59 protein-coding genes and 1 pseudogene (2 of these 60 running past the window's edge) are annotated in these 54,759 nt (G+C 57.9%); 31 read left to right on the top strand and 29 right to left on the bottom strand.

From position 1 onward, the window contains the following. Positions 1–1,149, bottom strand: the 5' portion of a protein-coding gene (locus AC0V6Q_RS13630) for a bifunctional phosphopantothenoylcysteine decarboxylase/phosphopantothenate synthase (protein WP_486168921.1). 642 nt of this gene lie to the left of the window's left edge; only the first 1,149 of its 1,791 coding nucleotides appear in the window; its start codon is at positions 1,147–1,149; its stop codon lies beyond the left edge, outside the window. Positions 1,150–1,261: 112 nt separating this feature from the next. Here AC0V6Q_RS13630 and AC0V6Q_RS13625 point away from each other — a divergent pair, with 112 nt between their 5' ends. Then, a complete protein-coding gene (locus AC0V6Q_RS13625) occupies positions 1,262–1,651 on the top strand; it encodes a hypothetical protein (RefSeq protein WP_486168920.1) in 390 nt (129 codons plus the stop codon). Between the two features lie 10 nt (positions 1,652–1,661). Here AC0V6Q_RS13625 and ubiB read toward each other — a convergent pair whose 3' ends face one another. Both ubiB and AC0V6Q_RS13615 read right to left on the bottom strand, forming a co-directional pair. Beyond that, entirely contained in the window at positions 1,662–3,239 is a 1,578-nt protein-coding gene (ubiB, locus tag AC0V6Q_RS13620; RefSeq protein ID WP_486168919.1) for a 2-polyprenylphenol 6-hydroxylase, read from the bottom strand. A gap of 4 nt (positions 3,240–3,243) precedes the next feature. Then, on the bottom strand, positions 3,244–4,011 hold the full coding sequence (locus AC0V6Q_RS13615) for a class I SAM-dependent methyltransferase (RefSeq protein WP_486168918.1): 768 nt from the start codon (positions 4,009–4,011) through the stop codon (positions 3,244–3,246). Between the two features lie 55 nt (positions 4,012–4,066). Here AC0V6Q_RS13615 and mutM point away from each other — a divergent pair, with 55 nt between their 5' ends. From mutM to AC0V6Q_RS13585, 6 genes are all read left to right on the top strand, one after another. Then, a complete protein-coding gene (gene mutM, locus AC0V6Q_RS13610; RefSeq protein WP_486168917.1) occupies positions 4,067–4,882 on the top strand; it encodes a bifunctional DNA-formamidopyrimidine glycosylase/DNA-(apurinic or apyrimidinic site) lyase in 816 nt (271 codons plus the stop codon). 161 nt (positions 4,883–5,043) lie between these two features. Then, positions 5,044–5,304 (top strand): 30S ribosomal protein S20, encoded by a 261-nt coding sequence (gene rpsT, locus AC0V6Q_RS13605; RefSeq protein ID WP_034962102.1) that lies wholly within the window; start codon positions 5,044–5,046, stop codon positions 5,302–5,304. A gap of 447 nt (positions 5,305–5,751) precedes the next feature. Further along, positions 5,752–7,212, top strand: coding sequence for a chromosomal replication initiator protein DnaA (dnaA, locus tag AC0V6Q_RS13600; protein ID WP_486168916.1), 1,461 nt, complete (start codon positions 5,752–5,754; stop codon positions 7,210–7,212). Between the two features lie 177 nt (positions 7,213–7,389). Continuing rightward, a complete protein-coding gene (locus AC0V6Q_RS13595) occupies positions 7,390–8,175 on the top strand; it encodes a HesA/MoeB/ThiF family protein (protein WP_486168915.1) in 786 nt (261 codons plus the stop codon). A gap of 319 nt (positions 8,176–8,494) precedes the next feature. Continuing rightward, a complete protein-coding gene (yaaA, locus tag AC0V6Q_RS13590; RefSeq protein ID WP_486168914.1) occupies positions 8,495–9,283 on the top strand; it encodes a peroxide stress protein YaaA in 789 nt (262 codons plus the stop codon). A 15-nt stretch (positions 9,284–9,298) separates the two neighbouring features. Further along, positions 9,299–9,697, top strand: coding sequence for a YidH family protein (locus tag AC0V6Q_RS13585; protein WP_486168913.1), 399 nt, complete (start codon positions 9,299–9,301; stop codon positions 9,695–9,697). Positions 9,698–9,719: 22 nt separating this feature from the next. Here the strand turns inward: AC0V6Q_RS13585 and AC0V6Q_RS13580 are convergent, their stop codons facing one another. After that, positions 9,720–10,421, bottom strand: a complete 702-nt coding sequence (locus tag AC0V6Q_RS13580; protein WP_486168912.1) for an NAD-dependent deacylase — start codon at positions 10,419–10,421, stop codon at positions 9,720–9,722. A 34-nt stretch (positions 10,422–10,455) separates the two neighbouring features. On the opposite strand from AC0V6Q_RS13580, the gene dapB reads away from it, so the two are divergent. Genes dapB through nth form a run of 3 tightly spaced genes read left to right on the top strand, consistent with a single transcriptional unit; the run spans position 10,456 to position 12,764 of the window. Further along, on the top strand, positions 10,456–11,184 hold the full coding sequence (gene dapB, locus AC0V6Q_RS13575) for a 4-hydroxy-tetrahydrodipicolinate reductase (RefSeq protein WP_486168911.1): 729 nt from the start codon (positions 10,456–10,458) through the stop codon (positions 11,182–11,184). 25 nt (positions 11,185–11,209) lie between these two features. Further along, positions 11,210–12,097: an ion transporter gene (locus AC0V6Q_RS13570; protein ID WP_486168910.1), complete on the top strand. Its 888-nt coding sequence runs from the start codon at positions 11,210–11,212 to the stop codon at positions 12,095–12,097. A gap of 13 nt (positions 12,098–12,110) precedes the next feature. Then, the gene (nth, locus tag AC0V6Q_RS13565; protein ID WP_486168909.1) at positions 12,111–12,764 is read left to right on the top strand and encodes an endonuclease III; all 654 of its coding nucleotides are present in this window, start codon (positions 12,111–12,113) and stop codon (positions 12,762–12,764) included. A gap of 374 nt (positions 12,765–13,138) precedes the next feature. Here nth and AC0V6Q_RS13560 read toward each other — a convergent pair whose 3' ends face one another. The 3 genes and pseudogenes from AC0V6Q_RS13560 to dapE all read right to left on the bottom strand — a co-directional run bounded on the left by AC0V6Q_RS13560 (position 13,139) and on the right by dapE (position 16,036). Beyond that, positions 13,139–13,615, bottom strand: coding sequence for a GNAT family N-acetyltransferase (locus AC0V6Q_RS13560; RefSeq protein ID WP_486168908.1), 477 nt, complete (start codon positions 13,613–13,615; stop codon positions 13,139–13,141). Beyond that, positions 13,615–14,872 (bottom strand): annotated as a pseudogene (locus AC0V6Q_RS13555) (dicarboxylate/amino acid:cation symporter). The gene AC0V6Q_RS13560 and the pseudogene AC0V6Q_RS13555 overlap by 1 nt, the downstream one beginning before the upstream one ends. A gap of 6 nt (positions 14,873–14,878) precedes the next feature. After that, positions 14,879–16,036, bottom strand: a complete 1,158-nt coding sequence (gene dapE, locus AC0V6Q_RS13550) for a succinyl-diaminopimelate desuccinylase (protein WP_486168907.1) — start codon at positions 16,034–16,036, stop codon at positions 14,879–14,881. A 29-nt stretch (positions 16,037–16,065) separates the two neighbouring features. Between dapE and AC0V6Q_RS13545 the strand changes: the two genes are divergently transcribed. Beyond that, positions 16,066–16,533, top strand: coding sequence for a cupin domain-containing protein (locus AC0V6Q_RS13545; protein WP_486168906.1), 468 nt, complete (start codon positions 16,066–16,068; stop codon positions 16,531–16,533). A gap of 5 nt (positions 16,534–16,538) precedes the next feature. Here the strand turns inward: AC0V6Q_RS13545 and AC0V6Q_RS13540 are convergent, their stop codons facing one another. Further along, the gene (locus tag AC0V6Q_RS13540; RefSeq protein WP_486168905.1) at positions 16,539–17,195 is read right to left on the bottom strand and encodes a glutathione S-transferase family protein; all 657 of its coding nucleotides are present in this window, start codon (positions 17,193–17,195) and stop codon (positions 16,539–16,541) included. Between the two features lie 118 nt (positions 17,196–17,313). Here AC0V6Q_RS13540 and AC0V6Q_RS13535 point away from each other — a divergent pair, with 118 nt between their 5' ends. Next, positions 17,314–17,748 (top strand): VOC family protein, encoded by a 435-nt coding sequence (locus tag AC0V6Q_RS13535; RefSeq protein WP_486168904.1) that lies wholly within the window; start codon positions 17,314–17,316, stop codon positions 17,746–17,748. Positions 17,749–17,807: 59 nt separating this feature from the next. Continuing rightward, complete coding sequence (locus AC0V6Q_RS13530; protein WP_486168903.1) at positions 17,808–18,149, top strand: hypothetical protein; 342 nt, start codon at positions 17,808–17,810, stop codon at positions 18,147–18,149. A gap of 216 nt (positions 18,150–18,365) precedes the next feature. Here the strand turns inward: AC0V6Q_RS13530 and AC0V6Q_RS13525 are convergent, their stop codons facing one another. The 7 genes from AC0V6Q_RS13525 to AC0V6Q_RS13495 form a co-directional block, all read right to left on the bottom strand. Then, positions 18,366–19,352 (bottom strand): hypothetical protein, encoded by a 987-nt coding sequence (locus tag AC0V6Q_RS13525; protein ID WP_486168902.1) that lies wholly within the window; start codon positions 19,350–19,352, stop codon positions 18,366–18,368. Positions 19,353–19,606: 254 nt separating this feature from the next. Beyond that, a complete protein-coding gene (gene yihA / locus AC0V6Q_RS13520; protein ID WP_486168901.1) occupies positions 19,607–20,317 on the bottom strand; it encodes a ribosome biogenesis GTP-binding protein YihA/YsxC in 711 nt (236 codons plus the stop codon). A 4-nt stretch (positions 20,318–20,321) separates the two neighbouring features. Further along, positions 20,322–22,121, bottom strand: coding sequence for a membrane protein insertase YidC (gene yidC, locus AC0V6Q_RS13515; RefSeq protein ID WP_486168900.1), 1,800 nt, complete (start codon positions 22,119–22,121; stop codon positions 20,322–20,324). Positions 22,122–22,205: 84 nt separating this feature from the next. After that, the gene (gene yidD / locus AC0V6Q_RS13510) at positions 22,206–22,415 is read right to left on the bottom strand and encodes a membrane protein insertion efficiency factor YidD (RefSeq protein WP_486168899.1); all 210 of its coding nucleotides are present in this window, start codon (positions 22,413–22,415) and stop codon (positions 22,206–22,208) included. Next, on the bottom strand, positions 22,412–22,810 hold the full coding sequence (rnpA, locus tag AC0V6Q_RS13505) for a ribonuclease P protein component (RefSeq protein WP_486168898.1): 399 nt from the start codon (positions 22,808–22,810) through the stop codon (positions 22,412–22,414). Before rnpA ends, yidD begins: the two co-directional genes overlap by 4 nt. Before the next feature lie 125 nt (positions 22,811–22,935). Continuing rightward, complete coding sequence (rpmH, locus tag AC0V6Q_RS13500; protein WP_486168897.1) at positions 22,936–23,070, bottom strand: 50S ribosomal protein L34; 135 nt, start codon at positions 23,068–23,070, stop codon at positions 22,936–22,938. 126 nt (positions 23,071–23,196) lie between these two features. Beyond that, positions 23,197–24,258 (bottom strand): hypothetical protein, encoded by a 1,062-nt coding sequence (locus tag AC0V6Q_RS13495; protein WP_486168896.1) that lies wholly within the window; start codon positions 24,256–24,258, stop codon positions 23,197–23,199. 162 nt (positions 24,259–24,420) lie between these two features. Between AC0V6Q_RS13495 and AC0V6Q_RS13490 the strand changes: the two genes are divergently transcribed. Together AC0V6Q_RS13490 and AC0V6Q_RS13485 are read left to right on the top strand one after the other, a co-directional pair. After that, positions 24,421–25,917, top strand: a complete 1,497-nt coding sequence (locus AC0V6Q_RS13490; RefSeq protein ID WP_486168895.1) for a YifB family Mg chelatase-like AAA ATPase — start codon at positions 24,421–24,423, stop codon at positions 25,915–25,917. Positions 25,918–25,951: 34 nt separating this feature from the next. Then, positions 25,952–26,668, top strand: coding sequence for a Crp/Fnr family transcriptional regulator (locus tag AC0V6Q_RS13485; protein WP_486168894.1), 717 nt, complete (start codon positions 25,952–25,954; stop codon positions 26,666–26,668). A gap of 6 nt (positions 26,669–26,674) precedes the next feature. Here the strand turns inward: AC0V6Q_RS13485 and recQ are convergent, their stop codons facing one another. Both recQ and AC0V6Q_RS13475 read right to left on the bottom strand, forming a co-directional pair. Then, entirely contained in the window at positions 26,675–28,501 is a 1,827-nt protein-coding gene (gene recQ / locus AC0V6Q_RS13480) for a DNA helicase RecQ (RefSeq protein WP_486168893.1), read from the bottom strand. Positions 28,502–28,646: 145 nt separating this feature from the next. Then, entirely contained in the window at positions 28,647–29,201 is a 555-nt protein-coding gene (locus AC0V6Q_RS13475; protein ID WP_486168892.1) for a winged helix-turn-helix transcriptional regulator, read from the bottom strand. Positions 29,202–29,437: 236 nt separating this feature from the next. Between AC0V6Q_RS13475 and AC0V6Q_RS13470 the strand changes: the two genes are divergently transcribed. After that, positions 29,438–29,779 (top strand): CC_3452 family protein, encoded by a 342-nt coding sequence (locus AC0V6Q_RS13470; RefSeq protein ID WP_486168891.1) that lies wholly within the window; start codon positions 29,438–29,440, stop codon positions 29,777–29,779. Positions 29,780–29,945: 166 nt separating this feature from the next. Here the strand turns inward: AC0V6Q_RS13470 and AC0V6Q_RS13465 are convergent, their stop codons facing one another. From AC0V6Q_RS13465 to galE, 3 genes are all read right to left on the bottom strand, one after another. Next, positions 29,946–30,548 carry an HAD-IA family hydrolase gene (locus AC0V6Q_RS13465; protein WP_486168890.1) on the bottom strand — a complete coding sequence of 201 codons (603 nt, stop codon included), beginning with the start codon at positions 30,546–30,548 and terminating at the stop codon, positions 29,946–29,948. Positions 30,549–30,676: 128 nt separating this feature from the next. Then, positions 30,677–30,802: a type B 50S ribosomal protein L36 gene (gene ykgO, locus AC0V6Q_RS13460; protein WP_007165381.1), complete on the bottom strand. Its 126-nt coding sequence runs from the start codon at positions 30,800–30,802 to the stop codon at positions 30,677–30,679. A 118-nt stretch (positions 30,803–30,920) separates the two neighbouring features. Further along, complete coding sequence (galE, locus tag AC0V6Q_RS13455) at positions 30,921–31,973, bottom strand: UDP-glucose 4-epimerase GalE (RefSeq protein ID WP_486168889.1); 1,053 nt, start codon at positions 31,971–31,973, stop codon at positions 30,921–30,923. Positions 31,974–32,031: 58 nt separating this feature from the next. On the opposite strand from galE, the gene AC0V6Q_RS13450 reads away from it, so the two are divergent. The 3 genes from AC0V6Q_RS13450 (at position 32,032) to AC0V6Q_RS13440 (ending at position 34,603) form a co-directional block, all read left to right on the top strand. Next, entirely contained in the window at positions 32,032–32,670 is a 639-nt protein-coding gene (locus tag AC0V6Q_RS13450; RefSeq protein WP_486168888.1) for a hypothetical protein, read from the top strand. Next, positions 32,667–33,800 carry a M14 family metallopeptidase gene (locus AC0V6Q_RS13445; protein WP_486168887.1) on the top strand — a complete coding sequence of 378 codons (1,134 nt, stop codon included), beginning with the start codon at positions 32,667–32,669 and terminating at the stop codon, positions 33,798–33,800. The genes AC0V6Q_RS13450 and AC0V6Q_RS13445 overlap by 4 nt, the downstream gene beginning before the upstream one ends. 101 nt (positions 33,801–33,901) lie before the next feature. Then, entirely contained in the window at positions 33,902–34,603 is a 702-nt protein-coding gene (locus AC0V6Q_RS13440; RefSeq protein ID WP_486168886.1) for a DUF4197 domain-containing protein, read from the top strand. Positions 34,604–34,623: 20 nt separating this feature from the next. On the opposite strand, the gene AC0V6Q_RS13435 is transcribed toward AC0V6Q_RS13440, so the two are convergent. Genes AC0V6Q_RS13435 through AC0V6Q_RS13425 form a run of 3 tightly spaced genes read right to left on the bottom strand, consistent with a single transcriptional unit; the run spans position 34,624 to position 36,303 of the window. Continuing rightward, complete coding sequence (locus AC0V6Q_RS13435) at positions 34,624–35,076, bottom strand: cytidine deaminase (RefSeq protein ID WP_486168885.1); 453 nt, start codon at positions 35,074–35,076, stop codon at positions 34,624–34,626. Continuing rightward, positions 35,055–35,768 carry a glycoside hydrolase family 25 protein gene (locus AC0V6Q_RS13430; protein ID WP_486168884.1) on the bottom strand — a complete coding sequence of 238 codons (714 nt, stop codon included), beginning with the start codon at positions 35,766–35,768 and terminating at the stop codon, positions 35,055–35,057. Before AC0V6Q_RS13430 ends, AC0V6Q_RS13435 begins: the two co-directional genes overlap by 22 nt. 4 nt (positions 35,769–35,772) lie before the next feature. Continuing rightward, a complete protein-coding gene (locus tag AC0V6Q_RS13425; protein ID WP_486168883.1) occupies positions 35,773–36,303 on the bottom strand; it encodes a UPF0262 family protein in 531 nt (176 codons plus the stop codon). A 138-nt stretch (positions 36,304–36,441) separates the two neighbouring features. On the opposite strand from AC0V6Q_RS13425, the gene AC0V6Q_RS13420 reads away from it, so the two are divergent. Continuing rightward, positions 36,442–37,959 (top strand): replicative DNA helicase, encoded by a 1,518-nt coding sequence (locus AC0V6Q_RS13420; protein WP_486168882.1) that lies wholly within the window; start codon positions 36,442–36,444, stop codon positions 37,957–37,959. Between the two features lie 5 nt (positions 37,960–37,964). Here AC0V6Q_RS13420 and AC0V6Q_RS13415 read toward each other — a convergent pair whose 3' ends face one another. Further along, positions 37,965–39,155 (bottom strand): phospholipase D-like domain-containing protein, encoded by a 1,191-nt coding sequence (locus AC0V6Q_RS13415; RefSeq protein WP_486168881.1) that lies wholly within the window; start codon positions 39,153–39,155, stop codon positions 37,965–37,967. A gap of 113 nt (positions 39,156–39,268) precedes the next feature. Between AC0V6Q_RS13415 and rpoZ the strand changes: the two genes are divergently transcribed. The 3 genes from rpoZ to AC0V6Q_RS13400 all read left to right on the top strand — a co-directional run bounded on the left by rpoZ (position 39,269) and on the right by AC0V6Q_RS13400 (position 41,789). After that, positions 39,269–39,613: a DNA-directed RNA polymerase subunit omega gene (gene rpoZ, locus AC0V6Q_RS13410; RefSeq protein WP_486168880.1), complete on the top strand. Its 345-nt coding sequence runs from the start codon at positions 39,269–39,271 to the stop codon at positions 39,611–39,613. A gap of 190 nt (positions 39,614–39,803) precedes the next feature. Next, positions 39,804–40,535, top strand: coding sequence for a ParA family protein (locus AC0V6Q_RS13405; RefSeq protein ID WP_486168879.1), 732 nt, complete (start codon positions 39,804–39,806; stop codon positions 40,533–40,535). A gap of 105 nt (positions 40,536–40,640) precedes the next feature. Continuing rightward, positions 40,641–41,789, top strand: coding sequence for a DUF3667 domain-containing protein (locus AC0V6Q_RS13400; protein ID WP_486168878.1), 1,149 nt, complete (start codon positions 40,641–40,643; stop codon positions 41,787–41,789). A gap of 64 nt (positions 41,790–41,853) precedes the next feature. On the opposite strand, the gene ftsH is transcribed toward AC0V6Q_RS13400, so the two are convergent. Both ftsH and AC0V6Q_RS13390 read right to left on the bottom strand, forming a co-directional pair. Next, positions 41,854–43,815, bottom strand: coding sequence for an ATP-dependent zinc metalloprotease FtsH (ftsH, locus tag AC0V6Q_RS13395; RefSeq protein ID WP_486168877.1), 1,962 nt, complete (start codon positions 43,813–43,815; stop codon positions 41,854–41,856). A 114-nt stretch (positions 43,816–43,929) separates the two neighbouring features. Next, positions 43,930–44,580, bottom strand: coding sequence for a TetR/AcrR family transcriptional regulator (locus tag AC0V6Q_RS13390; RefSeq protein WP_486168876.1), 651 nt, complete (start codon positions 44,578–44,580; stop codon positions 43,930–43,932). 165 nt (positions 44,581–44,745) lie between these two features. Between AC0V6Q_RS13390 and AC0V6Q_RS13385 the strand changes: the two genes are divergently transcribed. From AC0V6Q_RS13385 to AC0V6Q_RS13370, 4 genes are all read left to right on the top strand, one after another. Next, on the top strand, positions 44,746–45,861 hold the full coding sequence (locus tag AC0V6Q_RS13385; protein WP_486168875.1) for an ABC transporter permease: 1,116 nt from the start codon (positions 44,746–44,748) through the stop codon (positions 45,859–45,861). Positions 45,862–45,874: 13 nt separating this feature from the next. Next, positions 45,875–46,630, top strand: coding sequence for an ABC transporter ATP-binding protein (locus tag AC0V6Q_RS13380; RefSeq protein WP_486168874.1), 756 nt, complete (start codon positions 45,875–45,877; stop codon positions 46,628–46,630). Positions 46,631–46,696: 66 nt separating this feature from the next. Beyond that, positions 46,697–47,686 carry an efflux RND transporter periplasmic adaptor subunit gene (locus AC0V6Q_RS13375; RefSeq protein WP_486168873.1) on the top strand — a complete coding sequence of 330 codons (990 nt, stop codon included), beginning with the start codon at positions 46,697–46,699 and terminating at the stop codon, positions 47,684–47,686. Positions 47,687–47,690: 4 nt separating this feature from the next. After that, entirely contained in the window at positions 47,691–49,124 is a 1,434-nt protein-coding gene (locus AC0V6Q_RS13370) for an efflux transporter outer membrane subunit (RefSeq protein ID WP_486168872.1), read from the top strand. On the opposite strand, the gene AC0V6Q_RS13365 is transcribed toward AC0V6Q_RS13370, so the two are convergent. Together AC0V6Q_RS13365 and AC0V6Q_RS13360 are read right to left on the bottom strand one after the other, a co-directional pair. Further along, positions 49,121–49,573: a MaoC family dehydratase gene (locus AC0V6Q_RS13365; RefSeq protein ID WP_486168871.1), complete on the bottom strand. Its 453-nt coding sequence runs from the start codon at positions 49,571–49,573 to the stop codon at positions 49,121–49,123. The two genes, AC0V6Q_RS13370 and AC0V6Q_RS13365, sit on opposite strands and share 4 nt — an antisense overlap. Positions 49,574–49,576: 3 nt before the next feature. Next, positions 49,577–50,656 (bottom strand): CaiB/BaiF CoA transferase family protein, encoded by a 1,080-nt coding sequence (locus AC0V6Q_RS13360; RefSeq protein WP_486168870.1) that lies wholly within the window; start codon positions 50,654–50,656, stop codon positions 49,577–49,579. A gap of 355 nt (positions 50,657–51,011) precedes the next feature. Here AC0V6Q_RS13360 and AC0V6Q_RS13355 point away from each other — a divergent pair, with 355 nt between their 5' ends. Both AC0V6Q_RS13355 and AC0V6Q_RS13350 read left to right on the top strand, forming a co-directional pair. Continuing rightward, positions 51,012–51,470 (top strand): glucuronosyltransferase, encoded by a 459-nt coding sequence (locus AC0V6Q_RS13355; protein ID WP_486168869.1) that lies wholly within the window; start codon positions 51,012–51,014, stop codon positions 51,468–51,470. Next, positions 51,467–51,949 carry a glycosyltransferase gene (locus AC0V6Q_RS13350; RefSeq protein ID WP_486168868.1) on the top strand — a complete coding sequence of 161 codons (483 nt, stop codon included), beginning with the start codon at positions 51,467–51,469 and terminating at the stop codon, positions 51,947–51,949. The genes AC0V6Q_RS13355 and AC0V6Q_RS13350 overlap by 4 nt, the downstream gene beginning before the upstream one ends. Positions 51,950–51,962: 13 nt before the next feature. On the opposite strand, the gene AC0V6Q_RS13345 is transcribed toward AC0V6Q_RS13350, so the two are convergent. Then, complete coding sequence (locus AC0V6Q_RS13345; protein ID WP_486168867.1) at positions 51,963–52,517, bottom strand: hypothetical protein; 555 nt, start codon at positions 52,515–52,517, stop codon at positions 51,963–51,965. Between the two features lie 279 nt (positions 52,518–52,796). Between AC0V6Q_RS13345 and AC0V6Q_RS13340 the strand changes: the two genes are divergently transcribed. Then, positions 52,797–53,519 (top strand): polysaccharide biosynthesis/export family protein, encoded by a 723-nt coding sequence (locus AC0V6Q_RS13340; RefSeq protein ID WP_486168866.1) that lies wholly within the window; start codon positions 52,797–52,799, stop codon positions 53,517–53,519. 6 nt (positions 53,520–53,525) lie between these two features. Further along, on the top strand, positions 53,526–54,759 hold the 5' portion of the coding sequence (locus AC0V6Q_RS13335; RefSeq protein ID WP_486168865.1) for a GumC family protein. It continues 971 nt past the right edge of the window; the window shows 1,234 of its 2,205 coding nt (coding positions 1–1,234); it begins with the start codon at positions 53,526–53,528; the stop codon falls past the right edge of the window.

The raw sequence follows: 54,759 nt of genomic DNA, 5'->3' as shown, positions 1-54,759 counted from the left end.
GCCTTCGAGCGGTTGGTAAGACGCATCCGCCGTAATCCCGGCGATCTCTTCCTCATCGGCCTCGATTGCTTCAACCTTGTCCGGCGCGGCCTTTTTGGCGGCGATTTTGGCAGGCGCGGGCGTAGGTTCAGGAGCAGATTCGGGGGCGGCTTCCTCTGTCTCCAGATCGGAAGCCTTGTCATTGAGCCCTTCCTCAGCGGCGTCAGGCGCAAGACGGCGGTCATCCACCTCGTGATTGATCGCGTCCTGATTAACAGGCGGCGCGGCCTTGCCAGACCCCTTCTTCGCAAGCGGTGAGCCATCCAGATCGGGATTAAACTCGATATCCTCTTCGGGAAGCTCCTCAAGAAACTCCTCTGGCACGTCCTCTTCGCCAAGAGCGTCAAGCTCGGCCTGTATTTCCTCGGCGCTGCGTTTTTCCGTGGAGCGCGGGATAATGCGCGAAAGCAATCCACTCAAACCGCCGGTAGAGGCGGCCTCGCTATCGTCCTCAGGCTCAATCGCCTCGACTTCGGCAGGCGGAAGCGTTGGTGCTGCCGCCGGTGCTTCTTCCTCGACCTCAATGTCAAAGTGACCCGCAATCGCGCGCCAGATGGAGGGTGGTTCGGGCAGCCGGCCATAGCCAAATTCACCGCAGGCCATCATCCCTTCGTCGGGATGAAGCACGGTGACGCCATTTTCGCGCAAGGTTTCAACGTTGCGGACCGTGGAGGCATGCTCCCACATTTTCACATTCATCGCAGGCACCGCCATCACCGGCTTGTTGGTGGCAAGCAGCAAAGTCGTCGCAAGATCATCGGCAACGCCTGCCGCCATTTTAGCCATCAAATCCGCCGTTGCCGGGCACACAACCAGAAGGTCGGCCTCGCGCGACAGTTCGATGTGGCCCATTTCGACCTCGTTCTTGAGATCGAAAAGCGAGGTATAAACCTGGTTTTCCGAAAGCGCGGCCAGAGACATGGGCGTCACGAACTGCTGACCACCCTTGGTGACCACGCATGTGACGTCGCCGCCCGCTTTGCGGATAAGGCGCACAAGCTCGAGCGATTTGAAAGCCGCGATACCGCCGCCCACAACGAGCAAGATTTTGGGTCCAGTACCGCTCACAGCCCGTCCAACTCCTTCAAAACCCGGGGTCCAGTGCCCCATCTAGCCACCTTAGCACTTTCCGCCAAGTGCGCGAGAAGCCTTGCGCTTGGATGGTTAAGATTGCACTTATATCGCCGCCTTTGAGGCATGGGGAAAAATAAGGGGATCCATCTTGGCCATTATCTTGCGCGTATCGCTGTTTTTGCTGGGCGTTTTGTACATTGTTGTCGGCTATGGCTTCTTGACCGATCCAGTGGGTTCGGGCGCTGATTTCGGGATTGCCCTTGCCGATGAAAGCAGCGCGCAGGGCCTATCCACGATCAGAGCGGATTTCACATCCTTTTTCGCCGTGACCGCCGGATGCCTCATTCTGGGCGCATGGAAAGCCAGCGCCGTGCTGCTGAACACCGGGGCCGCCTTGATGGGGATTGTGTTCCTCGTGCGCGGTGCGAGCCTGTATTTCGATGGCACGTATGAGGGCTGGATGACGCCAATGGCGGTCGAATTGCTAACAGCTGTCGTTGCGATTGCGGCTGCGCGGGTTTTACCGAACGCGGATTAGGTTAAGAACCCTAAATCAGGCCAACAACGCTCGCACCCAAGACCGCGCCTGCACCCACTAGGCCAGCCACGAAATAGCCAAACCAGCTGCCGCCCTGTTTGGGAGCGCTATCGCCGTTCTGCCCGAAGTCGGTCATCAGTTTGATCTCTGGCAAAGGCGCTTGTTCAGGTGCGCCGCCCTTTGCTGGGAAGCGGTCTTCGATCCGGCGGATAAGATCGGGCAGGCGCATGAAGGTTTGCGCATCTTCTTTCAACCGCTCTGCCACCGCTGCCTCTGGTCCCAGCTCATCGCGGATCCAATCGCGCACATAAGGCGCGGCGGTGTCCCACATATTGATATCAGGATTGAGCTGCGTCGCGATCCCTTCGACCATCACCATGGTTTTTTGCAAGAGCAGCAGGTGCGGCTGTGTCTGCATGTCAAAGTCGCGGGTGATCGCGAACAATCCGTCGAGCATTTGGCCCACGGAAAGCTCTTTCACCGGCTTGCCGCGCATCGGTTCACCCACCGCGCGCAGAGCCGTCGCAAATTCATGCACCGAATGGTAGCTCGGCACATATTGCGCCTCGAAGTGAATCTCGGCGACGCGTTTGTAATTGCCCGTGGTCAGGCCATAGAGGATTTCTGCCAGCCATTGGCGCGCGCGCCGGTCGATCCGCCCCATGATCCCGAAATCAATTGCAACGATAGTGCCGTCGGCCTGCACAAACAGGTTCCCCTGGTGCATATCGGCATGGAAGAAACCGGCGCTGATCGCTTGCGTCAAAAAGCTGATGACAAGGTGCTGTGACAGGGCGTCAAGATCATGGCCTGCCGCCAAAAGCTCGTCACGCTTGGAAATTTTGATGCCGTCGACCCACTCGATCGTGAGCACGCGGCCATTGGTGCGGTCCCAGTCAATCGCCGGGATACGGTAACCACCAACGCCCGCCATATCCTCGGCAAGTTCAGATGCAGAAGCCGCTTCGCGCCGCAGGTCGAGTTCGGAATAGGACCAGCGTTTGAAATTGGCGATGGTCGCGCGCGGACGCAGACGGCCCGCTTCTCCGCCCATGGCCTCTACGTGAGCGGCCGCCCATTCGTATGTCGCAATGTCTTGTGCAAACTTTTCCTTGATACCGGGGCGGAGCACCTTGATCGCAACTTTGCGCCCATCGGTTGTCACGCCCTTGTGCACCTGCGCAATGGAGGCAGCGCCCACAGGCTGCGGGTCCACTTCGGAAAAGAGCGCGTCCAATGGCTGGTCAAAGCTCGTCTCGATCGACTGTTTGATCAGCTCAAAATCGACCGGCGGCAGATTGTCCTGAAGCTGCAAGAGATTGTGCGCCGCTTCCTCACCCACAAGATCGGGGCGGGTGGCAAGGGACTGCCCAAGCTTGATCGCAGCAGGGCCAATCGCACGAAAAGCGCCAGCGTAATCGCGCTCCCCCTTCTTGCTCGTAAAGGTCGCAAGGCGCGCCAGCTTGGCCAGCCGCTTTACCGGTGGCGGGGCATTGGGGTCGTCTTCGATCCCCACAAGCGCGCGGCGACGCGCAAGGGTGATACCCCATCTGGCAAGACGGAAAAGATGCGTGGCAGGAGAGGTCACGTCGCTAGACTTTCCACCCCGAGTGAATGGCAACCGCACCGCCAAGAATGATCTCGGCCTTGGTGTTCACAAAACCGGCATCGCGGATCATTGCTTCGAATTGCGGCGCGCGGGGGAATTTGCGGATCGATTCGGCGAGGTAGCGATAGCTTTCGGTATCGCCTGCAATCACCTGACCCATGCGCGGCATGATGTGCATTGAATAAAGGTCGTAAATCTCGCGAAAGCCCGACCAATCGGTGACCGAAAATTCCATGCAATAGAACCGGCCACCCGGGCGAAGGACGCGAAGGGCCTCTTTCAGCGCCTTTTCCTTGTGCGTCACATTGCGAATGCCGAAAACGATCGTGTAGGCATCAAAGCTGTTCGAGGCGAAGGAGACTTCCTCTGCGTTCTGCTGTGAGAAGACGAGGCTGCCTGCGCCTTCTGCCTCGTCACGCTCCATCGCGCGCTCTGCTCCCACATCGAGCATTTCCTGATTGATATCGGCAACGGTGATATTCGCGCCCCGGTCCGCCATGCGAAACGCAATGTCGCCCGTTCCGCCAGCCATATCGAGGATGTTTTCACCGACCTGCGGTTTCACCCGCTTAACAAAGCGATCCTTCCAGCCGCGGTGCATGCCAAAGGACATCGCATCGTTCATGATGTCGTATTTCTTGGCAACGCTGCTGAAGACCTCACCCACGCGGCGGGTCTTTTCCTCTGGGCTTACGTTTTCATAGCCAAACGAGACAGTGTTGGAGGCTGGGTCAGATGTGCTTTCACTCATGAGGGGTGCCTTAGAGGGAATTGCGGCAGGCGCAAAGGGTGATAAGGGGTGATGAATGCCTGAATTACCAGAAGTTGAAACAACGGTCCGTGGCCTTGCAAAGTTCCTTGATGGCGCGCGGATCGAGCGGGTGACGTTGAACCGCCCCGATTTGCGCCGCCCGTTCCCGCAAGATCTGGTGCAGGTGATGACGGGCGCGACTATTACGAGCCTCTCACGCCGGGCGAAATATGGGCTCTTCCATCTCGACCGGGAACAGTCGGTGATATTCCATCTTGGCATGAGCGGGCGCTGGCGGATTGATCCTGACGAACCCGATAAACATGATCATATGGTGGTGGAGACGGCGCAAAACCGCTTTGCCCTGTGCGACCCCAGACGATTCGGTTCGGTCGATATGGTGGCCACCAATGCGCTGGATGAGTGGGGCCCGTTTGCGAGCCTTGGGCCTGAGCCGCTCGGCCCTGACCTTACGCCCGCCTATTTGAAGGCCGGGCTCAAAGGCAAAGTTCAAAACATTAAACTGTGTCTGCTGGATCAGCGAGTCGTTGCAGGCCTTGGCAATATATATGTGTGCGAGGCTCTGTGGCGTTCTGGTATCCGGCCAACCAAGCAAGGGGGTAAGGTGACGCGCCCCCAATTGGAGCGGCTGGTGCCTGCGATCAAGCAAGTGCTCGCGGCGTCCATTCGCGATGGAGGCTCGTCTTTGCGCGACTATGCGGCACCTGATGGGGAGCTTGGCTATTTCGCAACCCGCTTTGATGTGTATGGTCGGACAGGCGAGCCGTGCCACCATAACGATGGCGGTATGATCAAACGGATCGCCCAAGGCGGGCGCAGCACGTGGTATTGTCCCGTGTGTCAGAAGTGATCGCCGGAAGTGACTACAGGCAAAGTTTCCTTGCCTTTCGCGCCGTTTCACACTAGGTGCGCCGCTTTCCAGCGGTGAATCGCCGCTTTTTCGTATAGCCGATTGAAGATTTTCCGGGCTTATTCAAGCAGCCCTTACAGAACGCGAGACAGAACAGACCTATGGCCAACACGCCTCAAGCCCGTAAGCGCATCCGTCGCAACGACCGCCGCGCAGAAGTAAACACCGCGCGCATGAGCCGCATCCGCAGCTTCGTCAAAAAAGTCGAATCAGCATGTGAAGCTGGCAACAAGGACGAAGCGGCCGCCGCTCTTAAAGCTGCTCAGCCAGAAATGGCTCGCGGTGTTGCACGCGGCGTGATGCACAAGAACACTGTGGCACGCAAAATGTCGCGCCTGACGAAGCGAGTCGCAGCGCTCTGATTCGTTTTTTGGAAGCGGTAAGCTAGTTAACTTTACCTAGTTTACCCCCTCGCAGAGTTACTAAGGGTCGTGTCTGATGACACGGCCCTTTTGTTTTGCCTGCAGCATCGTGGGTCTCGTTCCCAAGAATGCGCAGAAATCCTGCGATTCGCGGTCTCAAAATCGACATATTGTTTAAATTCAATGCGTTAAACGGAGGGCTGCGGGGTAGGCCCGAGTCAACACAAATATTTAAGATTTGTTGCAATTGATCGCTTGCGCTCACCTGCCAATTTGCGCTTATTAGAGGCCTACCCGGCGCGGGACAGTCCGGGTTCATATCTTTTGATCGACAGGTTAGCCTGTGGAGGGTGCTTCACGGGAGGGGAATCCTTTTATCCAGTCGAATGGTCATTGGTTTTACCTTGGAGGGGCGCTTTCCAGGGATGGTGAATATTTGGGGAAGTCATGGGTTATAATACAGATAAGGCGCGGGCAACGCGGCGGAAAGCTGATGACGATTTGATGGAAGATGCAGAAGCAGTGAACCTGGCCGCCGACTGGGCCGACATTAGCCAGGGTTTGAAAAAGGATCTGGGGCATCAATTGCACAGCCAGTGGATCAAGCCGATCCAGGTTGGCGGCATCAATAAGGAAACGGGCACGCTTGACCTGTTCCTTCCAACAGAATTTTCGGCCAATTGGGTCAAGGATCGCTTTCATGACCGGCTGCAGCTGGCCTGGAAGATCATGCGCAGCGATGTGCGCAGCGTAAATGTTCAGGTGCACCCTGGCCGCCGCCAGCTGCCCGAGCTGCGCCTTGATGATGGCCGCCGCCCCGCCAATGATGGCGCAAGCGCAATTGCGGTTGCTGCCGGGACGATCAACGATTCGGGCTTCACCTCAAGCGTGGGTCTTGATCCCTCGCTGACGTTTCAGGCTTTCATTACCGGTGAGGCGAACGTTCTGGCCTGCAATGCAGCGCAGCGCATGGCCGCAACCGAACAGCCGCAATTCTCGCCGCTTTATCTGAAAGCGGCCACCGGTCAGGGCAAAACCCACCTGCTCCACGCGATCGGCCACGGCTTCCTCGCATCGCACCCGCGTGCACGCATTTTCTACTGTTCGGCAGAGCGGTTTATGGTGGAATTCGTTCAGGCTCTGAAAGCCAACCAGATGATCGAGTTTAAAGCGCGCCTGCGCAGCTTTGACCTTCTTCTGGTGGACGACATCCAGTTCATCATCGGCAAGGCGTCGGCTCAAGAAGAGCTGCTCTACACGATTGACGCTCTGCTGGCCGAAGGTAAGCGTCTGGTGTTTGCAGCAGACCGCGCACCGCAGGCATTGGACGGTGTCGAACCGCGCCTTCTCTCGCGTCTTTCGATGGGTCTTGTCGCCGATATTCAAGCCGCCGATATTGAACTGCGCAAGAAAGTGCTTGTCTCCAAGCTTGCGCGTTTTGCGCCGCTTAGTGTGCCAGAAGACGTCATCGACTTCCTGGCTCGTACCATCACACGCAATGTTCGCGAGCTGATCGGTGGCCTTAACAAGCTCATCGCTTACGCGCAGCTGACCGGCCAGGAGGTTTCGCTACAGCTTGCAGAAGAGCAGCTCACCGATATCCTTTCCGCCAACCGCCGCCGCATCACAATTGACGAGATTCAGCGCACGGTTTGCCAGTTCTACCGGATCGACCGGTCGGAAATGTCATCCAAGCGCCGCGCGCGCGCTGTTGTGCGTCCGCGCCAGGTGGCGATGTACTTGTCAAAGGTTCTGACGCCTCGGTCCTACCCAGAGATTGGCCGCAAGTTTGGTGGCCGCGATCACTCGACGGTTATCCACGCCGTTCGCCTGATCGAGGATCTGCGCACACGCGATGCCGATATGGACGGCGATGTGAGGAGCCTTCTGCGGCAGCTGGAGAGCTAAGCGGACAGTTAATTCGCACACAATTTGCTCATTGTTTGCCTCGGGGTTTCAACAGGGCGGTCCACAGCCGCCCTCCCCGGCAAGCCAACAGCTCGTCAACCACTCGCCAACACATAATCAACAGGGCTATGAACAGCCCTGTCGACAGGCCACGCACAGGCTGTAAACAGCTTATCCATGAGTTTGTCGACACCCCTTTCCCCCGCCAGACTAGACCGCTTTGCCCGCCACATCGTGCTGCCCGAAATCGGCGGCGCGGGTCAGGTGGCGCTCGCTGGAAAGCACATTGCGGTGATCGGGCTTGGCGGAATTGGCTCGCCTGCGCTCCAATATCTGGCTGGTGCCGGGATCGGGCGCTTTACCCTTGTCGATGACGATGTGGTGGATGCGAGCAACCTGCAACGCCAGACCATCTTTACCTCGCGCGATATCGGCCACGGCAAGGCAACAAGCGCGCGCCGCTGGCTCGCCAATTTCGACGACGCGCTCGAAGTGAACATTTCGGACAGCCGCATCACCGCCGAAAACGTCGGCGATCTCATCGCAGGCGCTGACCTTGTGCTTGATGGTACCGATAATTTCGCAACCCGCCTCGCCGTTTCCGACGCCTGCGTGGCAGAGCGCGTCCCGCTCTTGTCCGGCGCAGTGGGCCGCTTTCAAGGCCAAGTGGGAGCATTCGCTGGGCACTTGGTGGGAAGCCCGTGCTACCGCTGTTTTGTCGGCGATGCCTTTGATGCAGAAGACTGCGACACCTGCGCCGAGGACGGAATGCTGGGCGCAATGGCCGGATGGACCGGAAGCTTTGCCGCCATGCAGGCGGTGCGCGTCCTTCTTGCAGGCGTCAGCCGTTTTGGTCAGCCCATGTGGGGCAAGCTCCATATCCTCGATGGGATGCAACCTGGAATGCGCACCTTAAGCATTGCCAAGGACCCCGCGTGCAAAGGCTGCGGACAAGCGGGTTAGCGGCGCCAATTTTTCCTACACGCCCGCATTCTGGCACGGGATTTTCTTGGATGCAGTTATCGGAAAATTCGTATGGCCAAAAATTTATGAGCAAAGTGTCTCATAGCCCAAAACCATCAAGACATTGAAATACCGTGTCATTTCCCATTCCAAATCCTACCCTATGAGACAGTGGTGTCTCATAGGGCAGTTCCAGAGGCGGTCCGAATCACCGGTTCGCTTGTTTTTGGGACCCTGCTTCCAGCCCTAAGCGTTTACAATGCACCGCCAGAGCAATTAAGCCTTTTGAATAAGACAAGTAACTCAGGATCGACCGCCAATGATCACGCTCCTTTCGCCCGCCAAAAAGCTCAATTTTGACGAGCCGCAAACCTCTCTCGAGATCACGCGCCCGCGCCTTGAGGACGACACGCGCGAGATCGCTGGCGTTGCAAAAAAGCAATCGGCCAAGGACCTGGCGAAGCTGATGCATATCTCGGACAATCTGGCTGAGCTGAATGCCGAGCGGTTCAAGGCGTTTGATCTCGACGGACGGAGCAATTCGGCAAAGCCTGCGGGGCTCACCTTTGATGGCGACGTTTATTGGGGGCTTGAGGCGAAATCTCTGGGTGATGAGACGCTCGCCTACGCGCAGGACCATTTGCGCATTCTGTCCGGACTTTACGGCGTGCTGCGGCCGATGGATGCGATACAGCCTTACCGGCTTGAGATGGGCACAAAGATGAAAAACCCGCGCGGCAAATCTCTCTATGACTTTTGGGGTAGCCGCATTGGTGAGCAATTGGCAGGCGACCTTGAAGGCCACGGCGACAACACCATCGTCAATCTTGCTTCCAACGAATACTTCAAAGCAGTCGATACCTCCGCGCTTCCGGGCAAAGTGATCGAGGCGACCTTTCTGAATGTGAAAGACGGCGAGGCGCGTCGCCTGATGTATCACGTTAAATTCGGGCGCGGCCTGATGGCGCGCTGGATCATGGAAAACCGCATCGAGAAAGCCGACGACCTCAAGGGCTTTGATGCGGAAGGCTATACGCTGGACGCCAAGGCTTCGACCGAGACCGAGCTTGTGTTTACGCGGCCCCAACCACCTGTGAAGAAAAAGTAGGCGTGCAAAACCGCCATGAGCGACGATAAATCCTCGAATGATCTGGCTGAAGATCGCACAAACCTGGCGGAAGACCGGACCGATTGGGCAGAGGATCGCACGCTTATGGCCAATGAGCGCACCTTTGCTGGCTGGATGCGCACAGGGCTTGCCGCGGTGGGTATCGGCCTTGGTTTCAACGCCCTGTTTGGCAAGCTGGAGCCCGCCTACGTGCCAAAGGCGATCGCCTCGCTCTTTATCATGATCGGCATTTTCATTTTCTACTCAGCCCAGCGCAAAGCGTGCGCGGTCACAACCCGGCTTGAAGCGCACAAAGCCGATCCGCTCAACACAATGAACATGCGCCTGATCGCTGCATTCATGGCGCTTGGAAGTCTCGGCCTTGCTGCCGGTATCTGGTTGATGGAGTTTTGATTTTGGTCTTGAGCGCTGTCTCTCAGCGCCCCAGGACTTCATCCACCCACTGCGGCACAACTTGCGTTGCAGGTCCATGGCGGGCCTCGTGGAAGATGGCTGTGCCTTCGCTGGGTTCGAGATTGAGCTCAAGGGTGCGTGCGCCAAGGCGCTTGGCTTGTTGGACGAAGCCAGCTGCCGGGTACACTGCGCCGCTGGTGCCGATGGAAACAAAGAGGTCGCATTGCAGCATCGCCTGTTCGATGCGGCGCATCTGGTACGGGATCTCGCCGAACCAGACGACATCGGGGCGCAAGGTTGGCGCCTGGCAAACGGGACACGGCGGGCGGTCGATCATAGAGGCGTCCCAGCGAGACCGGGTCTCACACGCATTGCACAGGGCCGACTTCAGCTCCCCGTGCATATGACAGACATTGGTGGACCCGCCGCGTTCGTGCAGGTCGTCAACATTTTGGGTCACAAGGAGAAAATCGCCGGAAAACGCACGCTCCAGCTTCGCCAGAGCATCATGCGCTGCATTGGGCTCCACATCCGCCAAAGCAGCACGCCTCGCATCGTAAAAGCCCAGCACCAAATCGGGATCGCGGGCAAAGCCTTGAGGCGTTGCGACGTCCTCGATCGAGTGCTTTTCCCACAATCCGCCGCTGTCCCGAAAAGTGTCGATCCCGCTTTCTGCGGAAATTCCGGCCCCTGTTAGGATGACGATGCTGCTATAGTCTGCCATGATCATATGAAACACTGCGCGCACGAGGGAAGCAATGGCGAAATTTGCAGTTATCGGACACAAAGGCCGGATGGGTCAGGCACTGGCCACCGCTATCGAGGAGGCTGGCCACGAGTTTTGCGTGGGCGTCGATCTGGGTGGTGACCCTGCCCCACTGCTGGGCCAATGCGAGGTCGTCGTGGACTTTTCGTCGCCGGAGGCCTTGGCGGGCAATCTGAAAGCCGCGCAGCTTGCTGGCATTCCGATCCTGATTGGTACAACGGGCCTGGGCGATGCAAACTTCGCTGCGATTGACGAGGCGGCCAAGTCCATCCCCGTCTTGCAAACGGGCAATACTTCGCTTGGCGTCACTTTGCTAAGCGCACTGGTCAAACAGGCGGCACAGCGGCTGGGTGATGACTGGGATATCGAAGTGCTCGAGATGCACCATCGGCACAAGGTAGACGCGCCGTCCGGCACGGCCAAGCTTTTGGGTGAGGCAGCCGCGAAGGGGCGTGGGGTAAGCCTTGCTGACACAATGGACAGCGGGCGCCACGGGCATACCGGCGCGCGAAAAACTGGCGATATCGGCTTTGCGAGCCTGCGCGGCGGGAGTGTCGCGGGCGATCACTCGGTGATCTTTGCTGGTGAGCAGGAGCGCCTGACTTTGTCCCATTCCGCTGAAAACCGGATGATTTTTGCGCGCGGCGCGGTGCGCGGGGCCGAGTGGTTGATTGGCAAGCCTCAAGGGCGCTACACCATGGAAGATGTGCTGGACCTTTAGTTCCAGTTGAGCCGGGGGGATCACAATGTCGGGTGTTGAGGCGGAAGAGCGCTCAGGATTGCGGGCCAAGCTTTACGAGCAGCTCTTTGTCGGCGCGCATCCCGACGGACGGCTGACGATCCTCAACCGCTTGCTGATTGTAACGATTATTCTGGCGGTTCTGGGCGCGGCGCTTGGCACTGAACCAAACTTGTCTGACGGGACGCACCGGGCACTGCTGATCGGCGAACTGGTCTTTGGCACCATATTCCTGGGCGAATATGTCGCACGGATTTACGCCGCTGCCGAAGCGCCGGGAGAGGGTTCTGCATGGAGCAAACGCTGGGCCTTTATGCGCAGCTGGCTTGGCATTGTGGACTTGATCGTGGTGGTCGCAACGCTCGCGCCATTGATCGCAGGGGATGCAGCGGTCCTCAGGGTTCTGAGGCTTTTCCGTGTGATCGCTGTTATGAAATTTGGCCGCTTCAATCAGGCGATCCAATCGGTGTGGAGAGCGATTGCCGATCGTGGCGACGACTTGATCGTGACCGCTGCCTTGGCATTCGTCTTCGTGCTGACAGGGGCAACCCTGCTTCATATCGTTGAAGGCGATATTCAGACCGACGCCTTCGGCTCGATCCCGCGCGCGCTGTGGTGGGCGGTTATCACGCTGACCACGGTGGGATATGGCGATGCCTATCCGGTCACCATTTTGGGCAAGATTATTGGAGGGCTTCTGGCGATGTCAGGCGTGGCCTTTGTGGCCATGCCCACCGGCATTATCGCCGCCGCCTTTTCCGATGCAATGCAGGCGCGGCGCGACCAGAAAATCCAGGAAATGCGCGAGCATCTTGAGCGGCTTGACGAGATCGACGAAAATGTTGTCGCCAAGCTTGAGAAACTGGAGCGGGCGAGCCACAAGCCGCCTGAATGAAACAGATAGAACAATGACCAAAGACCAGATTTTCGAGTTTTTCCGGCGGCTTGCCGAGGACAATCCCGAACCTGAGACCGAGCTTGAATATGGCAATGCCTATCAGCTGGTGGTGGCGGTAGCCTTGTCGGCGCAGGCGACCGATGTGGGGGTAAACAAGGCGACGCGGGCGCTGTTCGCGCAGGTCAAAACGCCGCAAGAAATGCTTGATCTGGGCCTCGAGGGGTTGATCGGGCATATCAGGACGATTGGCCTGTTCAACTCAAAGGCGAAGAACGTCATCGCCTTGTCGCAGCTTCTGATCGACGAATACGGGGGAGAGGTTCCCGACACACGCGATGATCTGGTGCGATTGCCCGGAGTGGGCCGCAAGACGGCCAATGTGGTGCTCAATTGCTGGTTCAAACAAGAGACCTTTGCGGTCGACACGCATATCCTGCGGGTGGGCAATCGCACGGGGCTTGCCAAAGGCAAGACGCCCGAAAGCGTGGAAGCAAAGCTGGAAAAGCGCGTGCCCCAGCCTTTCCGCCTGCATGCGCATCACTGGCTGATCCTGCACGGGCGGTATGTGTGCAAGGCAAGAACGCCGGAATGCTGGCGTTGTAGTCAGGTGGACCTATGCAGCTTCCGCAAGAAGGTGACGGAAAAGCCGAAGGGGCGGGCGTGAGCTACAATGAGAAGAAATCATCCCTGAGGCAGGCAATCAAGTTTTTAGGCTTCCTAGCGGTTGTACTCGGTCTAATGGGGTTCCTTATCGTTAACCTCGTTTTCCCGGGCCCTTATACCTCCACATATCCCAGACCCTTTGATACTCAGGTTTGGAACGAGGCAGACACTTGGAGCTACGACCGATGTGGGATGGTGGCTGACCTACGCTTTAGAATCGGTCTTGAAGGGAAAACTAAGCAGGAGGTTGAAGCATTACTCGGTCCGGACGAAAATGAAGTCGAAGATCCAAGCCTCAGTCATTGGCACCTCTGCCCCAGTTTCTTGGACATTTGGATACTTGAGGTTCGCTGGCAAAACGGTCGAGTTTTCGATTCATGGGTTCGTGACACCTGAATCAACACCAACGGTCATTTTCGGCCGTAACAAGAGCGACTTACTTAGATAGTGCGAAGCATGTCCCTTAGGCCGATCTGGGAGCGTTGCCATGAGCGCGTAGCCGAGCTTTTCGTAGAACGGCTTTGCCTGCCAGCTTGTGGTCTCGACCAGAGCTTTCTCGCAATTGTGCTCTCGCGCATAATCCTCGGCCTCGCCCATCAGCCTAGCGCCGATCCCTGTGCCGCGCGCGCTTTCATCGAGCCACACGAGCTCGATGTGCAGCGTGTTCCAATAACACACCGCACGAATGCCGCCTTGAAGGGTGCCTGCGTCATCTTTGACGAGGACGAAGAAGCGCACCTCTTCTGCGACCTCTTCGAGATCGGGAACATGCGCTTTGTTAAAGGCGACAATGCCCTCGCTGAGCGTAGCGGCGTCCTTGGCTGCCGCTTCGCGCTCAACGGTAATGGGCATTAAACATCATCCGCGCTGACCATCTCGGCCTTGTCGATCTCACCGGTCAGCGCCGCGACTGTCGTTGCCACCGCTGCATCGCCTGAGACATTGGTGGTTGTGCGCATCATGTCCATTATGCGGTCGATACCAGCCACCAGAGCAATGGTTTCCAGCGGCACGCCGACCGCGCCGAACACAAGCACCATCATGATCAGGCCAGAACCCGGGATGCCTGCCGCCCCAATTGCGCCAAGCGTGCCAAGGACCGAGATCAGGACATAATCGCCCCAGCTTAAATCCACCCCGAAGACCTGCGCCCCGAACAATGTCGCAAGGCCCAGATACATGGCGGTGCCGTTCATATTGATCGTCGCGCCAAGGCTGATGACGAAGCTTGCGACCGAGTTCGACACACCAAGGTTCCGGCGCGCACAGCGCAAGGTGACCGGCAGCGTCGCATTGGAGCTGGCCGTGGAATAGCTGACCGCGATGGCGTCGATGATGCCGCGGAAGAAGTCTATCACCGGAAGCTTGGCAATGAATTTGATCATGCCGCCATAAATGAAGCCGATGATGAGGAAACAGCCAAGGTAGTTCAGCACCACCACAATGCCGAGCGCCTGAAGCGCATCAACCCCCAGCGTGCCAGGCCACCCACGCCATAAGCGCAAAGACGCCAAACGGGGTCAGCTCCATTACCACCATAGTGACTTTCTGCATGACGACAGAGCCGGACTCGAAGATTTTGAGAACAGGCTCTCCGTCCTCTTTTGCCATCAAGATGCCGATGCCGATCAGGAGCGAGAAGATGATAAGCGGCAGGACGTTCACATCCGCCATGACCTGAACCGGGCTGGAGGGGACCATCTCAAGGATCATCTGCTGGATCGTGACGCCGTCTTCTTGCCGCGCCTGAGCGCGTTCGAGAGCGGCCGCGTCGAGATTCATCGCGCTTGCATCAAGGCCAGCGCCCGGCTTCACCAAAGTGCCTATGCCAAGGCCCAGCCACACCGCCATTTGACCGGTGACTACGAACAGAAGAAGAGCACGCCAACCAACACTGCCAAGCTTGCGCAAGTCCCCGATACTGGCGACCCCTGCGACGAGGCTGAAGAAGATCAACGGCACGACCAGCATCTTGATAAAGGCAATGAAGATATCGCCCACGATCTTGATGGACGCCGCACCCGGCCCCCAGATGTAGCCGACGATAATGCCAAGAATGAGTGCGCCGATAACCCGCTGCCACAGCGGGATCTGGAACCATGTTTTCATGTGTTTCTACGCCTCTTCTTGCGATGTCTTGAGAGCAAGCGCCCCGAGCGCTGCTTTTGTGTAAATGCGGGTGAGCTGATCCAGATCGGGAATGGCCACCGCTTCATTGCGCTTATGCATGGTTGCATTGCACAGGCCAAATTCAATCACGGGACAAACGGCGCGAAGGAACCGCGCATCGGATGTGCCACCTGTCGTAGAGGCTTCTGGTGCGATGCCGGTTTCTTCCTCCACGGCCTTTGCCAGCATGTCCGAAAATGCGCCCGGTGCGGTCAGGAACGGCTCGCCCGAAATGATCGGCAATGCGCGCCCGCCGTGTTTCTCCGCAATCGCTGCGACGCGCTCCGAAAGCGAAGCGCCTGAATGCAGATCGTTGAAGCGGATCGAGATGCGCGCCTTGGCCTGTGCCGGGATCACATTGTGCGCTTTATTCCCGACACCAATATCGGTGATCTCGAGGTTGGATGGCTGAAACCAGTCGGTGCCCGTGTCGAGCACCAGTTCGTCGAGCTCTTTGAGCATAGCGACAAGCTTCGGAATGGGGTTATCGGCCAGATGCGGGTAGGCAACATGGCCTTGTGTGCCCTCAACCGTCAGCCAGATGTTGACCGAGCCACGCCGCCCGATTTTCATCATATCGCCCAAGCGGTTGACGCTGGTGGGCTCTCCTACAAGGCAAAGGTCGGGCTGAATGCCTTGCGCGCACATATAATCGATCAGCGCGCGCGTTCCGTGGAGTGCCGGACCCTCTTCATCGCCTGTGATGATGAAACTGATTGTGCCTGCATCCGCCGGGATGTCGTGCACAGCTGCCGCCATACACGCAATCGCGCTCTTCATATCGACCGCACCGCGCCCGTATAAAAGTTCGCCTTCCTCGGTTGGTACGAAAGGGTCGTTTTCCCAGCCGTCGCCTGGCGGCACCACATCGAGGTGGCCTGCGAAGGCGAAATGCCCCGACCCTGCGGGCCCTTTGCGAATGGCAAAGAGGTTTTCGACCGGCGCCTCATCGCTGCCCTCATCGCCGTCCCCTCGGGTAAAGCGGTGGATTTCAAATCCGAGCGGTTCCAACAGAGCCTCCATCTCGTCGAAGACCGGGCCTGTAGCGGGCGTTATGGAAGGGTGCGAGATTAGACGCGTTGCGTAATCGAGGGCTATACTCATGGGCCACATCGCTAGCAGGAGCCTGCCCAATGCCCAAGCTTGATTTGAGCGCCATCGCGCAAACCAATGCCACCGGCTACCCGCCTCCCTTTGACGAACCGGTCAAGGGGCGAAACTATCGCCGATTGGCGCCAGCCGCCGGGCTAGGGAAGCTTCGGGCCAGCCATGTGGTGCTGGAGCCGGGCGCATGGTCCTCCCAGCGCCATTGGCACCGCGACATTGACGAGCTTCTGGTGATGATTTCAGGCGAGGCTGTGCTGATCGAAGACGAGGGTGAAACTATCCTTCGCGCAGGCGATATTGTCGCGTGGCCAGCAGGCGAGAGGAACGGCCACCATTTGCAAAACAGGGGCGATGCGCAGTGCGTCTTTCTGGTGGCAACCGCCGGTGACTACGACAGCGATGGCGGCGAATATCCGGATATCGATATGGTGTTCGAGCCGGACGGCTATTTCCACCGCGACGGGACACGGTACGAAACGGACCGCATCCCGTAACCGCCTTAGGCCGTTTCAAACTGTTCGATCACCCATTCTTCGTCTTCGGCGGCCGCAATCCACTGCGCCATCCAGTCATGCTCCCAGATCGCCTGCATATAGCTTTGCGCAAAACCGGGGACACCGATCCCGTAGGTGATGAAGCGCGAGACGACGGGCGCATAGAAGATGTCCGCTGCGCCAAATGTGCCGAACAGGAATGGGCCAGATGACCCATGGCGCGCACGCGCCTCGGCCCACAGTTGAAGGATGCGCACCACTTCGGATTGGGCTTTTTCGGAAAGGTTTTCCAGCGGGACACGGCTGCGCACATTCATCGGCATTTCGCTGCGCAATTCGCCGTAGGATGAGTGCATTTCCGCAACCATGGCCCGTGCCATGCCACGCGCGGCCTCGTCCTTTGGCCAAAAGCGATCGCGCCCGACCTTGTCGGCAAGATATTCCATGATCGCAAGGCTGTCCCAGATAACATTGTCGCCGTCCCAAAGGATCGGAACCTTGCCAGATGAAGGCTGAAACTCTTCGCCTTGCTTTTGCGCCTCCCAATGCTCGCCCATAAGCGGCACGGTGATCTCTTCGAAATGCAGGCCCGATTGTTTCGCCGCAAGCCAGCCGCGTAGGGACCAGGAAGAATAATTCTTATTGCCAATGATGAGTTTCATATCTCTGCCTGTGTCCACCTTACGGGCCTGAATTTCCGAGCAACCTAGATATTCAGGCTTTCGCTGTCGAGCCTGAACGGGTTACAATAGTGCATCTCAACCTCCTGGAGCTCGCCTCGTGTCCGATCCCCATTCTCGTCTGGCCCCTTTCCATTTGGCATTTCCCGTCGATGACCTTGAAGAGGCGCGGCGTTTTTACGGCGGCGTGTTGGGCTGCGAAGAGGGGCGATCATCACGCGAATGGATCGACTTCAACTTTTACGGCCACCAGATCGTCGCGCATCTCGCGCCCGCGAACAGCCGCGATGCCGCCACCAATCATGTCGACGGGCACGGTGTCCCGGTTCCGCACTTTGGACTGGTTTTGGAAATGGACACCTGGGAAGCGCTGGCGCAAAAATTGCGCGATGCCGCGACAGATTTCGTGATGGAGCCGACGGTGCGTTTCAAGGGCAAGCCAGGTGAACAGGCGACGATGTTCCTGCGCGATCCGGCGGGCAATGCTCTGGAGTTCAAGGCATTTGCCGACCAGGGCCAGCTGTTCGCGAAGTAAGGCGGAATTAACGCTGTTTCCAAGTAACCGCTTAGCAAGCATCCGGTATTTTCCGAAGGATGTTGGAAGCTCTAACAGCCATCGTATTCGCAGTCGCGTCAGGCAATGTCGCGGTGACTGCGGTATCTGACGTACAGGCCGATAACCGGGCTCTGGTACAGGCTGATAGAGCGGCTGAGACGGCACAAGACAGCAGAGCTGCTCGGATTGCCCGAATGCGCGCCAAGATGCGTTCATCAGGGCCAAGAGCATCCCGCGTTCGCTGTGCCCATGCGGCGTGTGACCCGTGCGACGCAGGCGGCTCAAACACGCCGCAAAATGCGCAGGCAGCGCCTTCCCAAGTGGCGGTGAGCAATCGCGCCAGCACGCAGCCGACTTCGTGCGATAGGCCGACTGCCTAAGCTTTCAGGCCACAACTTCCGGCCAAAACTTCCGGGCAGTGCCCATCTTCCACAACCTGATAACCGGCCATGGGCCAGCGCATCGCGCGGCCATTTAGCCGCAGCTTAAAAACAGAGCGCGCATACGAAATCGCCGGGCACCCATCGGGGCACCCGGCGATCACAGGCCGCTGGCAAATGGACAGACTTGCCGGCGTCTTTGAGTTGCGTCTGTGTTTACTGGCTCACGGTTGCCGAGTTGCCGTTGCCGGATTGAACGACGTCAGAGAAGTTGCCATTGGTCGCCTGATCAACGTCAGCGGAGTTCAGATCGCCATTTTGCGAGATGAAGCTGGTGTTGTCATTGCCCGACTGCAGCACGTCAGCAAGGTTGCTGTTGCTGGTCGCGCTTGCACCCTGCTCGATACCGCTAAAGTTACCGGTGCCGGTCTGGTTGACGAGTGCAGTGTTGAACGAACCACCGCTAAAGCCCTGATCGACGAAGCTCTCGTTATTGTCAGCTAGCTGGTTGACGGTCGCGCTGTTGTTGTCGCCGTCCTGGAACACGGTTGAAGTGCTCCCGCTGACCAGTCCGCCGCCGGAGCCCTGATTGACATCAGCAAAGTTGGTATCGCCGCCCTGAATTGTAAGGTCGGTGTTGTTGTCGCCGATCTGGTCGACAAACACCGTGCCCGAAATGCCGGTTTGCGTGACATCAGAGAGGTTGCCTGAACCTTCCTGAATGGTCTCTGCAACGTTGGTGAGACCGCTTTGCGCGATGCTTGCGGTGCTGCCCGAGCCGTTGTCCTGGTCAATCAGAGCAATGTTCGAGCTTGAACCGCCACCATTGCCGGTTTGCGTGATCGTCGCGGTTGCATCATCAGACAGGACGTCTTGGACAACAATAGCCACATCGTCGCTTGCGTCACCGGTTTGGGTGACGGTCGATGTGCTGTTCAGGCCGTTCTGGAAAACGCCCGCTTCGTTCGAACCGCTTGCATTTTGTGTGATGGTTGACGTGTTGCCATTGCCAAAGGATTGATCGACGCCTGCAACATTGTTGTCGCCTACTTGCGTGATGGTCGACGAGTTCGAGTTTTCTTGAACCACGTCAGCGCTGTTGCCGTTGCCGGTCTGGTCGACTGTTGACGAACTTTGCGCGGCTGCCGGAGCCGAAATGGCAAGAGCTGCGACAGATGCACCTGCAAGAATGATCTTTTTCATGGGTCTGGTCCTCTGGTCTTCTTGTTTTGTGCGCGCTTACCGATGGCTGCACGCTTCCCCGCCGTTTTCGCCCCCAACAGTTTCAGCAAAGTTAACAGAGAGGAAATGGCGACCTACGCAAAACTGCCGAGCAATTTTATATGGTGAATCAGAATTTTAGAGACGCGGGGCCAATCAAGGGATGGCCAAGAGGGCGTTAACAGGCGACCCGCAAAATCCCGAGGATTGCAGGGCAGCATGCGATTTTCTGTTAACTAATTCTCGAAGTAACCTTCACCCAAAGCATCAGCGACGACAGCGGCACGAAGTTCTTCGATACCCATGCCTTTTTCGCTGCTTGTTAGGTGCAAAGTTGGAAAGGCAGCCGGATGCTTGCGCGATTCGTCAGCGATTCGGTTCGCCACACGCTCAAGCTCGCTCGCTTTGACCTTGTCGGTTTTGGTGAGAACGATGCGATAGCCAACCGCAGCCTCATCGAGCATTTTCATCATCTCGCGATCGACGTCTTTGAGGCCATGGCGGCTGTCGACCAGCACAAGGTTGCGCGCGAGCACCTGGCGTCCGCGCAAATAGGTGCGCACCAGCTTCTTCCAGCGCTCGACCACTTTAACGGGCGCCTTGGCAAAGCCATAACCCGGCATATCGACAAGGCGAAACAGGGATTTGCCGTCCGGCACATTGGGATCGGCCATGCCGATTTCAAAGTAGTTGAGTTCCTGTGTGCGCCCCGGGGTCACCGAAGCGCGCGCAATCGACTTGCGCCCGGTGAGCGCGTTCAACAGCGAGCTTTTGCCCACATTACTGCGCCCGCAAAAGGCGATCTCCGGCACGGTGGGTTCGGGCAGAAACTTAAGCTGGGGTGCGGACAAGAGGAAGTCCACGCGGCCTGAAAACAGGCGCGAGGCTTTACGCTCGCGAAGCTCTTGCGCGCGGCGCTGTAGCTCTTCCTCGCTTGGCCCGGTCATGGCCTTACGCCCCGCCCTTTTCGGCTTTTTCGCGCTCTTTTGCCTGCGCTTTCTCGGCTTTCTCTTTTTCCGCAGCGGCACGCAATTGCGGGTGCTTGGAATAAAGGAAGCTTTGCTGCGCCACAGTCAGAATGTTCGATGTTACCCAGTAGAGCAGGAGCCCTGCTGCAAACGGTGCCATCACGAACATCAACACCCACGGCATAAGATTGAAGATCTGCTGCTGCATCGGGTCCATCGCGCTGGGGTTCAGGCGGAAGGTGAGCCACATGGTGAAGCCCATCAGAACCGCCAAAACGCCAATACCAAGGAAGCCAGGCACGTCATATGGCAGAAGGCCAAAGGCGTTGAGGATCGTTGCGGGATCGGGGCCGGAGAGGTCCTTGATATACAGGAACGGTTCGTGCCGCATTTCGATCGCGAGATAGAGCACTTTATAAAGCGCAAAGAAGATCGGGATCTGGATGATCAGTGGCAAACAGCCAGCGAGCGGATTGACCTTCTCTTCCTTGAACAGCTCGGCGATTTTCGCCTGCTGGGTTTGCTTGTCGTCTTTGTAACGCTCTTGCAGCGCTTTCATCTTGGGCTGGATCGCCTTCATTGCGGCCATCGACGCGAATTGCTTTTGCGCAATCGGGAACATCAGCCCGCGGATAAGGACGGTGAGCAGGATAATGGCGACGCCGAAATTGCCAACCAGGCCATTGAGCGTGCGAAGCAGCCACAAAAGGGGCTTTTCAAACCACTCGAACCAGCCCCAGCTGATCGCCTTGCCGAAATAGGTGATGCCGGTGTCCTCGTAAGTGTCGAGGATTTCGCTCACCTTGGCGCCTGCGAAAAGCTGTGTGTTCTGTGTCAAAGTGCCGCCAGCGGGCACGGTTTGGGCATCATAGATAAGGTCGGCACGGAACAGATTGCCGCCAAGCGAACGCCAGCCCGCTGTATCGGTTTCGCCCTCGCCCGGGATCAAAAGGCTTGCCCAATAGGTGTCGGTAAAGCCGAGCCACGAGGCAGCGCCAGCCGGCGAATCGCGGCCAAGCTCTGCGAGCTCTTCGTAAGAATTGGGATCGTAAAGTGACCCGCCAAATACACCGGTCGGGCCAGCATGCGCGATAAATTGATCGGGCGAGGCGTTGGTGCTGGTGCGTTTGATAAAGGCGAAAGGTTGAACGATTGTCGCTGCCTCTGACCCGTTTTCAACCGATTGGTCGACCGCGATCATATAGGTATCGTCGATCGAGAATTTGATCTTGTAGGTAATGCCGTTCTCATCGGTGCGCGAAAGCGTCACCGGTGTGTCGACGTTCAGCGTATCTGCATCCGCTTCCCAGATGGCACGGCTCGACATGCGCTCGCCTGCGACAACAAAGCCAAACTCGGCGAAATGCTCGATGTCGGTGTTACCCGGTGCAAGGAAACGCACAGAGCCGCTGTCTTTGTCAGTGGTCGCGCTGTAATTCCTGAGCACAAGGTCATCGATCCGTGCGCCAACCAGATTGATCGAACCGGCAACACTAGGCGCATCGATTGTGACGCGGGTTTGTGATGCAAGGGCCGTTTCCAGATCGACAGGACCCTTGACAGGCTCTGCTTCGCCGGCAGCATTCGTAGCGCCCGGAGTGGCACCACTTGCAGATGCCGTGCTTGGCGAGGTGGCGGTCGAGGGAGCCTGCGCATTTACATCAGCCTCAGCGACATCCGCCTCGGGCGGTGTCGGATATATATACCGCATACCCACATCCCAACCCAGGATGAGCAAGCCTGAAAGCACGACGGCGAGCAGAAGATTACGCTGATTGTCCAAGATGTAAGCCCTAAGTGATCGCTATCTGAAAATAAGGTGGTTGAAGTGTATTATATGGGTAAGACGCTGACGATTCCAATGCCATTATGGCACCGGGTCATGGCCATGCCCTCCCCAAGGATGGCAGCGCCCTATACGCTTTAGCCCCAACCATCCACCCTTAAGGGCACCATGTTTCTGGACTGCCTCAATCATGTACTGGCTGCAAGATGGAGAATAGCGGCAGGTCGGCGGTAAAACGAGCGAGGGACCATATTGCCACGCCTTTGCCATGAGGATCAGAACGTACTTCATTTGGGCCGCCTGCCCGGCTGACCTTTGATCGAGCCCTTTCGTGGTCGTCGCCCTCTGGCGCTGTCGCCTTTGCCCTCGCCTGCACGCTCGAGCGCGCTGACAAGGTCCTTTGCAAGAGCGGTGAAATCGCGCTCGACCCCGCCTGCTCTGCCAATGAGAACATGGTCGTGATCGGCAAGGCCGTGTTCGGGAAGGGCCCCGCGCAAGAGTTCGCGGAAACGCCGCTTCATCCGGTTGCGGACAACCGCATTGCCAATCTTCTTGGTAACAGTGATCCCGTATCTTACGCCCTCGCCCCCGTTGGGCCGGGTCAGCAGAACGAATCCCGTCTTCGCATTTCGCAGGCCCTTATTGGCGGCCAGAAAATCCGCGCGCTTCGTAAGAACCTTTTGCATAACCGAATCAATAACGCATACGGGCCCCCATTGGGAGCCCGCAAGTTCACATCAAATCTGGCCAGACAGCCACTTGATTTGCGATGCGCTCAAAAAGCGCAGGATCGCTGTGTCTACCGGTAGAATTAGGCAGAGAGCTTGCCACGACCACGCCGACGGCGGGCGCGGATCACTTTGCGGCCACCCGGGGTAGCTTTGCGTGCAAAGAAGCCGTGCCGACGGGCACGCACAAGATTGCTAGGCTGGAAAGTCCGCTTCATTTCGTCCTCGAATATTTGCTTGGCTGCCGCCGCGCATCCCTGATCGGGTTGATGCGACGATGCCTGTGTTAGACCTCTTTAAAACAAGCGGCCTGTGTCAAGCGCGCGCAACTATGGAAAAGCTCTTCATGAGTCAAGCAAAGACGTGTCTGCAAATGCAATCTTCGCTGCTGTCTTCACGCCAATACCCATGCCGGTCACGTCTCCGTAATCGATCACAGGTGTCGCGGTGTTCAGCGCAAGTGTGCCCAAATCCATCGAAGCAATCTTGGCATCGGTGGCTGCGAGATTATCGCGCACCCGTTCGCAGAAGCTGCAAACCGCCTCAATCTGTTCAGCGTCAACACGGCGCGCGGCATAACGCTGCGGCGACAATTGCGCAGGCGCAATCCAGCCTCGCATCTCGTCAGCTTTGAGCCAGCGTGCGCTTGCATGCGGAACCGAGTTGGTCATCGCATAGAATTGGCGGGCCTGGTGCTCGCTCATTCCCATTTCGACATAATAGTCGAGATAGAGGCGGTGCGCAGGGTGATCTGGCGCAAAGTCGTCCGCCTCGCGACCGTGATTGTCGAGCCATGAGTGAACGGCAAAAGTCGCGCCGTCCTCGATCGAGCGGGTTTCACCAGCAAGGAACAATTCGACTGCGCCGGAACGAACAGAGCCGCCGCGCGGCACGTGGGTGGAAATCCCCGCCTCGCGGATTTTGCGTCCCACAGCGAGATTGGCGATATCATTGCTGGTGCCCGGCGCCTCGACCATCTCAAGGGTTGCGATTGCCGGAAAGTCGCGCAGCATGGCATCGAAATCCTGTGGGCTGCGACCGTTGGTGGAACTGACCATTTTGGCCACTGTCGGGCTTGTGACCAGAAACGGGCCGTATTGCGCAAGCGCTGCCGAAGGGCGCGTGGCCGGAACATTGACCGCATAGCGCGCGGCGTTGCGTGTCTCCGCAACTGCCGCGCCGTTTACAATCGTAATGACATGGGTTGGCAGAGTTTCGACATCAGGGCCGACCTCGTCATCGGCAACCTTGACCCAGCGGCCCTGGACAGGGTCCCATTCCTCGACCCAGCTTTGCGTTTCGACCGTACGCGATCCGCTATGGCTCCCTGCATAGTCCTGCGCCCAGAGAGGGCTGGATACGAAGGCCATTTGCGCGGCGATGAGAATTGCGGCAATTCTTTTCATGCCTGCAAAAATATGCCGCAGCCCCTTCACGAACTGCCAAAGTTTATACTTACAAAGTCCTTTCGTAGTCGCACCAAGCGCCTCGACAATAAGGCGTTTACCCTTACAACAGGCGTTTCGGAGGAAGTGCCGGGTGCGACAATTTGCAAAGGGGGCTGCGGCATGGTCGCACTCATTCGTACTGTCGCGTATCTGGGGCTCGAGGCGCGCGGGGTCGAAGTTCAATGTCAGGTTGCACCGGGCCTGCCGCGTTTCTCTATCGTGGGTCTTCCCGATAAAGCGGTAAGCGAAAGCCGCGAGAGGGTGCAGGCAGCGCTCTCTGCCATGGGTCTGGCGATGCCGCCAAAGCGGATCACCGTTAACTTATCACCCGCAGACCTTCCCAAAGATGGCTCGCACTATGACTTGCCGATCGCGCTTGCACTGCTTGCCGCGATGGGTGTGACCGATGCCGAACAGTTGAACGATTGGATCGCGGTCGGGGAATTGTCGCTCGATGGGCGCATAGTGGCATCGCCCGGCGTTTTGATCGCAGCGCTGTATGCAAGCGGCGAGGAGACGGGGCTTATCTGTCCTGCAACCCAAGGGTCCGAGGCGCGTTGGGCAAGCGGTGTGCCGGTTCTGGCCCCGCGCGATTTGGGGAGCCTGCTTGACCACCTAAAAGGTGACGCTGTTCTAGACGAACCGCCCCGGGGCGAGGTGGATGATCCCGTTGCATCCACCGACCTTAAACAGGTGAAAGGGCAGGAAACGGTCAAGCGCGCCTTGGAAATCGCGGCGGCTGGCGGGCATAATCTCCTGATGTCAGGGCCGCCGGGATCGGGCAAAAGCATGCTTGCATCCTGTCTTCCAGGGATTTTGCCAGAGCTGACGCCGAGCGAGGCATTGGAGGTATCCATGGTGCAATCGGTCGCGGGCACTTTGGAAGCAGGCCGGATCAGCCGCGCAAGACCATTCCGCGCGCCGCACCATTCGGCCAGCATGGCAGCATTGACCGGCGGTGGGCTAAAGGTGCGTCCCGGCGAAATCAGCCTTGCGCATCTGGGTGTGCTGTTCCTTGATGAACTGCCCGAGTTTCAGCGGCCTGTGCTCGACTCGCTGAGACAACCGCTCGAGACGGGTCAGGTCGATGTGGCGCGGGCCAATGCGCATGTGACCTTCCCTGCGCGCGTGCAGCTGATCGCGGCGATGAACCCGTGCAGATGCGGTTATGCGGGCGATCCGATGCAGAACTGCAATCGCTACCCGCGGTGTATGGGCGATTATCAGGCGCGATTGTCGGGCCCCCTGCTCGACCGGATTGACCTGCATGTTGATGTGGCCGCGGTCAGCGCGGTGGACCTCACCTTGCCCCCACCAGCCGAAGGAAGCGCCGAGGTCGCCGCCCGTGTTGCCGCCGCAAGAACACGGGCGGGCACACGCGGGGTGCGCTCCAATGCGGAACTCGAAGGGGACGCATTGGAAACCCATGCAAGCCCCGATGACGAAGGCCGTGCATTGCTGATGAGAGCGGCGGAAAAGCTGCGATTGTCGGCGCGCAGCTACACCCGCGTCCTGCGCGTTGCGCGCACAATTGCGGACCTCGCCGACGCGCAAACTGTGGGCCGCCCACATATCGCGGAAGCCTTATCCTACCGACAAAAGATGCGAGCCCCTTGATAAGCCTGAAATTTCTCGCCTACACGCATTTCCTATGAGCGCGTTTGATCCCGAGTGGCTGATTTATCCGGCAGCAGCCCTGCTTCTGGTTGGCTATGCCATCCGCGACGAGCTTCGCCTGCGGCTGCTCATCGTCATCTCGACCTTCGTTTATATTGCCTATTACTTTGCCATTCCCGCTGGCCCTTTATGGGGGGCAATCATCACAAGCGCCCTGATGCTGAGCGTGAATTTCTGGGTTCTGGGACAGATCATCCTAGAACGCACGACGCTGCGTATGACCGATGATGAAAAACGCCTGTTCGAGGCTTTCGATACGCTCACCCCTGGACAGTTCCGGCGCATTGCAGCGATCGCCAACTGGCGGCAGGCGGACGATCCATCGGGGACTATTCTGACACAGGAAGATGAGCCCTCTGACGCGCTTTTCTATGTATTCGATGGAGTTATCAGCGTTGAAAAGCGCGAGCGCCAGTTCCGCTTGCCCGAAGGCAATTTTGTGGGCGAGGTGGCGTTTGTCCTCAACCGGCGCACGACCGCAACCACGGTTGCACCACAGGGCGTGCGATATGTGGAGTGGGATTGCGATCAATTGCGCCGTTTGGGGCGCAGGCACGAGGCTTTGCGCATTTCCCTGAACGCATTGCTGACCCGCGACCTCGCCAAGAAACTCACCAGCAGTTACCAGCCGGATGATGCAATGCCGGCCACACAGGCAAGTATCGAGCTGCTGGAAGAGGCGCAGAGCTAAGGCGGGTTACCGAGCGCCGAGCTCGCGCAAAACCGTCAAGAACTCGGGGCCCCATGTGTCGAGCTTCTTCTCGCCCACACCCTGAAGCTCCCCGATCTCGCGCAAGGTTTGCGGGACGAAGGCGGCCATCGCGCGAAGCACGCTGTCATGAAAGATGATGTAGGCGGGCACGCCGTGCTCTTTGGCAAGCTCGCTGCGCTTTGCGCGCAGGGCATCAAACAAGGGATCGCCCACAGGATTGGGAATAGCGCCGCTGCTTTTCTCACCGCGTCCGCGCTTGGATTTGGGCGGCTCTGCGATCATCACAGCTCGATCACCTTTGAGGACGTCGCGTGCTTCTTGCCCAAGGGCGAGACCACCGTGCTCTGTGGTCACCAGCATTTCGTGCGCGGTGAGATACCGCATGACCGGTTTTAGCAAAGGGGCCTCGGACGCGCCCACAATCCCGAAAACGGAAAGCTTGTCATGACGCCGCTCGATCACGCGCGGGTCATCACGGCCCAGCAGCACCCGCTCGATATGGCCCATGCCAAAGCTTTGCCCTGTGCGGTAGACGGCAGAGAGCAGCTTTTGCGCAAGCTCGGTCACATCCAGCACTTGCGGCGGATCCAGACAGCGGTCGCAATTGCCACAAGGTTCGGGAAGATCATCGCCAAAATGCTTGAGCAACAGCTTGCGCCGACACTGAGCACTTTCGACCAGTCCTGCGAGCGCATTCAGCCGCGCGCGCTCGCTCGGCATGCGCGTTTCATCGACATCGCTAAGCCATTGGCGCGCTTTGGCAAAATCGCTCGGCGCCCAGAACATATGCGCTGCTGCCGGATCGCCATCACGTCCGGCGCGACCTGTTTCCTGATAGTACGCCTCGATCGACTTGGGCAGACCGGCATGGATGACAAAGCGCACATCGGGTTTGTCGATCCCCATGCCAAAGGCGATTGTGGCAACCATCACCATGTCTTCAGAAGCCACGAATTCCGCCTGCGTTGCGGCGCGTTGTTCCGGCGGCAACCCTGCGTGATAGGCACGCACCGGCCGTCCGGTGGAAGCAAGTTTTGCGGCCAAGTCCTCTGTGCCCTTGCGACTGGTCGCATAGACGATGCCAGCGCCGGGCGTTCTGGTGATCACATCGGCGATCTGCTTTGCCTGATTGGCGCGCGGAGCAATGGAATAACGGATGTTGGGCCTATCAAAGCCTGCTTTGATGAGGCCTTCGGGCGCAATGCCCAACTGCTTGAGAATGTCTTCGCGCGTTACCTCATCAGCCGTCGCGGTCAGAGCCAGCCGCGGCACATCGCCAAACCGGTCCAGCATTTCGCGCAAGGTACGATAATCGGGGCGGAAATCGTGCCCCCATTCCGACACGCAGTGCGCTTCATCAATGGCGAACAGCCCAATCTGGGCTTGCGATAAAAGCGCCTGAAACCCCGATGTGTTTGCCCGCTCTGGCGCAACGTAAAGGAGGTCCAACTCACCAGAGCGCAGGGCCTGCACCGTTTCGGCCTGATCTGCATCAACCGATGTCAAAGAGGCGGCGCGAATGCCAACCGCGCGTGCGGACCGGATCTGATCATGCATCAAGGCGATCAGCGGGGAGACAACAATCGCCGTTCCATCGCGCACAAGTGCAGGGATTTGATAACAGAGCGATTTGCCCGCCCCTGTCGGCATCAGCGCCAAGGTGTGTTCGCCGCCCAAAATGCGCGCGATCACACGCTCCTGCATCCCCCGAAAACCATCAAACCCAAAGGTCCGGCGCAGGACATCGTAAACGTCGCCCGAAAGGGACGCATCCGTAGTGTCGGGGATTTCGGGCACGGGGGTCGCGGTCAAAGCGGCAGAGTCCAAGATCGGGGCGGAAGAAGGAGCCCCTTCGCTAGATCACACCGGCGTCAGCCGCCAGACAAGCGCGCTGCTAAGTCCGCAGATTTCTCGCGATGCTTTGAATTGAGGCCCGCAAAAGCGGTGCCTTGCCTATTTATTTGCGGACAGCCCGCTTCACGGTGGAGAGATCAACAACGTCGCCATCGCCGATTTCGCCCGCAGGCGTTGCGATAGTGCCATCCGCCCGCCTTCCGATATCGGCGCGGCGGATCATGTTGAGGCCCATATGATCCAGCACGCGGCCATCGTGCGACAGCATCGAAACCGGACCAATAGGCAGTCGATCAAGCTCGTCCACCAAAACCGGATCTTCGAGCACAGGCTCATGGGCGTATTTTTGGCCCCACTGGCGAAGAGCAATCATCGCAGGCAGCAGGTCAAAGCCTTTTGGTGTCAGGCGATATTCGATCTTGCGGCGGTCATCGGCGCACGGCTCGCGCTTCAGAATGCCGTGTTCAACCAGCTTTGCGAGACGGTTCGACAGAATGTTTCGTGCGATCCCGAGTTCGCTCAAAAATTCTTCAAAATGGTGCAACCCGTTGAAGCTCGCCCGCAGGATCATAAACGCCCAGCGTTCGCCCATCACTTCAAGTGCTTGCGGCAGGCCGCAGTCAATAAGCTCGCGCAGTGGTTCTCTAATTTCGCCCATAATCAGTCCTTCTCCTGCAACCTTTCTAACCGACCTTTGCAAAATCACAAAATCGGCCTGCGAAAAATGTCCCTGACGCGGCTGTCACAGGACAATTCAAGAGGCAGGAAAGAAATATAAGTTTTTAGTTGCAACCTGAAACCTAATCACATAGGTAGTGATACGCAACTGGTTTCGATTCGAAACTGTGCATCGCAACATGATGACCAATTAGGCACCATCAGAAGGAATGCAAGATGACCCTCTCTCTCCCCCGCGCCGAGCGCATCGCAGTCTTTGCCTCGGCTCTCGTTTACACCGCTCTCACCTTTGGCGCTGCCACCGCGCCTGCCCCGGCTCTGGCAGACAATGGCCCGTATTACACCGCTCAGCTGGCCCAGCCTGCTGAAGATGACCGCGTTGTTGCAGGCGGCGTTGCCTGGGCGTGTCAGGGCACGACCTGTGTCGCTAATAAAGGCTCGTCGCGTGCATCGCGCATCTGCCGCGGTCTCAAGCGCGAGATTGGCGAGATCGCCAGCTTCACTGCGAATGGCGAAGAGCTGACCGAAGAAAAGCTCGACCGCTGCAACGGCAAGTAAGGCGGCAAGCAAGAACGACAAACCTCTCCATCAGCGGGCTGCGCCTGTCCCCTCTAACCTAGAGGTGCGGCCCGTATCCCACCCGCCCGTATCTCCACACGGGTGAACCTGAAGTCCCCGGCAGCGCTCTTCCCCAACAGCGCGCCGGGGCTTTTTTATGCGCCGTCTAAAGAAGACCTGCGTTTGTCAGCTGCTGTTCGAGCGCGCTTGCATCGGTGAACAGATGCGCATCCCAACCGCGCTGCTTTGCTGCCTCGATATTGGCGGGATTGTCGTCGGTGAAGAAGAGGTCGGATCCGGTGCGCCCTGAACGCTCCTCAACGATTTCGTAGATACACGCCTCAGGCTTTGCGACTTTTTCTGTGCCGGAGACGATGATGTCGCCGAACAGGTCGAAGATCGGCTGTGTGGGCCGGAACCCCTCCCAAAACTCATGCCCGAAATTGGTCAGGCAAAAGAGCGGTACGCTGCGGTCATGAAGCCGTCTGACGAGTTCGCATGACCCTTCGACAGGGCCGGGGATGGTCTCGTTAAAACGCGTCTCATACGCTTTGATCTGCGCCTCATATTGCGGGAACTGTGCGATACGCTCGGGCACCATTTCGCCCAAAGGCCGGCCGCGATCATGCTGAAAGTGCCAATCCTCGGTCACGACATTGGCCAGGAACCAATCAAGCTCCGCCTCATCGTGGATGATCTGTTCAAACAGATTGCGCAATTGCCAATGGAACAGGACGCGCCCCACATCGAACACCACCGCTTTGTTCATTTGAGAACCCTTTTGTCCAACTCGTGCACGCTACAAAGAGAGACGGCCCGCTCTCCTGTAAGGAGGCGGGCCGCGTGTCTCTTTCAGTCACATCGCCGCGAGGAGGTTTTCCCCGCGCGCGAGGGCAATTAGCCCTGACGTGCTTTGAAACGACGGTTGGTTTTGTTGATCACATAAGTACGACCGCGGCGGCGGATTACGCGGCAATCGCGGTGACGGTTTTTCAGCGACTTAAGGCTGTTACGGATCTTCATGACATCTGTTCCAAATAATAAAGCGCGCTCGGCTTTAATCCGGCGCGCGGCAATTTCGTCAGGCGCACATATGGGGGGGCATCAGATTCGTCAACCAGAATCCTCTCGCTCTTTGGCCTTATTCGGCCCCCTTTTGCCCCTCTTCGCCACGCAATTGCGTCAACTTGCGCTCCCAGGCCAGCGCATGGGTGATGATCGTATCAAGATCATCGTGTTGCGGCTCCCATGGAAGGGTGGAGCGAATCAGTGTCGGGTCCGATATAAGCTGCGCCGGGTCGCCCGCCCTGCGCCCTTCGAGGCGGCGCTTGATCGGGGTGTTCGTCACACGGTCCACTGCATCCAGAACCTCGAGCACGGAAAACCCGCGCCCGTATCCGCAATTCATGGTGAGCGAGCGCGTAGGCTCGGCCATCAACGCCTCGAGCGCGTGAACATGGGCGGAAGCCAAGTCGCTTACGTGGATATAATCGCGCACTCCGGTGCCATCGGGCGTGTCGAAATCGGTGCCGAAAACGCCGACATGCTCGCGCTTGCCCAATGCCGCTTCCAAAGCGACCTTGATAAGATGCGTGGCACCTGCGGTTGATTGTCCGGTGCGCGCCTGAGGGTCGGCGCCTGCCACGTTGAAATAGCGCAGCGCACAAAAGTTGAGTGTCTCCGCCGCCGCAATATCGCCCAGCATCTGCTCGGTCATCAGCTTGGACCAACCGTACGGATTGATCGGCAATTGCGGCGTATCCTCGCGCACGGCCTCCACCTCTGGCACGCCGTAAGTCGCCGCCGTCGAAGAGAAAATGAAATGGGGCACGCCCGCCTTTACCGCAGCTTCCAGAAGCGCGCGGCTTTTCGCGGTGTTGTTGTGATAGTATTTGAGCGGGTTCTCCACGCTTTCCGGCACCACGATCGAGCCTGCAAAGTGCATGATCGCACCCACACCCTGCTCTTCGAAAATGCGCGCCAAAAGCTCCGCATCCTCGATATCGCCTTCGTAAAAGGCAACCTCGTCGGGGATCGCAAAGCGGAAGCCCGTCGTCAGATTGTCGATCACCGCCACCGGCCAGCCATTGTCAAGCAAGGCCAGAACCGCATGGCTCCCGATATATCCCGCCCCGCCTGTGACAAGGACAGTCGGTTTCGCTAGAGTGGTGTTTGATGTTGCGGGTGTGTTCATGGTGGCGCTGTTACTAACAATTCACTTTGAAGTCGTGAATGAAAAGAAGAGGGAAGCGATGAAAGATACGATTTTACAGATCGGGAAGGCCATTCCCGCGATTGCGCTTGGCCTCTCGTTAACCGCTTGCGTCGGCACCGCCTATTCCGGCCCGGTCGAAGTGACCCGCTTTATCAGCGAGGATCGCGCCAATCTTGGCCAAGGCCCCATCGCCATCACCTTCCCTGAAGAAATGAGCAACGAGCGCGCGAGGCAAGCTTTCTATGATGCGGTCGCGGCCGAGCTTGTCGGGCTTGGCTATGCAATCGCGCTCAATGATGCACCCGGAATGCAAACCGCACGTGTCACCACCAGCCGCAGCCCTCTTGCACCAGCCTCCTCGCGCGGCCCCGTGAGCGTGGGGGTTGGGGGCCAAACCGGCGGCTTTGGCAGCGGGCTTGGCGTTGGCATCGGCATCGACCTTGGCGGCAACACCAGCCGTCCCAATGCCCTTTCCGAGCTTTCCGTCAGAATCTCGGATGCAGGCGGCAACAGCCTGTGGGAAGGCCGCGCGCAGCAGGCCATCTCGATCAATTCGCCTTACGCAGAAGTGGAAGCAAGCGCAGCAGCCTTGGCGGCGGCCTTGTTCAAGGACTTCCCCGGTGGCAATGGCGAGACCGTCACCATCGATCTCGACGACCTTCAGGAACAAGAATGACCCAAATCGCCATTGATGCAGCTTTTGACAGCGGCAATATCGAAGTGCTCTCCATCGACGGTGCAAATGCGCGCCTCGCCATCAAAAAAGACCACATGTCGCAGTTTGCGCAGTGGTTCCACTTCCGCGTGAGCGGGGCCGAGGGCGAAGAGATCACCCTCAAAATCACCGGCCTCAATGAAAGCGCCTATCCCGGCGGTTGGCCGGGATACGATGCATGCGTTTCGGAAGACCGCGAATATTGGGCCCGCACCCCCAGCCATTTTGACAAGGACGAAGAGGGCGGCACGCTCACCATTTCCTATACGCCTGCATCCGGCGTCACCTATTTCGCCTATTTCGCCCCCTATTCGATGGAACGGCACCATGATCTGATCGCAGAGGCCGCCTCTTGCGAGGGGGTGGACCTGATCCGCCTCACCACCACGCTTGACGGGCAGCCATTGGACATGCTGCAAATGGGCGCGGGGGACAAACAGGTCTGGCTCTATGCCCGCCAGCATCCGGGCGAAACGCAGGCCGAATGGTGGATGGAAGGGGCATTGGAATGCCTGACCGATCCGTCCGATCCCGTGGCGCGCAGCCTTTTGAAGCGGTGCCGTTTCCACATTGTGCCCAATTGCAATCCCGACGGTTCGCGCAGAGGCCATTTGCGCACCAACGCGGTTGGCACGAACCTCAACCGCGAATGGGAAACGCCCACAGCCGAAAAATCGCCAGAGGTCCTCGCCATCCGCAACAAGATGGACGAGACCGGCGTCGATTTTGCCATAGACGTCCACGGCGATGAGGCGATCCCGGCGGTTTTTCTTGCCGGTTTTGAAGGCATTCCTTCATGGACCGATGAACTTGGCGAGCGATTCTATCGATACGAACGCATCCTTGATCGGCGCACGCCTGATTTCCAGACCGAGCTTGGCTATCCCAAGGCATGGGCAGGCAAGGCCAATCTCACCATCTCCACCAATCAGGTGGCGGAGCGGTTTGGCGCCTGCGCCATGACGCTGGAAATGCCGTATAAGGACCTGGCCGATTTTCCAGAGCCCGAGCAAGGGTGGTCACCCGAACGCTGCAAAATGCTGGGGCGTGAATGTCTGGCAGCATTGCTGGAATGGCTTGAGACCGAGTAGCGCATTTTGGCTGACATGATTTTACAAGGGTAAAATCCGCCATTCATGCGCAAACTGTGATAAAACCTCTCACAACACGGGTTCGTTCGGGAGGGAATATCATGTCAGTATCAGCAAATCGCCGCGGATTTATCTTTGGGGCAGGAGCCTTAGGCGCTGCCACCCTGATCTCTTCCCCACTCCATGCTCAGAGCCTCGGCGACCTTCTCGGGCGCGGTGGTGGTGGCGGGCTTGGTCTTTCTTCCCTGCTTGGAAAAGCCACCGATAGCGCGCTTGATAAGCTGGCTGTGCCCGGCGCGTTTTATGGCGACGAAGACGTGCGTATTGGCCTTCCGGGCCTTGGTGGCGGAGGTGGCGGTGGCATCTTTGGCTCCATCCTCAGCGGTGCGGGCCGTTTGGGCATTCTCGATGGCATCACTCGCGAGATCAACGATGCCGCGGGCGTGGCGGCGGGCGAGGCGAAACCCATTTTCCGCGAGGCCATCGACGATCTTTCCTTCAGCGATGCACCCGGCATTATTCGCGAGAACGATGGCGGCACCCAGTATCTTCGCAGTTCCTCCAACGACCGGCTGCATTCGCGCCTTGAACCCCTGGTCGACAGCGCCTTGGACCGCGCCGGAGTGTACAAGACCTTTGACGGGCTTGCCGACAAACACTCCTTTATCCGGCGCGTTGGCCTCAACCGCGAGAGCATCAATCGCTCTGTCACCGATCAAGGGCTGGATGGTATCTTCTCTTACATCGGCACAGAAGAGCGCGCCTTTCGCAAGAACCCGCTCGGCGGATTGCTAGGAAACTAGAGCGGATTGTCAAAAGCCGTTCAGGCCAGATGATCGGGCCCGAACGCATGGGGCAAAAGTTGTGAGAGCGTGACCTCGCGCACCTCGTCATTGCCAACGCAATAAATGACCGGATCGGTTCCCCCCAACCCTGCAATTTCGTTGAGGGTCTGGCGACAGCGGCCACACGGCGTAATCGGCGCGCCGTCGCCTTTGTCCCTGGGTCCCACAACCGCGACCGCCGTCAAACCGCCGCGCCGCCCTTCGCCAAAGGCACGCGCTACGGCGACAGTTTCTGCGCACAGGGTCAGGCCATAGCTCGCGTTTTCGACATTGGTGCCAGTGATGATCGCGCCATCCTCGAACAAAAGCGCTGCCCCGACCTGATAGTTGGAATAGGGCGCATAAGCCTCTTTGGCCGCCGCATGAGCCGCCTCGATCAGGCCGTCTTTGTGATTGCTCATCCCGATATTCATCGCTGTACCACCATCCATTCAATCGGCGCTTCGGACGCTTCGCTCACATACTGGCTGTTCGCGCTCCACAAAAGCCAGGGCCGCCCGGCATAATCAGGCCGCGCCCGATCACGTTCGAGCCATAGGTCACGCTCTATCATGCGCGCAATATTGTGGCGCAGTTCAAAGTCGCGGCCCAGTCGCAGGATCACCGGCTTGCCTGAATGCATCTCGATCTGGTTGATTAGGGTCATAAGCTCGCTTTCAACCGCAGCGTCGCTAACCACAGGCTGGCAAGCGGAAGCCAGACGCTTGAGAGAAATCGCAGGGGGCAAAAGCGTGCCATCACGCGGCACCATACGCGTGAAATAGGACGATTGCTCATCAGCGCGAAGGCATGGGTCAAACGGCGTTGAAATGCCGACTTTAAGACCGGCCCCCCGCGCCTTTCTCAAACGTGCCGCAAATCCGGGATCAGGGGCAAACGCCGCCTCTCCAAGCTCGAGATAGACAAAATCTGCACCGGTTGCCTTCAAGGTTTCAAAGCGGGTTTCGGGCGCTCTGCTTGCGATCACTGCGCCCTGTTCGGGGTACAATTCGGCATCAGGGCGCCACCCGCGCATGTCCCACCAGAACCACGCCGCAAAACTGATCGCGACCAGCACCAGGAGCGCAGCGCCCCGGAAAATCCATATGCCAAGCCCGGCCTTTTTCTTGCGTGCGCGTGCCACTCACTCAACCCTTGATATGGAGCACACAAATCAGCGTGAACAACCGCCGCGCTGTGGCAAAATCGGTTTCGACCTTGCCCTCAAGCCGCTCAACCAAAAGCTCAGCTGCATTGTTGTGAAGTCCGCGCCGCGCCATGTCGATGGTTTCGATCTCGGCAGGCGTCGCTTTGCGAATGGCCTGATAATAGCTGTCACAAATGGCGAAATATTCCCGGATCGGACGGCGGAAACGGGCAAGGCCGATAACAAGTGTTTCAAGAACGGTCTCACCCTCATCCGACACTTCCATCGCCAAACGGCCATCGCGGACCGCAAGCTTCAACCGGTAGGGGCCCTTTGCCCCGCGCTCGGAACTGCGAACAGGTTTGAAGGTGTTTTCCTCGATCAGATCGTAAATCGCCACTCGCCGTTCCTGCTCGACATCAGCATTACGCCACAGAATCGTCTCTTCATCCAGAGAGATATGCGCAATGCGATGATTCCCCGCACCGTGGCGCGGCGGTATATTCGCTGAATCGGGAGGCAAATCTGACATAACCAATCTCGCCTTCGCAGATGCAAGTGCCACACTTCAAGCACAACTATCGCCAATCCCCGCTATCCACAGGCAGGCGACGTAAAATTGACCAGGCTTGGCCTTGCCCAATCCCGGCCTCGCGCGCATTGAGAGCCCATGGCTGAACCCACCCCTCTCTCGCTCGTTGACAATGAAACTGTTGGTGGTCGCAAACTGCCTTCCAACCTCGAGGCCGAAGCTGCCTTTCTGGGTGCAGTGCTGATCGACAACCGGGTGATCGAGGAACTGCAGACCCCGATCCGGCCTGACCATTTCTTCGAGCCTCTGCACGAGCGTATCTACGAGCGTATCCTCGCTCTTATCGAGCGCAATGCGACCGCATCGCCGGTAACACTTCGCCCGCATTTCGAAGCGGACGAGGCGTTGAAAGAGCTTGGCGGGCCAAAATATCTGGCACAGCTTACCGCCAATGGCGCGGGGCTTTTGGCACCGCGCGAGCTGGCACAGCAAATCTATGATCTTGCGCTGCTGCGTGAACTTGTCAGCGTTGGCCGGGGCCTTGTCGAAGGCGCGCTTGATACGTCGGAAGATACCAGCCCCGTTGACCGGATCGCGCAGGCCGAGGCCGACCTTTACCGTGTCGCAGAAGGCGCAGCGACAGGCAAAGAGGCCGAAAGCTTCCGCGATGCAGCGCTAACCGCAATCAAGATGGTCGAAGCGGCCATGAATTCAGGCGGCGGCCTTTCGGGCAAGACTTCCGGCCTTTCCACACTCGACCAGAAAACCGCTGGCCTGCACGATTCGGATCTTATCATCCTTGCGGGGCGCCCGGGCATGGGCAAAACCTCGCTTGCAACCAACATCGCCTTCAACTGCGCTGAAGAATATCTCAGATGGCAAACCGATGGCGGCGATCACTGTTACGGCGCGCCGACCGCCTTCTTCAGCCTCGAGATGAGCGCTGACCAGCTTGCAACGCGTATTCTGGCCGAACAATCCGAGGTGTCATCCGAAGCTTTGCGCTCGGGTACTCTGGACCGGAACGATTTTCAGAAACTCAGCTTTGCGAGCCAGCGCTTGGCGGAACTGCCGCTGTTTATCGACGACACGCCGGGCCTGACCATCGGCGCTTTGCGGACAAGGGCGCGCAGGCTTAAGCGGCGGCACAACATTGGCCTTATCGTCATCGACTATCTTCAGCTCCTCCAAGGGTCGGGCAGAGCGAACGATAATCGTGTAAACGAAATCTCGGAGATCAGCCGCGGCCTCAAAACCCTCGCAAAAGAACTGAGCGTTCCGGTTATCGCCCTCTCGCAGCTCAGCCGTGCGGTGGAACAGCGCGATGACAAACGGCCGATGCTCTCGGATCTGAGGGAATCGGGTTCGATCGAGCAGGACGCCGATATGGTCTGGTTCATCTACCGCGAAGACTATTATCTCGAGGCGGTGCGTCCAGACCTGCCCAACCCGGACGGTTCAAGCTCCCCTGACGTACAAGAGAAATACAGCCAGTGGGAGGCGAATTACCTCGAGAAAAAGAACAAGGCGACCCTGATCGTGTCGAAACAGCGGCACGGTTCAACCGGCAACGTGCCGCTGCACTTCCAAAGCGAGATCACCAAATTCACCTCGCCCAATACCCGCGATTATTCGAGCTGGGGCATGGAAGAGTAGGCATTCTACTTTGGCAAAGGCACCGAGCGTGCAACGCGATAATCGGCAATGCTCAACCAATGGAAAAAGCGCCAACGCAAACGGATGAGAAAGCTCGCGTTGCTGGCATACCAGTCTCGATCAATGGGAATGCTTGCGCTTTCCAGATGCCCGACCAACTCGCGCAGCCGATCCGCCAAGGCTTGATCCTTTATTCGGACCATTAGCTCGACATTGATGCGGATTGATCGGCGATCAAGATTGGCGCTTCCAAAATAGCTCTGATCGTCAACAAGAAGGAGCTTCATGTGCAGCTTGGACGGCTGAAACTCGAAGATCGACGCGCCCGATTGAATGAGGCGTTTGTAGTACAGGCGTGCTGCATCAATCGAGCCATCAAGATCTGACTTGCCGGCGGCAATCATTCTGACATTGCCGCGGTTTGCCACCCTTGCCATCGCGCGGCGGAAGCTACCGGGTGGTCCGAAATAGGCTGTTACCATATCGAGTTGGCTGGCTTGGACCAGATCCTGCTTGAAACGGTAAGACCAATGCGATCGTCGAACCAGCGGGCCACCCATGAGGAGTTGGACATCGCCAGAGCCAGGATCCCAATCGCGGATCAATCTGCGAATGCGGCGAAATTGGGATCCGGTGCTTTTGATCCATTGGCTCAAGAGTGAAAACCATTCGGCAAATCGCTCGGCGACCTCTCCCTCAATCGCCATACCAAGGTCGCACCACCCATTTTCGGTGGGTGGATTGTAGTATTGATCGGATATATTCGCGCCGCCGGTCATTACACGCGACCCATCAGCAATCGCGAACTTTTGATGGTTGCGGACCAGATAACGGACGTTCCAATTCGCCGAGAAAACGGAAAATTGCCCACCCGCTTCAACCAATGGCGCGAAAAAGTCGTCAGGAGCATCGCTTCCGAAAGCGTCAATCATCAAAGATACCGCAACTCCGCGATGGGCGGCTTGGACCAGCGCGTTGCGAACCTTTTGCCCGGCGCCATCGTCCTGAAACTCGTAATAAAAAATCTCAAGGCTTCGCTGCGCACATTCAATATGGTCGAGCAAAGCCGCCAGCCGGTCTGACCCGGACGGATAGAAGGTAAAAACATGGTTGGCAGCCTCTATTTGGAAGCTGTCACTGTCTTTGTAATCGCTGGTAGCAGTCTCTTCGGGATCAGGGGCAGTTTCATTGGTCACACAAGCGGCCATGCACAAGAGCTTGCCCTTATGCAAATTCTTGACTCTTGCTCCCCTCAACCTTAACTGCTGCGCTCAACTTCCGAAAATTTTGAATTTGAGAGGCCCCATAGATGGCACGCGTTACCGTTGAAGATTGCGTCGATAAGGTTCCAAACCGCTTCGACCTCGTCCTGCTCGCAGCACAGCGTGCCCGCGAAATCTCGGGCGGCAGCGAACTGACACTTGATCGCGACCGCGACAAGAACCCGGTTGTGGCTCTGCGCGAAATCGCTGAACAAACGATCAAACCCAAAGAACTCAAAGAAGCTCTGGTCACCGGCCTTCAGAAGATTCTTCCTGATGACGAAGATGACGCCGATGAAATCGGTTCACTGAGCCAGTCGGCAGAAGCCCTGCGGATCACCGCAAGCGCTCCGACACGCTCGACTTCGATTGGTGCAGATTACGACGGCTAAGGCCCTCATCCACCAAACAATCTTCGAGAAGGCCGCCAGATTGGCGGCCTTTTTGTTTGCACCAGATCGAGACACCAAACCATGAGTGCGGTGACATCAATATGACAGAAAGCCAGTATCCTTGTGTTATATCCGGTGAAGGTTACCTGATTTGGGGTAATCAGGGCACCACACAGCAAGGGTTGAGCGGATGGCTTCCATAGCGGTTTACAGTGTCAAAGGCGGGGTCGGAAAGACGACGTTTGCGGTGAACCTTGCATGGTGCGCGGCAAGCATTTCGCGGCGCGAGACGCTGTTATGGGATCTGGATGCATCCAACGGCTCAGGCTTTCTTCTGGGCGTAGACCCCAAGAAAAAGCGTAGTGCGACAAGCGTTTTCGATCTCGACCGGGCGCCGGAGAAACTGATCCGCAAGACCGGTTATTCCAACCTGCATTTGCTTCCCGCCGATGAGAGCATTCGTTCGCTGGACCGGCAATTCGCCGGCATCGGGAAGAAAAAACGCCTTGCAAAGATCGTCGCCGGGCTTCGCAAGGATTACGAACGGGTGATCTTTGACTGCCCGCCAGTGCTGAACGAAGTGAGTGCGCAGGTTATGCGCGCTGCCGATCTGGTCATTGTTCCCCTTCCGCCCTCACCGCTTTCCACCCGCGCGTTCGAGCAGGTGGTCGAAGAGGTAAGAGGGTCCGGCAAAAGCCACCCGCCTATTCTGCCGGTGATGTCGATGATCGACATGCGGCGCAACCTGCACAAGGAAGCCCGCACCGCCAATCCAAAGTGGCCTGCCGTGCCGCTAGCCAGCGCGATCGAACAATGTGCGGTCGAGAGAAAGCCCGTGGGCGACTTTGCGCCCCGCTCGCCAGCCGCGCGTGCCTTTGCCCAGCTTTGGACAGCGATAGAACGCAAGCTTGCCAAAGGGTAAGAGAGCACGCCGACCTTCCTATCCGTCGCATTCCTGCCTCACTCGCCTTTGGCAAACCGCCAGCAATGCCTATAGTGCCTCGCTATGCAGACAGGGGTGCATTGAATGAGCGACATAGCCGAAGGTCTTGGCGGAGTTATGGAAGGGGCGCTGGCCGGACGCGCTGTTGAACCTGCGGATGGCGACAAGCGAGATGAGCGCGCGCAGTACACCGCTCAGGAATGTGCCAATTGCGGGGCAAGTGTGACCACCGCCTATTGCCCTGATTGCGGCCAGAAGCGCCAGGTCCACCGGTCCCTCGCAGCGATCGGGCATGATCTTATTCATGGCGTACTGCATCTGGATGGCAAGTTCTGGAAAACGCTTCCGCTTCTGGTTTTCAAGCCGGGCAAATTGACGCGCCGCTACATTGACGGGGAACGCGCCAAATTCGTCAGCCCCATGGCCATGTTCCTGTTCAGCGTGTTTGCCATGTTCGCCGTGTTTCAGATGGTCGGCCTTTCTACGCCCACCCAAGTCGAGGTGCCCGATGCAGCAGAGATTGTGCGCAACCAAGGCACTGCCGAGGCCGCCAAAATTCGCGAGCAGATCGCCGATTTGCCCGAAGACGACCCCAAGCGCGAAGAGCTTGCTGCCGACCTTGCCATCATCGAAGGGTTCCTCGAAAAAGAAGCGCGCGGCGAACTGACTTCGCGCGAGGTCGTCGAAGAGATACAAAAAGCATCGCAGGAAGAGGCCCCGCCCGGCACGTCAGAGGTGATGGACGAGATCACGGGTGCGCTCTTTGCCGAGGATACCGATGTCGAAATCAATGTCACAGGCGTTGAGGAGATTGACCAGGGCATCTTGCAGAAATGGCGCGATAATCCGGGGCTCATGCTTTATAAATTGCAGGCCAATGCCTACAAATTCAGCTGGCTCTTGATCCCGCTGTCGATCCCCTTTGTGTGGTTGATCTTTGCGTGGAAACGCCGGTTCAAAGCGTACGATCACGCGATTTTTGTGACCTATTCGCTGAGCTTCATGTCGCTGCTCTTCATCGCAGCCTCGCTGGTCGGGGTGGCGGGGGCTGGTCCTCTGTTCATTGTCTTGCCGTTGCTGATCATTCCGCCGCTCCATATCTACAAGCAGCTTCGCCACGCTTATGAGCTAAGCCGTTTTTCAGCGCTGTGGCGATTGTTCGTCATGAGCATATTCATCTGGGTTATTGTTGCCCTTTTTGCGCAGGCGCTGCTGCTGCTCGGTGCATTCTGAACAAAGAAAAACGGGCGCCAGATGCTCTCCGACGCCCGTTTGAATTGTTGTCAGCCCGTGGCTTTTACGCCCCTTGCGGAGCCTCACCACCCGAACCGCCAAAGCGTTTGCCGGCTTTGGGAACTGCGGAGCCCTGAACAGGTTTCACCGCGGTTGGGCCCTTGGGCTCATCAGGACGGTCGATCTTGCCGTCTTTCATCAGCTGGTCGATTTCCTCACCGGTGAGCGTCTCATATTCGAGCAGAGCTTGGGCAAGCAGGTGAAGCTTATCCTCTTGCTCCCTGAGAATTTCCTCGGCACGTTTGAGGCCGCCCTCGACCAATTCCTTGATCTCGGCATCGATCAGCTTGTTTGTCTCTGCGCCCCGCATAAGACGCGAGGTCTGGCCCATCCCGAGATAGCCTTCCTGGCTTTCCTCGAACTGGAGCGGGCCGAGCTTGTCGGACATGCCCCACTGGGTGACCATGTTCCGCGCAAGGCTGGTCGCGTACTGGATATCGCCAGATGCACCGCTTGAGACCTTGTCATAGCCGAAGATGATGTCTTCAGCCACGCGGCCGCCCATCGCAACCGCGAGGTTCGCGTGCATTTTGTCGCGGTGGTAGGAGTAGCTGTCGCGTTCAGGCAAACGCATCACCATACCCAGCGCACGGCCACGCGGAATGATGGTTGCCTTGTGGATCGGGTCGGATGCCGGCTCATTCAAGGAGACAAGCGCGTGGCCTGCCTCGTGATAAGCGGTCATCTTTTTCTCGTCCTCGGTCATGACCATGGAACGGCGTTCTGCGCCCATCATGACCTTGTCTTTGGCGTCCTCAAACTCTTGCATCGCGACAAGACGCTTGTTCCGGCGAGCAGCCAGAAGAGCCGCCTCGTTCACAAGGTTGGCAAGGTCCGCACCCGAGAAGCCCGGCGTACCACGTGCAATCGTGCGCGGGTTCACGTCAGGTGCAAGAGGCACCTTCTTCATGTGAACGCCAAGGATCTTCTCGCGGCCTTCGATGTCGGGGATTGGCACCACAACCTGGCGGTCAAAACGGCCCGGACGAAGCAGCGCAGGGTCAAGCACATCGGGACGGTTGGTCGCAGCGATAATGATAATGCCTTCGTTCGCTTCAAAGCCGTCCATTTCGACCAGAAGCTGGTTGAGCGTCTGCTCGCGTTCGTCGTTCGAGTTACCAAGGCCATGACCACGCGAGCGGCCAACAGCGTCGATCTCGTCGATGAAGACGATGCACGGGCTGCTTTTCTTGGCTTGTTCGAACATGTCGCGCACACGGCTTGCACCAACGCCCACGAACATTTCAACAAAGTCAGAACCGGAGATCGTGAAGAAAGGTACGCCAGCTTCGCCAGCGATCGCGCGGGCAAGCAGGGTTTTACCGGTACCGGGCGAACCGACCAGCAACGCGCCTTTCGGAATTTGTCCGCCAAGTTTGGAGAAGCGTGTCGGGTCTTTCAAAAACTCGACGATCTCTTCCAGTTCTTCGCGCGCTTCATCAATGCCGGCAACGTCATCAAATGTGACGCGGCCCTGACGTTCGGTGAGCATTTTGGCTTTCGATTTGCCAAAGCCCATCGCGCCGCCGCCGCCGCCTTTTTGCACCTGACGAAGGGCAAAGAATGCAATGCCGAGAATGAGGATGAACGGAAGCGCCTGGATCAGGATGACCAGCAGCAAGCTTGTTTGCTCAGGCGCCTTACCGGTGAACTTTACATCATTCTCTTCGAGAAGGGTCGCGATCTGCGTGTCGCTCGCCACTGGAACGGTGCTGAAGCTGTCGCCATTGGTGAGCGTGCCGGTGATCAGGTCTTCACCAAGCGCTACCTCTTTGACGCTGCCAGCCGCAACCTGGTCGCGGAATTCGGAATAGGCGATCTGTTCGCCCACCGGTTGCCCGCCGCCATTGAACATCGAGACAACCAGCAGAAGCGCCATAAATATGCCGCCCCAGATCATCAGCTGTTTCACCCAGGGGTTCTGACCCTCGGGTGGCTGTTCGTTTGGATCGTTTTGGTCGTTCATTCGCATCGATTCCTTGTTTAGGCATTCAATGTAGGACGGGTCCGATGAATCGCAAGCAAATGCGTACTCGGTCCAAGGCCTGAAAAATTCGCACACTCAGATGCAGAATTTCGATTATTGGACCCTATCGCTGACGCCATAGGCCTTAAGAAATACGGATACCGCCCCGGAAATACGCGTTTTATTCTCTTTGGCAGACGGCACCGAGCCAAAACGGCGCTCCAGATCGCCCATGCCTTTTGCCATGGAAACAAACTGTTCTGCCGCCAGATCGGTGTCCTCAATCGTCAGTTCACCGCGCTCGCACGCATGGGCAAGCCACGCGCTGAAAGATGCTTTCATTCGCCATGGGCCTGTTTCCAGAAACGCCTGACCCACGGCTGGCTCATGCTCGGTTTCTGCCGCGATCCGGCGTTCGAACTGGATCATTTCCGGGCGCGAGAGGAATTCAAACATTGCCTGGGCAATCACGGTCAGGCGCTCTTCGATAGGTCCGCTGGGCATTTCATCCATCGTGAAATATCCGCGCATCTTCTCGCATTCGCGTTCGACAGAGGCCGTGAAAAGCCCGCGCTTGTCGCCAAAGTGATTGTAGATTGTGACCTTGGACACGCCTGCATCAGAGGCGACTTGCTCAATCGAGGTTGCAGCAAATCCGTCCTGCATGAAACGGTCAGACGCAGCAGCGATGATCGCATGGCGTTTTGCCTCGTCAGAAGGCCTTCCGACTTTGCGTTTTTCAGAGGGTGCTGCTGGAATATTCAATTTTTCTGGAACCTGTCGCAATTTGGCTTGTTGACAAAATGAACGCTCGCGTTCAATTAAACGGTGTCGTTCAATAATAGCGATTCCCTCTGTGTCCGCAAGCCTCATTGTTTGAGGCGCAAGTCTATTGAAAGTGCAGCCCCCATGCTCTGGATAGCGATCCGAATGCTCACTGGAGATGCTCAAAAGTTCTACGGGCTTTTGTTTGGCATCGCCTTTTCGACGCTGCTCATCACCCAGCAATTGACGATTTTCGTCAATCTGATCGAACGCGGGGCGAGCGGCGTTTACAATGCGCCCGAGGCCGAGATCTGGGTCATGGACCCGGTCAGCCGGACCACAGAAGTCAATTACGCCATGCCGTCCACCGCCCTCGACGAGGTGCGCGCAGTGCAGGGCGTCGAATGGGCTGTCCCCCATCTTCGCGCACCTGCATCGGTTCGTTCGAGCACTGGCGATCTGGAAGGCGTGCAGATTGTCGGAGTTGACGATGCGACCTTGATCGGCCTGCCCGAGCGCCTGCTCGAAGCGAACAAGTCGATCCTTTCGCAGCCTGACACTGTCCTGATCGATGATGTTGGCATCACCAATTTGTTCGAAAGCGGTGAAGACCCGATTGGTCAGCGCCTTGAGCTGAATGATCAACGCGCCATCATCCGCGGGGTCGCCGATGCAATCCCGAGCTTTACAAGTCAGGTGACACTCTACACCAAATATTCGCAGGCGCTCAATTACGTGCCGGGAACGCGCAACCGTTTGACCTTCGTCCTGGCCGGGGTGGCCGATGGTGAAACCGCCGATGCTGTCGCGCAAAGGATCGAGGAGCAGACCGGGCTCAAAGCCGAAACCCGCGAACAATTCGCGCAAGCCGGTGTCGACTTTATCATCGAGAACACAGGTATTCCTTTGAACTTCGGCATCACGGTAGCGCTCGGTTTTATCGTCGGGGTAGCCATCGTGGGCCTTACCTTCAGCCTGTTCATTAGGGACAACATCAAGCAATTCGGCGCTCTCAAAGCGATTGGTGTGACCAATCGGAAGATCGCAGGCATGGTTGTTTCGCAGGCCACTATGGTCGGCTCCATCGGCTATGCGCTGGGGGTGATCGGCACTGTGTTTTTCATCCAGGGCTTCTCTGGCAACCCGACCTTCAAAGGGTTTTACATCCCGTGGCAGGTTCCATTTGTGAGCCTGGTCGCGGTGATCATCATCCTCGCCCTGACCGGCTGGATTTCGCTCAGAAGCGTGATGAAAACCGAACCGGCTGCGGTGTTCCGGTGAGGAGGAAAGCACAATGACACAGCCTCGCAACCAGATCATGGACACCAAAGAAATCGGCGGATGCTCCCCCGAGGCGGCAATTTGCGCGCGCGGTATCACACGTGACTTCAAGGCCGGACAGTCAACCATCAGGGTGCTTCACGGCATTGATACGGACATCCGTCCCGGCGAAATGACCTTTGTCGTCGGGGAGAGCGGGTCAGGCAAAACCACGCTGATCTCGATCATGTGCGGTATTCTCTGGCCAACCGATGGCGAGGTGAAGGTTTTCGGGACCGATATTTACAAGCTCTCTGACACAGAACTCGTCAATTTCCGCCTCGAGAACATCGGTTTTATTTTCCAGCAATACAACCTCATCCCCTCAATCGATGCAGCGGCGAATGCTGCTGTTCCACTGATCGCCAAAGGCATGGGGGTGCAGGAAGCGCGAGCCAAAGCCAAAGAGCTGCTCGAAAAGCTCAATATCGGTGACCAGGCGGAGAAGCTTCCCAACCAGCTTTCCGGTGGCCAGCAACAGCGCGTCGCGATTGCGCGCGCCTTGGTGCATGAACCGCGCCTTGTTGTGTGTGACGAGCCGACCGCTGCGCTTGACGCAAGTTCAGGTCGCCGAGTGATGGACCTGCTTCGCGAAGTGGCGGTCTCCCATGACCGCGCATGCATTATCGTCACCCACGACAATAGAATTTTCGACCTCGCTGACCGTATCCTTGTCCTGGAAGACGGCCTCGTCACGCACGACGGGACCGACATGCCGGACGGGCATTAAAGCGGGTTATTCAACCACCCTCTTCCCCACCCTCCCCGAACCCACCCCGAACCCACGAGACACATCATGGCCCTTCTTCCCTCCAACATCAGTTTCTCACGGCAAGTCTTGCCGGTGCTCGCTCTCATCGGGATCGTTTGCGCCGTGCTCTATATCGCGGTGGGGCTGCCAGACCGCTCGATTGCAGCGCCTGCAAACGAACCGCCAAAGGCGACCGGCGAACTGGCGAACAGTGCACGCGTGGCAGGGTCTGGCATTGTCGAACCGGCAAGTGAAGTGATCGATATCGGGTCCGCTTTATCGGGTCTTGTCACCGATGTCCGGGTGGCTCCGGGCGACCGCGTCGAAAAAGGCCAACCCTTGTTCCTCGTCGATGCGCGCTCTGCCCGTGCGCAATTGTCAGAAGCCAACGCGTCCATTCAGGAAGCGCGCGCAGCGATTGCCGAAGCGCAAACCGCTCGAAAAACGGCCGCTGATCAGCTGGCGCTCTATGCCAGCCTCTCCGATCCAGCCGCCGTCAGCCGCTCGGAAGTCATCCGGGTCGAGGGCGAAGCTCAGGCTGCGAAAAGCCGCCTTGCGGTGGCCCGTGCGCGTTTGAATGCAGCGCAAGCGAGGGCAAGCAGCGTTCGAACCGAGATCGAACGACTTGTGATTCGCGCGCCGATCTCTGGCGAAATTCTCGCCGTAAACGTGCGTCCGGGCGAATTTGTTGCAACGCAAGGCGGCGGCAACAGCTCGCCCTTCATGCAAATGGGCGAAACCAATCCCTTGCACATCCGCGTCGACATTGATGAAAACGAAGCGGCGCGCGTTAAGGTCGGCGCTCCTGCCATCGTTTCCCCGCGCGGCGCAGCTGACACCCGTGTCGAGGCGGCCTTTGTCAGAGTAGAGCCGCAAGTGGTGCCCAAACGCTCTCTCACCAACAGCGCGGCTGAACGTGTTGATGTGCGCGTGCTCCAGATCATTTACGCCCTGCCCCAGGACAAAGCGAGCGATGCCTTTCGTGTCGGCCAACAAATCGACGCTTTCATTCCTGCCAAAGAGAAGGGGGAATAGACAGATGCCATCCCTCTCCTCCCGTTTGATACTTGCAGGGGCGGTTGTGAGCCTTTCGGCTTGCGTCGCAGGGCCACCGCCAAAAATTGCGACGCCAACTCCTGAACTGCCCCAGACATTTGCGCTTGCCGCTGATCCGGAGGCGAACGCGAGCCTGGCCGAGATGTTGCCGCAGGATGATCCGGCATTTGCAGCGCTAAGACAAACCGCTTTGGAAAGCTCGCCAAGCCTTGCAGAAGCGATAGCGCGAGTGGACGCGGCACGCGCCGGCGCAAGGCGCGCAGGCGCAGAGCGCCTTCCCAATGTTGGCGTCGATGGCAACGTTGCAAACAACCGCATTAACCCCAGTCAATTCGGCTCTGACAACCCTTTTGCGCAGGCGATTGACCCCACCCAAACCTCCTATGGCGCAAACCTGACGGCGAGCTGGGATGTGGACCTTTTTGGCCGCCTTCGCGCACAAGAACGTGCAGCGATTGCACGGATCGACGGGGCGAGTGCTTCTGCTGCTGCGGTACGGCTTGCAATCGTCTCTGAAATCGCAGCCAGCGTGGTCGATTGGCGCACGCTAGAGGCTCGAACCACGGCGATTGAAAGCGATGTTGCCGCTGCGACCCGCCTTGCTGACCTTGCCAAGGTTCGCGAAGATGCTGGGATTGCGCCGGGCTTTGACAGGGTTCGTGCCGAAGCGCAGGCAAGCGCATCGCGCTCTCGGCTGGCAGCCCTCGACAGCGAAAGGGCGCGCCTCATCGGCAGGCTGGTTACTTTGACAGGTTCGAACGCCGCCGATGTGCTCGCCGCGCTTTCCGCGCCAGCGCCACGGTTCGGCGACTATTCAGCGCCCGCCACTTTGCCATCAGAGCTTTTGACCAACCGGCCAGACGTTGTCGCGGCCGCCGCCGAATTGGCCGCAACGGATGCCGATCTCGCCGCCACTGCGCGGGCCCGCTTCCCGCGCCTGACGCTTTCAGGCGTGCTTGGCCTGTTGTCTTTCAGCCCGGGCAGCTTTTTTGACGAAGATTCGATTGTGCGCACCCTCACCGCTGGTGTCGCAGCACCGCTGCTCGATTTCGGGCGTATTTCGGCGGAAATCGACGGAGCGGCAGCAAACAAGAAAATCGCGTTTCAGGCCTATCGCGGCGCGGTTTATCAGGCATTGGGCGACGCAGAAGCTGCCTATGGGCTTGTCTCGGCCGCTGATGAGCAAGCCGCCTTGGCCGCGCAGGAACGCAGCGAGCTTGAGCGCGCTGCAAAGCTTGCCGATGATCGCTATCGCGCAGGGCTTGCAAGCTTTCTCGAAGTGCTCGAAGCGCGCCGTGCAGCAGACACCAGCGGTGAACGTGCCGCCGCCGCCTTTGGCGCAGCGCAGCGCGCGCGCATCGTGCTTTGGCAGGCATTGGGCGGCGATGCGTCTAACGCAGGTGACGAAGCCGCCTAAGCGTCGCTCTTTTTAAGAAGCGCTGAGCGTTCGCAGCGGCACACCACTTCATCGCGCTGATTGATCAGCTCGTGAATGAATGTGACCACCCCTGTTTCAGGGCGTGATTTGCTGGGGCGCAGCTCCTTGATCTCACTCTCCGCGCGCAGGGTGTCGCCGATAAACACCGGCTTTGGCGTCACCACTTTATCAAAGCCCAGATTGGCGACCAGCGTGCCAAGCGTCGTGTCACCCACGGACAGGCCCACAAGCAGCGAAAAGGTGAAAGTCGAATTCACCAGAATCTGCCCGAACCCGCTCTCCTTGGCCGCCTCCACATCAAGGTGCAGTGGCTGTGGGTTGTGGGTCATGGTTGAGAACAGGAGATTGTCCGTCTCTGTCACCGTACGCCGGATTTCGTGGGTGATCCGCTCGCCCACTTCCCACTCGTCAAAGAATTTGCCTGCCATGGATCAGCCCTCACCAAGCCAGCTTTTGACGACGCTTGCGCCATTGTCATCGCTGGAGCGAACGGCTCCCGGCGTACGGCTAAAGCGCGGAGCCGGCGCGGGGTGGGTTTCGCCCTCATGCTCGACATAGGTTCCACGCGCTTTCATGTGCGGATGGTTTGGCGCATCATCAAGGCCGACGACCGGGCCATAGCAAACGTCTGTGCCTTCTAGGATTTCATTCCATTCAGCCTGCGTCTTCGTCTTGAACAAAGCGGTGAGCTTTTCGGCATAATCGACCCAGTTTGCCGGGTTCATCTGGCCGTCTGCAAGGTCGGTCGCACCTGTGCGCTGGAGCAGTTCTGCGTAGAATTGCGGCTCGATTGATCCCAACGAGATTTCCTTCCCGTCTGCGCATTCATAGCATTGATAGAAATGCGCGCCCCCGCCCAGCATTCCTGTGCCGCGCTCATTTGTGCGGATCATGCCGTGTTTCTGGCCGAAGAAAAAGCTCATCAGGCTGGTGACGCCATCGACAATCGCCGCGTCAACGACCTGCCCCCTGCCGGAGCGTTCCCGCTCATACAGCGCGGCCATAATGCCAAAGGCGCAATACATCGAACCCCCGCCAAAATCACCGATCAGGTTTTGCGGCGGAATGGGCAGATCGCCTTTCTTGCCGACCGCATCCAATGCGCCGGTGATCGCGATGTAATTGATGTCGTGCCCCGCAGCTTTGGCAAGCGGACCATCCTGACCCCAGCCGGTCATACGCGCATAAACAAGGCGCGGGTTTGCTTCGAGCAATTCATCTGGGCCAAGGCCCAGCCGCTCCATCACGCCCGGTCGCAAACCTTCGATAAGGACGTCGGCTTTACTGGCGGCATTGCGACAAAAGGCAACGCCTTCCTCGCTCTTCAAATCGACCATGACACGGTGGCGCGCGCGTTCAACCACTGGGTTCATCACCGCGCCGCCGGGCCGGTCAATGCGCACCACTTCGGCACCAAGGTCAGCCAGAAGCATTCCCACGTGCGGGCCCGGGCCAATCCCGGCAAATTCCATCACTTTCAAACCAGCAAGCGGGCCTTGAGGTGTAGCCATTGTCAGTGTTTCTTCCCTGTCTGTTTTGGTTTGTCAGCGTGTGTGCCGATATGCAGCGTCCAGAGCAAGCTTTCCTACTGACAGGGCGTTTGGCATGTTGTCATTAGAAGGTTTGGCAAAAAGAGATTTTCGCGTTCTTCTTGCAAAGTGTCTCATAGAGTTTGGCGCTCAAGTCATTGAATACATGAGAATATTGGAATTAGATATTGGATGCTATGAGACACATGTGTCTCATAGGGTTAATTTTGGAGGCACTATCCCGGCGCCAAATCTTGGAAGTTGTGAAGCGCGCATGGGACGGTTAGGGCGATCGGAGTAACGCAACAGATCACTTCAAATGAACGGCAAAACTCACATGACAAATACCAGCCGCAAGGTGCTAGCGGTTGCCTCTGGCGGCGGGCATTGGGAACAGCTCATGCTGCTTCGCGATACGCTGGACAATTATGATGTGCGCTTTGCAACGACCGATCCTTTGATCGCTAAGCAGCGCGGCATCGCGGACGCCGAGACTTTGCCCGATTGCAACCAGAACACGCCGTTAAAAGCGATCCATTGCGCGTTGGTCGCGATTAAGATCATTCTCAAGCATCGCCCGGACATTGTGCTCTCAACCGGAGCAGCACCGGGGTACTTCTGTCTGTTGGCTGGCCGGTTGATTGGTGCACGCACGCTTTGGATCGACAGCGTTGCCAATGGCGAGCAGCTTTCGATGTGCGGCAAGCTTTCAAAACGCACCGCGCACGAATGCCTGACCCAATGGGAGCATCTGGCCGATGGCGATGCGGTGAAATATCGTGGAGCGGTGCTGTGATCCTTGTGACAGTAGGCATGCAGCTTGGCTTTGACCGGTTGATCGAGGCGGTCGATAAGCTTGCGCCCGATCTGGGCATGGAAGTGATCGCGCAAACCGGCAAAGGCACATACCAACCCAAGAACATGGAAGCGCGCGAAAGCATCGCGCCAGCCGAGTTTGAAAGCCTGGTCCAAAAGAGCCACTTGATCATTGCCCACGCCGGCATTGGCACGGTCCTTACAGCGCAGCGTCTATCCAAACCGATTTTGTTGTTTCCCCGGCGTTTTGACCACGGGGAACATCGCAACGATCACCAGGTTGCCACCGCCCGCAATCTGCAAGGGCGGTCAGGTTTGCTGATTGCGATGGATGAAAGCGAACTTGCAGCAAAGATCGGAGAAGGGTTGGCGCTAACATCTGCACCGGCGCAAATGTCACCCACGGCAAAACAGCTTCGCGGCGCTATCGCCGGATTTATCGAAACAGGAGAGCTTTAGCGGGCGGGATCGCTCAAGCGCGTTGCTTGCGACTTCCTCTGACGACACTGACATAGAATAAAGCAGCGCCCAAGACGGCCAGACTTGATCCGATATCGCCGATCCAATTGAGCTTGAGCGGCCCGTTCAAAAGGCGATCAAGCGCATGGAGCGAAACGATCCGCATCATCATTGTTGCGAGCATCACACCGCAAGCCCCGATTGCGGCAGCAACCGCAATGTTGCGGCGGCCGGAAACTCTCTGTGATGTCCAATAAACCGCAAGCATGGCACAGCTCGCGCAAAGAATAATAGTAATCGCGATAACCGGCCCTTGGAAAGACCGGCGATCAGCCAAGAGGTTTTGCGCCTCAAGCATATCTCTCATGCCCTCGCGCAGTCCCTCTTCAACGTCGAAAAGTCGCAATACGATAAGGACCACAAAATAAAGCGCAATCAGGCCCCAGGCTTTGAAATGCCATGGCTGTTGACGTTTGCTTCGGGCTTCGCGCCCGGCTCTGAACGATGCACCGGCAACCACAGCGTAAAGCACGCAAGCAACAAGACTTAAGACAGAAAGATCGGTCAACACCGGCAACATCCCGAGAATTCACAGTCATCCGAAGTTAGCGAAGGTCCATGCAGATAAGCAATGACAAGGTTTTGCATTTGCCACGATCATAGAAGGTTAACGATACCGCAAATAAGAGGCAAAGGAGTGATCGGAACAGTATCGCACACTCTGTGAAGTGCACGTCCCGAAATAGGACGAGGGCTTTCTGAATGGGGCTCGAGGCGTGCGCAAAGCAGTTGCGCTAGGGTCATGCCCCCTCTAAGAGAGGGACGAAAATGGGGTAAAAGGTAGGGTATGAATATCTCAAAACATTTTGGTGCAGTGATTGCAATGGCCGCCTTCGGCGTAACCGCATGTGCTTCGACGCCTGCACCCATCGTTGGGGCGGCGGTTTCGCAGCCGCGTGCTGATTTGGGCCAAGGGATCTATTCCCAAGCACGCCCTGCGACATACGCATTGCGCCCTTCTGACCAGATTTCGGTCAATGTTTTCCGCGAGCCTGACTTGTCTTTGGCCGAGGTGATGGTCGGTGTTGACGGATCGGTTTCACTCCCGCTTCTGGGCACTATTCCTGCCGCCGGCATGACCACGCGCGAGCTTGAACAGGATGTTGCAAAGCGCCTTCTCGCAGCGGGCCTTCGCACACCGATGGTCAGCGTGAATATCGCCAACTATGCGTCACACCTTGTGACGGTGGAAGGTTCGGTGGAAGATCCGGGCGTTTATGCGTTCCAGCCCGGCTCGCGCCTTTCATCTGCGATTGCCATGGGAGGCGGTCCAACCCGAACCGCCAATACACAGCAAGTCGCGGTCTTTCGCGAGAGCCCCGACGGTGTGATGATCGCTCTGTTCGACTACAGCCAGATGCGCCAAGGCACTATGCTTGACCCGGTTCTGGCTCCTGGCGACCGTGTTGTCATGGGCACGGACGGCCTGTCTGTCTTCTACCAAGACGTGTTGCAAACACTCCCGGCTCTTGGCGTGTTCGCCACTGTCGCGGTTCAAAGCGGCAACTAAACAGCCATGAACGACCGTTCGCTAATGCAGGCCCCTGGCCAAGATCCGCGTCAGGGGTGGGTTGACGCATATATGCCCGATGGGCAGCAGGTCGGCCAGTTTGAGGCACCTCGCCCGCTGCTCGACCTCTCGACGATCCGCGGCATGCTCTATCGACAGCGCTGGCTGCTGGCAGGCGTTGTGGTGGCATCGCTCATCGCCGGCCTTGTCATCACGCTGCTGTCTACACCCATGTATGAAGCGCGCTCGACCGTACGGGTTGAGCCTTACGGTCAATACATCGTTGAAGGCCAAGACGTTGAAGCTGGTATTGCCAGCAACCAGGTTTTCGACTTTCTTCAAACGCAGCTTGCGGTCATCAAATCGCGCAACCTTGCGACGACCGTTGCGCAGAACCTCAATCTGGGTGAGCGTTCGGCATTGCTCGGCGCGGATTTTGACGCCTCGCGTCCACCCAACATGAGCGATGAGCAATGGCTGCAAACCAAGAATGAAGCAGCAGCTGGCAGGCTTCAACAGGAGGTCACTGCATCGATCCCTGACGACAATTGGATCATCACGATCAGCTACCGCTCGTCAGACCCGGTCCTGGCCGCTGAACTGGCTAACGGGTATGCAGACGCCTTCGCGGACTCAGACACGCGCAGCTCTATCGAGTCAAACGAGTATGCGCAGGAATATCTGCTTGATCAGATCAATCTGATCCGCGCGCGTTTGGAAGAGGCTGAAGAGGCTACCAATAACTATGCCCGCGGCGCTCAGATAATTCTTCAACCGGGCGAAGGCGAAGGTGCCGCCCCGACGACACTTACGAGCACCAATCTATCATCTGCCAACGCCCGTTTCTCGGCGGCGCGTGCGGACCGGATTGCAGCAGAGCAGAAGTGGCGTGCCATCGAAAACGCTCCAGCTGACCAGCTTCCCGCAGTTCAAACCAATTCGGTTTTGCAGGGTCTGGTTTCGGATAAGATTTCGAAAGAAGGCGAACTCATTGAGCTGCGTCAGCGCTACAATGACGAGTTTCCGCAAATCCAGAATCTGCTGCAACAGATCGCTATCCTCGATCGCCAGATCGCTGACCGTGGCAATGCAATTAAGGCCTCTATCCGCAACGATTACATCGTGGCGCGCAATCAAGAGCAGGCGCTTCAGGCAGAGCTCAACAATTTGACCGGCGCCACTTTAAGCGAGCAGGATGATCAGGTTCAATTGAGCGTTCTTGAGCGCGAGGCGGAGGCCT

The sequence above is a fragment of the Erythrobacter sp. S227 genome, from assembly GCF_057364925.1.
The sequence above is the reverse complement of the archived record's forward strand: the minus strand, read 5'-3'. Positions and strand labels throughout refer to the sequence as shown.

Bases quoted from the DNA above. Each gene is read 5' to 3' on its own strand.
- AC0V6Q_RS13375 (WP_486168873.1), top strand. From the start codon at position 46,697: ATGGCCCTTCTTCCCTCCAACATCAGTTTCTCACGGCAAGTCTTGCCG.
- AC0V6Q_RS13445 (WP_486168887.1), top strand. From the start codon at position 32,667: ATGACCCAAATCGCCATTGATGCAGCTTTTGACAGCGGCAATATCGAA.
- dapB (WP_486168911.1), top strand. From the start codon at position 10,456: ATGGCGAAATTTGCAGTTATCGGACACAAAGGCCGGATGGGTCAGGCA.
- AC0V6Q_RS13365 (WP_486168871.1), bottom strand. From the start codon at position 49,573: ATGGCAGGCAAATTCTTTGACGAGTGGGAAGTGGGCGAGCGGATCACC.
- AC0V6Q_RS13490 (WP_486168895.1), top strand. From the start codon at position 24,421: ATGGTCGCACTCATTCGTACTGTCGCGTATCTGGGGCTCGAGGCGCGC.
- yidD (WP_486168899.1), bottom strand. From the start codon at position 22,415: ATGAAGTACGTTCTGATCCTCATGGCAAAGGCGTGGCAATATGGTCCC.
- rnpA (WP_486168898.1), bottom strand. From the start codon at position 22,810: ATGCAAAAGGTTCTTACGAAGCGCGCGGATTTTCTGGCCGCCAATAAG.
- AC0V6Q_RS13560 (WP_486168908.1), bottom strand. From the start codon at position 13,615: ATGCCCATTACCGTTGAGCGCGAAGCGGCAGCCAAGGACGCCGCTACG.
- nth (WP_486168909.1), top strand. From the start codon at position 12,111: ATGACCAAAGACCAGATTTTCGAGTTTTTCCGGCGGCTTGCCGAGGAC.
- dnaA (WP_486168916.1), top strand. From the start codon at position 5,752: ATGGGTTATAATACAGATAAGGCGCGGGCAACGCGGCGGAAAGCTGAT.
- AC0V6Q_RS13370 (WP_486168872.1), top strand. From the start codon at position 47,691: ATGCCATCCCTCTCCTCCCGTTTGATACTTGCAGGGGCGGTTGTGAGC.
- AC0V6Q_RS13400 (WP_486168878.1), top strand. From the start codon at position 40,641: ATGAGCGACATAGCCGAAGGTCTTGGCGGAGTTATGGAAGGGGCGCTG.
- AC0V6Q_RS13485 (WP_486168894.1), top strand. From the start codon at position 25,952: ATGAGCGCGTTTGATCCCGAGTGGCTGATTTATCCGGCAGCAGCCCTG.
- AC0V6Q_RS13385 (WP_486168875.1), top strand. From the start codon at position 44,746: ATGCTCACTGGAGATGCTCAAAAGTTCTACGGGCTTTTGTTTGGCATC.
- AC0V6Q_RS13540 (WP_486168905.1), bottom strand. From the start codon at position 17,195: ATGAAACTCATCATTGGCAATAAGAATTATTCTTCCTGGTCCCTACGC.
- AC0V6Q_RS13360 (WP_486168870.1), bottom strand. From the start codon at position 50,656: ATGGCTACACCTCAAGGCCCGCTTGCTGGTTTGAAAGTGATGGAATTT.
- AC0V6Q_RS13340 (WP_486168866.1), top strand. From the start codon at position 52,797: ATGAATATCTCAAAACATTTTGGTGCAGTGATTGCAATGGCCGCCTTC.
- AC0V6Q_RS13570 (WP_486168910.1), top strand. From the start codon at position 11,210: ATGTCGGGTGTTGAGGCGGAAGAGCGCTCAGGATTGCGGGCCAAGCTT.
- ftsH (WP_486168877.1), bottom strand. From the start codon at position 43,815: ATGAACGACCAAAACGATCCAAACGAACAGCCACCCGAGGGTCAGAAC.
- AC0V6Q_RS13580 (WP_486168912.1), bottom strand. From the start codon at position 10,421: ATGGCAGACTATAGCAGCATCGTCATCCTAACAGGGGCCGGAATTTCC.
- AC0V6Q_RS13380 (WP_486168874.1), top strand. From the start codon at position 45,875: ATGACACAGCCTCGCAACCAGATCATGGACACCAAAGAAATCGGCGGA.
- yaaA (WP_486168914.1), top strand. From the start codon at position 8,495: ATGATCACGCTCCTTTCGCCCGCCAAAAAGCTCAATTTTGACGAGCCG.
- rpsT (WP_034962102.1), top strand. From the start codon at position 5,044: ATGGCCAACACGCCTCAAGCCCGTAAGCGCATCCGTCGCAACGACCGC.
- AC0V6Q_RS13450 (WP_486168888.1), top strand. From the start codon at position 32,032: ATGAAAGATACGATTTTACAGATCGGGAAGGCCATTCCCGCGATTGCG.
- yihA (WP_486168901.1), bottom strand. From the start codon at position 20,317: ATGACCGGGCCAAGCGAGGAAGAGCTACAGCGCCGCGCGCAAGAGCTT.
- AC0V6Q_RS13405 (WP_486168879.1), top strand. From the start codon at position 39,804: ATGGCTTCCATAGCGGTTTACAGTGTCAAAGGCGGGGTCGGAAAGACG.
- AC0V6Q_RS13425 (WP_486168883.1), bottom strand. From the start codon at position 36,303: ATGTCAGATTTGCCTCCCGATTCAGCGAATATACCGCCGCGCCACGGT.
- rpoZ (WP_486168880.1), top strand. From the start codon at position 39,269: ATGGCACGCGTTACCGTTGAAGATTGCGTCGATAAGGTTCCAAACCGC.
- AC0V6Q_RS13440 (WP_486168886.1), top strand. From the start codon at position 33,902: ATGTCAGTATCAGCAAATCGCCGCGGATTTATCTTTGGGGCAGGAGCC.
- AC0V6Q_RS13465 (WP_486168890.1), bottom strand. From the start codon at position 30,548: ATGAACAAAGCGGTGGTGTTCGATGTGGGGCGCGTCCTGTTCCATTGG.
- AC0V6Q_RS13545 (WP_486168906.1), top strand. From the start codon at position 16,066: ATGCCCAAGCTTGATTTGAGCGCCATCGCGCAAACCAATGCCACCGGC.
- AC0V6Q_RS13585 (WP_486168913.1), top strand. From the start codon at position 9,299: ATGAGCGACGATAAATCCTCGAATGATCTGGCTGAAGATCGCACAAAC.
- ykgO (WP_007165381.1), bottom strand. From the start codon at position 30,802: ATGAAGATCCGTAACAGCCTTAAGTCGCTGAAAAACCGTCACCGCGAT.
- AC0V6Q_RS13530 (WP_486168903.1), top strand. From the start codon at position 17,808: ATGTTGGAAGCTCTAACAGCCATCGTATTCGCAGTCGCGTCAGGCAAT.
- AC0V6Q_RS13420 (WP_486168882.1), top strand. From the start codon at position 36,442: ATGGCTGAACCCACCCCTCTCTCGCTCGTTGACAATGAAACTGTTGGT.
- dapE (WP_486168907.1), bottom strand. From the start codon at position 16,036: ATGAGTATAGCCCTCGATTACGCAACGCGTCTAATCTCGCACCCTTCC.
- AC0V6Q_RS13470 (WP_486168891.1), top strand. From the start codon at position 29,438: ATGACCCTCTCTCTCCCCCGCGCCGAGCGCATCGCAGTCTTTGCCTCG.
- AC0V6Q_RS13595 (WP_486168915.1), top strand. From the start codon at position 7,390: ATGAGTTTGTCGACACCCCTTTCCCCCGCCAGACTAGACCGCTTTGCC.
- AC0V6Q_RS13615 (WP_486168918.1), bottom strand. From the start codon at position 4,011: ATGAGTGAAAGCACATCTGACCCAGCCTCCAACACTGTCTCGTTTGGC.
- mutM (WP_486168917.1), top strand. From the start codon at position 4,067: ATGCCTGAATTACCAGAAGTTGAAACAACGGTCCGTGGCCTTGCAAAG.
- AC0V6Q_RS13435 (WP_486168885.1), bottom strand. From the start codon at position 35,076: ATGGATGGTGGTACAGCGATGAATATCGGGATGAGCAATCACAAAGAC.
- AC0V6Q_RS13355 (WP_486168869.1), top strand. From the start codon at position 51,012: ATGACAAATACCAGCCGCAAGGTGCTAGCGGTTGCCTCTGGCGGCGGG.
- galE (WP_486168889.1), bottom strand. From the start codon at position 31,973: ATGAACACACCCGCAACATCAAACACCACTCTAGCGAAACCGACTGTC.
- AC0V6Q_RS13525 (WP_486168902.1), bottom strand. From the start codon at position 19,352: ATGAAAAAGATCATTCTTGCAGGTGCATCTGTCGCAGCTCTTGCCATT.
- rpmH (WP_486168897.1), bottom strand. From the start codon at position 23,070: ATGAAGCGGACTTTCCAGCCTAGCAATCTTGTGCGTGCCCGTCGGCAC.
- AC0V6Q_RS13475 (WP_486168892.1), bottom strand. From the start codon at position 29,201: ATGGGCGAAATTAGAGAACCACTGCGCGAGCTTATTGACTGCGGCCTG.
- AC0V6Q_RS13495 (WP_486168896.1), bottom strand. From the start codon at position 24,258: ATGAAAAGAATTGCCGCAATTCTCATCGCCGCGCAAATGGCCTTCGTA.